Source organism: Rhodococcus rhodochrous (assembly GCF_900187265.1).
GTDB classification, from domain to species: Bacteria; Actinomycetota; Actinomycetes; order Mycobacteriales; family Mycobacteriaceae; genus Rhodococcus; species Rhodococcus rhodochrous.
On sequence record NZ_LT906450.1, the window covers coordinates 2067242 to 2124080 of the forward strand.

57 protein-coding genes (2 of these 57 cut by a window edge) are annotated in these 56839 nt (G+C 69.2%); 40 read left to right on the top strand and 17 right to left on the bottom strand.

Annotated features, from left to right (window positions below; translation table 11 throughout):
* A protein-coding gene (locus CKW34_RS09415) for a serine hydrolase (RefSeq protein WP_231921862.1) crosses the window boundary here: on the bottom strand, positions 1-597 show its 5' portion. It extends 390 nt beyond the left edge of the window; 597 of the gene's 987 nt are visible here — the first part of the coding sequence; it begins with the start codon at positions 595-597; its stop codon lies off the left edge, out of view.
* 202 nt (positions 598-799) lie between these two features.
* Between CKW34_RS09415 and CKW34_RS09420 the strand changes: the two genes are divergently transcribed.
* From CKW34_RS09420 to dprA, 9 genes are all read left to right on the top strand, one after another.
* Positions 800-3178 (top strand): Tex family protein, encoded by a 2379-nt coding sequence (locus CKW34_RS09420; protein ID WP_059381166.1) that lies wholly within the window; start codon positions 800-802, stop codon positions 3176-3178.
* Positions 3179-3246: 68 nt separating this feature from the next.
* Entirely contained in the window at positions 3247-4152 is a 906-nt protein-coding gene (locus CKW34_RS09425) for a hypothetical protein (RefSeq protein WP_059381167.1), read from the top strand.
* Positions 4153-4235: 83 nt separating this feature from the next.
* Complete coding sequence (gene rplS / locus CKW34_RS09430; RefSeq protein ID WP_006550960.1) at positions 4236-4577, top strand: 50S ribosomal protein L19; 342 nt, start codon at positions 4236-4238, stop codon at positions 4575-4577.
* A gap of 228 nt (positions 4578-4805) precedes the next feature.
* Complete coding sequence (gene lepB, locus CKW34_RS09435; RefSeq protein WP_059381168.1) at positions 4806-5615, top strand: signal peptidase I; 810 nt, start codon at positions 4806-4808, stop codon at positions 5613-5615.
* Positions 5612-6364, top strand: coding sequence for a ribonuclease HII (locus tag CKW34_RS09440; RefSeq protein ID WP_080968152.1), 753 nt, complete (start codon positions 5612-5614; stop codon positions 6362-6364). The genes lepB and CKW34_RS09440 overlap by 4 nt, the downstream gene beginning before the upstream one ends.
* 37 nt (positions 6365-6401) lie before the next feature.
* Complete coding sequence (locus tag CKW34_RS09445; protein ID WP_006550963.1) at positions 6402-6716, top strand: DUF2469 domain-containing protein; 315 nt, start codon at positions 6402-6404, stop codon at positions 6714-6716.
* Between the two features lie 177 nt (positions 6717-6893).
* Positions 6894-7268 carry a YraN family protein gene (locus CKW34_RS09450; RefSeq protein WP_059381169.1) on the top strand — a complete coding sequence of 125 codons (375 nt, stop codon included), beginning with the start codon at positions 6894-6896 and terminating at the stop codon, positions 7266-7268.
* The gene (locus CKW34_RS09455) at positions 7268-8776 is read left to right on the top strand and encodes a YifB family Mg chelatase-like AAA ATPase (RefSeq protein WP_059381170.1); all 1509 of its coding nucleotides are present in this window, start codon (positions 7268-7270) and stop codon (positions 8774-8776) included. The genes CKW34_RS09450 and CKW34_RS09455 overlap by 1 nt, the downstream gene beginning before the upstream one ends.
* Positions 8773-9906 carry a DNA-processing protein DprA gene (gene dprA, locus CKW34_RS09460; protein ID WP_059381171.1) on the top strand — a complete coding sequence of 378 codons (1134 nt, stop codon included), beginning with the start codon at positions 8773-8775 and terminating at the stop codon, positions 9904-9906. The genes CKW34_RS09455 and dprA overlap by 4 nt, the downstream gene beginning before the upstream one ends.
* Before the next feature lie 20 nt (positions 9907-9926).
* Here the strand turns inward: dprA and CKW34_RS09465 are convergent, their stop codons facing one another.
* On the bottom strand, positions 9927-11243 hold the full coding sequence (locus tag CKW34_RS09465) for a ClC family H(+)/Cl(-) exchange transporter (protein ID WP_059381172.1): 1317 nt from the start codon (positions 11241-11243) through the stop codon (positions 9927-9929).
* A gap of 187 nt (positions 11244-11430) precedes the next feature.
* Positions 11431-11697, bottom strand: a complete 267-nt coding sequence (locus CKW34_RS09470) for a DUF6953 family protein (protein WP_059381173.1) — start codon at positions 11695-11697, stop codon at positions 11431-11433.
* 115 nt (positions 11698-11812) lie between these two features.
* Between CKW34_RS09470 and CKW34_RS09475 the strand changes: the two genes are divergently transcribed.
* The gene (locus CKW34_RS09475) at positions 11813-12577 is read left to right on the top strand and encodes a siderophore-interacting protein (RefSeq protein ID WP_059381174.1); all 765 of its coding nucleotides are present in this window, start codon (positions 11813-11815) and stop codon (positions 12575-12577) included.
* A gap of 16 nt (positions 12578-12593) precedes the next feature.
* On the opposite strand, the gene CKW34_RS09480 is transcribed toward CKW34_RS09475, so the two are convergent.
* Positions 12594-13781 (bottom strand): multidrug effflux MFS transporter, encoded by a 1188-nt coding sequence (locus tag CKW34_RS09480; protein WP_059381175.1) that lies wholly within the window; start codon positions 13779-13781, stop codon positions 12594-12596.
* 85 nt (positions 13782-13866) lie between these two features.
* Between CKW34_RS09480 and CKW34_RS09485 the strand changes: the two genes are divergently transcribed.
* A complete protein-coding gene (locus CKW34_RS09485) occupies positions 13867-14805 on the top strand; it encodes a tyrosine recombinase XerC (RefSeq protein WP_059381176.1) in 939 nt (312 codons plus the stop codon).
* 66 nt (positions 14806-14871) lie between these two features.
* Positions 14872-16365 (top strand): MinD/ParA family ATP-binding protein, encoded by a 1494-nt coding sequence (locus tag CKW34_RS09490; protein ID WP_059381177.1) that lies wholly within the window; start codon positions 14872-14874, stop codon positions 16363-16365.
* 15 nt (positions 16366-16380) lie between these two features.
* Here the strand turns inward: CKW34_RS09490 and CKW34_RS09495 are convergent, their stop codons facing one another.
* Entirely contained in the window at positions 16381-16884 is a 504-nt protein-coding gene (locus tag CKW34_RS09495) for a M23 family metallopeptidase (RefSeq protein WP_059381178.1), read from the bottom strand.
* Between the two features lie 306 nt (positions 16885-17190).
* Here CKW34_RS09495 and rpsB point away from each other — a divergent pair, with 306 nt between their 5' ends.
* The 6 genes from rpsB to CKW34_RS09525 all read left to right on the top strand — a co-directional run bounded on the left by rpsB (position 17191) and on the right by CKW34_RS09525 (position 22206).
* Positions 17191-18033, top strand: a complete 843-nt coding sequence (rpsB, locus tag CKW34_RS09500) for a 30S ribosomal protein S2 (protein WP_059381179.1) — start codon at positions 17191-17193, stop codon at positions 18031-18033.
* 130 nt (positions 18034-18163) lie between these two features.
* A complete protein-coding gene (gene tsf, locus CKW34_RS09505; protein ID WP_059381180.1) occupies positions 18164-18988 on the top strand; it encodes a translation elongation factor Ts in 825 nt (274 codons plus the stop codon).
* 196 nt (positions 18989-19184) lie between these two features.
* The gene (gene pyrH, locus CKW34_RS09510; protein ID WP_059381181.1) at positions 19185-19913 is read left to right on the top strand and encodes a UMP kinase; all 729 of its coding nucleotides are present in this window, start codon (positions 19185-19187) and stop codon (positions 19911-19913) included.
* 28 nt (positions 19914-19941) lie between these two features.
* Positions 19942-20499 (top strand): ribosome recycling factor, encoded by a 558-nt coding sequence (gene frr / locus CKW34_RS09515; protein ID WP_024100638.1) that lies wholly within the window; start codon positions 19942-19944, stop codon positions 20497-20499.
* 2 nt (positions 20500-20501) lie between these two features.
* On the top strand, positions 20502-21440 hold the full coding sequence (locus tag CKW34_RS09520; RefSeq protein ID WP_059381182.1) for a phosphatidate cytidylyltransferase: 939 nt from the start codon (positions 20502-20504) through the stop codon (positions 21438-21440).
* A 67-nt stretch (positions 21441-21507) separates the two neighbouring features.
* Complete coding sequence (locus CKW34_RS09525) at positions 21508-22206, top strand: class I SAM-dependent methyltransferase (protein ID WP_059381183.1); 699 nt, start codon at positions 21508-21510, stop codon at positions 22204-22206.
* A gap of 6 nt (positions 22207-22212) precedes the next feature.
* Here the strand turns inward: CKW34_RS09525 and CKW34_RS09530 are convergent, their stop codons facing one another.
* Positions 22213-23052 carry an HpcH/HpaI aldolase/citrate lyase family protein gene (locus CKW34_RS09530; protein WP_059381184.1) on the bottom strand — a complete coding sequence of 280 codons (840 nt, stop codon included), beginning with the start codon at positions 23050-23052 and terminating at the stop codon, positions 22213-22215.
* 136 nt (positions 23053-23188) lie between these two features.
* On the opposite strand from CKW34_RS09530, the gene rlmN reads away from it, so the two are divergent.
* Positions 23189-24298: a dual-specificity RNA methyltransferase RlmN gene (rlmN, locus tag CKW34_RS09535; protein WP_059381185.1), complete on the top strand. Its 1110-nt coding sequence runs from the start codon at positions 23189-23191 to the stop codon at positions 24296-24298.
* Positions 24299-24409: 111 nt separating this feature from the next.
* Here rlmN and CKW34_RS09540 read toward each other — a convergent pair whose 3' ends face one another.
* Entirely contained in the window at positions 24410-24658 is a 249-nt protein-coding gene (locus tag CKW34_RS09540; protein WP_059381186.1) for a DUF2631 domain-containing protein, read from the bottom strand.
* A gap of 184 nt (positions 24659-24842) precedes the next feature.
* Here CKW34_RS09540 and dxr point away from each other — a divergent pair, with 184 nt between their 5' ends.
* From dxr to CKW34_RS09565, 5 genes are all read left to right on the top strand, one after another.
* Positions 24843-25961, top strand: a complete 1119-nt coding sequence (gene dxr, locus CKW34_RS09545) for a 1-deoxy-D-xylulose-5-phosphate reductoisomerase (protein ID WP_095092017.1) — start codon at positions 24843-24845, stop codon at positions 25959-25961.
* A 15-nt stretch (positions 25962-25976) separates the two neighbouring features.
* On the top strand, positions 25977-27194 hold the full coding sequence (locus tag CKW34_RS09550) for a M50 family metallopeptidase (RefSeq protein WP_059381187.1): 1218 nt from the start codon (positions 25977-25979) through the stop codon (positions 27192-27194).
* A gap of 45 nt (positions 27195-27239) precedes the next feature.
* Positions 27240-28394, top strand: a complete 1155-nt coding sequence (gene ispG, locus CKW34_RS09555; protein ID WP_016691224.1) for a flavodoxin-dependent (E)-4-hydroxy-3-methylbut-2-enyl-diphosphate synthase — start codon at positions 27240-27242, stop codon at positions 28392-28394.
* A gap of 114 nt (positions 28395-28508) precedes the next feature.
* Complete coding sequence (locus CKW34_RS09560; RefSeq protein WP_016691223.1) at positions 28509-29345, top strand: GNAT family N-acetyltransferase; 837 nt, start codon at positions 28509-28511, stop codon at positions 29343-29345.
* Positions 29346-29377: 32 nt separating this feature from the next.
* On the top strand, positions 29378-31219 hold the full coding sequence (locus tag CKW34_RS09565; protein ID WP_179161676.1) for a penicillin-binding transpeptidase domain-containing protein: 1842 nt from the start codon (positions 29378-29380) through the stop codon (positions 31217-31219).
* Positions 31220-31344: 125 nt separating this feature from the next.
* Here CKW34_RS09565 and CKW34_RS09570 read toward each other — a convergent pair whose 3' ends face one another.
* Together CKW34_RS09570 and CKW34_RS09575 are read right to left on the bottom strand one after the other, a co-directional pair.
* On the bottom strand, positions 31345-32715 hold the full coding sequence (locus CKW34_RS09570; RefSeq protein ID WP_059381188.1) for an APC family permease: 1371 nt from the start codon (positions 32713-32715) through the stop codon (positions 31345-31347).
* A 51-nt stretch (positions 32716-32766) separates the two neighbouring features.
* Complete coding sequence (locus CKW34_RS09575) at positions 32767-33630, bottom strand: LuxR C-terminal-related transcriptional regulator (protein WP_059381189.1); 864 nt, start codon at positions 33628-33630, stop codon at positions 32767-32769.
* Positions 33631-33738: 108 nt separating this feature from the next.
* Here CKW34_RS09575 and CKW34_RS09580 point away from each other — a divergent pair, with 108 nt between their 5' ends.
* Positions 33739-35382, top strand: coding sequence for an AMP-binding protein (locus CKW34_RS09580; protein WP_059381190.1), 1644 nt, complete (start codon positions 33739-33741; stop codon positions 35380-35382).
* Positions 35383-35447: 65 nt separating this feature from the next.
* A complete protein-coding gene (map, locus tag CKW34_RS09585; RefSeq protein WP_059381191.1) occupies positions 35448-36305 on the top strand; it encodes a type I methionyl aminopeptidase in 858 nt (285 codons plus the stop codon).
* An 81-nt stretch (positions 36306-36386) separates the two neighbouring features.
* Here the strand turns inward: map and CKW34_RS09590 are convergent, their stop codons facing one another.
* The 3 genes from CKW34_RS09590 to CKW34_RS09600 are packed head-to-tail and all read right to left on the bottom strand — an operon-like array spanning position 36387 to position 38379.
* Positions 36387-37121: a hypothetical protein gene (locus CKW34_RS09590; RefSeq protein ID WP_059381192.1), complete on the bottom strand. Its 735-nt coding sequence runs from the start codon at positions 37119-37121 to the stop codon at positions 36387-36389.
* Positions 37118-38023 (bottom strand): ABC transporter ATP-binding protein, encoded by a 906-nt coding sequence (locus CKW34_RS09595; RefSeq protein ID WP_059381193.1) that lies wholly within the window; start codon positions 38021-38023, stop codon positions 37118-37120. Before CKW34_RS09595 ends, CKW34_RS09590 begins: the two co-directional genes overlap by 4 nt.
* Positions 38020-38379 (bottom strand): GntR family transcriptional regulator, encoded by a 360-nt coding sequence (locus tag CKW34_RS09600; protein WP_026060947.1) that lies wholly within the window; start codon positions 38377-38379, stop codon positions 38020-38022. Before CKW34_RS09600 ends, CKW34_RS09595 begins: the two co-directional genes overlap by 4 nt.
* Positions 38380-38500: 121 nt before the next feature.
* On the opposite strand from CKW34_RS09600, the gene CKW34_RS09605 reads away from it, so the two are divergent.
* A complete protein-coding gene (locus CKW34_RS09605; protein ID WP_059381194.1) occupies positions 38501-39067 on the top strand; it encodes an alpha/beta fold hydrolase in 567 nt (188 codons plus the stop codon).
* A gap of 91 nt (positions 39068-39158) precedes the next feature.
* On the opposite strand, the gene mtr is transcribed toward CKW34_RS09605, so the two are convergent.
* Together mtr and CKW34_RS09615 are read right to left on the bottom strand one after the other, a co-directional pair.
* On the bottom strand, positions 39159-40532 hold the full coding sequence (gene mtr, locus CKW34_RS09610; RefSeq protein ID WP_059381195.1) for a mycothione reductase: 1374 nt from the start codon (positions 40530-40532) through the stop codon (positions 39159-39161).
* Entirely contained in the window at positions 40529-41596 is a 1068-nt protein-coding gene (locus CKW34_RS09615; protein WP_059381196.1) for an alpha/beta hydrolase, read from the bottom strand. The genes mtr and CKW34_RS09615 overlap by 4 nt, the downstream gene beginning before the upstream one ends.
* 187 nt (positions 41597-41783) lie before the next feature.
* Here CKW34_RS09615 and mqo point away from each other — a divergent pair, with 187 nt between their 5' ends.
* From mqo to CKW34_RS09635, 4 genes are all read left to right on the top strand, one after another.
* Positions 41784-43310 (top strand): malate dehydrogenase (quinone), encoded by a 1527-nt coding sequence (gene mqo, locus CKW34_RS09620; RefSeq protein ID WP_080968154.1) that lies wholly within the window; start codon positions 41784-41786, stop codon positions 43308-43310.
* Positions 43311-43406: 96 nt separating this feature from the next.
* Complete coding sequence (gene cobA / locus CKW34_RS09625) at positions 43407-44669, top strand: uroporphyrinogen-III C-methyltransferase (protein WP_059381198.1); 1263 nt, start codon at positions 43407-43409, stop codon at positions 44667-44669.
* 59 nt (positions 44670-44728) lie between these two features.
* Positions 44729-46150: an MFS transporter gene (locus CKW34_RS09630; protein WP_226950115.1), complete on the top strand. Its 1422-nt coding sequence runs from the start codon at positions 44729-44731 to the stop codon at positions 46148-46150.
* Between the two features lie 95 nt (positions 46151-46245).
* Positions 46246-47322 carry an FUSC family protein gene (locus CKW34_RS09635; RefSeq protein ID WP_059381200.1) on the top strand — a complete coding sequence of 359 codons (1077 nt, stop codon included), beginning with the start codon at positions 46246-46248 and terminating at the stop codon, positions 47320-47322.
* Here CKW34_RS09635 and yaaA read toward each other — a convergent pair.
* A complete protein-coding gene (gene yaaA / locus CKW34_RS09640) occupies positions 47315-48058 on the bottom strand; it encodes a peroxide stress protein YaaA (RefSeq protein ID WP_059381201.1) in 744 nt (247 codons plus the stop codon). The two genes, CKW34_RS09635 and yaaA, sit on opposite strands and share 8 nt — an antisense overlap.
* A 75-nt stretch (positions 48059-48133) precedes the next feature.
* On the opposite strand from yaaA, the gene CKW34_RS09645 reads away from it, so the two are divergent.
* The 8 genes from CKW34_RS09645 to CKW34_RS09680 all read left to right on the top strand — a co-directional run bounded on the left by CKW34_RS09645 (position 48134) and on the right by CKW34_RS09680 (position 55408).
* Entirely contained in the window at positions 48134-49867 is a 1734-nt protein-coding gene (locus CKW34_RS09645; protein WP_059381202.1) for a proline--tRNA ligase, read from the top strand.
* A gap of 142 nt (positions 49868-50009) precedes the next feature.
* A complete protein-coding gene (locus CKW34_RS09650; protein WP_157742104.1) occupies positions 50010-51152 on the top strand; it encodes an ABC transporter substrate-binding protein in 1143 nt (380 codons plus the stop codon).
* Positions 51133-52227, top strand: a complete 1095-nt coding sequence (locus CKW34_RS09655; RefSeq protein WP_059381204.1) for a FecCD family ABC transporter permease — start codon at positions 51133-51135, stop codon at positions 52225-52227. Before CKW34_RS09650 ends, CKW34_RS09655 begins: the two co-directional genes overlap by 20 nt.
* Complete coding sequence (locus CKW34_RS09660; protein ID WP_059381205.1) at positions 52220-52975, top strand: ABC transporter ATP-binding protein; 756 nt, start codon at positions 52220-52222, stop codon at positions 52973-52975. The genes CKW34_RS09655 and CKW34_RS09660 overlap by 8 nt, the downstream gene beginning before the upstream one ends.
* Complete coding sequence (locus tag CKW34_RS09665) at positions 52972-53589, top strand: hypothetical protein (protein ID WP_059381206.1); 618 nt, start codon at positions 52972-52974, stop codon at positions 53587-53589. Before CKW34_RS09660 ends, CKW34_RS09665 begins: the two co-directional genes overlap by 4 nt.
* Positions 53586-54224 carry a hypothetical protein gene (locus tag CKW34_RS09670; protein WP_059381207.1) on the top strand — a complete coding sequence of 213 codons (639 nt, stop codon included), beginning with the start codon at positions 53586-53588 and terminating at the stop codon, positions 54222-54224. The genes CKW34_RS09665 and CKW34_RS09670 overlap by 4 nt, the downstream gene beginning before the upstream one ends.
* Positions 54225-54231: 7 nt before the next feature.
* On the top strand, positions 54232-54723 hold the full coding sequence (locus tag CKW34_RS09675; protein WP_059381208.1) for a hypothetical protein: 492 nt from the start codon (positions 54232-54234) through the stop codon (positions 54721-54723).
* Between the two features lie 25 nt (positions 54724-54748).
* Entirely contained in the window at positions 54749-55408 is a 660-nt protein-coding gene (locus CKW34_RS09680; RefSeq protein WP_059381478.1) for an O-methyltransferase, read from the top strand.
* Positions 55409-55416: 8 nt separating this feature from the next.
* On the opposite strand, the gene CKW34_RS09685 is transcribed toward CKW34_RS09680, so the two are convergent.
* Both CKW34_RS09685 and CKW34_RS09690 read right to left on the bottom strand, forming a co-directional pair.
* The gene (locus CKW34_RS09685) at positions 55417-55860 is read right to left on the bottom strand and encodes a ferritin-like domain-containing protein (RefSeq protein WP_059381209.1); all 444 of its coding nucleotides are present in this window, start codon (positions 55858-55860) and stop codon (positions 55417-55419) included.
* Positions 55857-56348, bottom strand: a complete 492-nt coding sequence (locus CKW34_RS09690; protein WP_174479582.1) for a hypothetical protein — start codon at positions 56346-56348, stop codon at positions 55857-55859. Before CKW34_RS09690 ends, CKW34_RS09685 begins: the two co-directional genes overlap by 4 nt.
* A gap of 156 nt (positions 56349-56504) precedes the next feature.
* On the opposite strand from CKW34_RS09690, the gene rimP reads away from it, so the two are divergent.
* Positions 56505-56839, top strand: the 5' portion of a protein-coding gene (gene rimP / locus CKW34_RS09695) for a ribosome maturation factor RimP (protein ID WP_059381210.1). 265 nt of this gene lie beyond the right edge of the window; only the first 335 of its 600 coding nucleotides appear in the window; it begins with the start codon at positions 56505-56507; its stop codon lies off the right edge, out of view.

Sequence of the window (56839 nt, forward strand, 5' to 3'; positions counted from 1 at the left end):
GTCGCCGAGCAGATCGTCGTACCAGGTCAGCAGGTCCGATGCCGTCGTGGTCGTGTTCCACCACCAGGACCCCGGATCCGGGGGAGTCGTGCCGGTCAGGTTGTGCCGCTCCACGACGTGCTCGACGATCTCGGGACCGCCGTAGGTCTCCCACAGCAGCGTGGCAGCGTTGTCGTCGGAGGAGCGCAGCATCGACCGGATCAGTTCGTGGTCCTCGTCGGCGAGCGTCGCCTCGCCCGTCACCTCGCGGTACAGGACTTCCTCGGCGATGAACAGCTTGACGGTCGAGGCGGTCTCGAAGGGTTCGTCCGTGCCGCCGAGCACGCGGGTCCCGGATTCGCGGTCGAGCACGGCGACGGTCAGGCGCGCTCCGCGGCTGTCGGCGAGTGCGACGGCCGCGTCGATCTGCCGGGGGAGCTCGGCCGTCGACAGCGTCACGGTCGGCTCGTCGGAATCGGTGTCCGCCACCGAGGCGAGACCGAGGGCTTCGTGCGGGAGCGGGTGGGTGTCCATCGAATCGCAGCCGGATACGGCCAGTGCGGTGGTCACGCACAGCATCATCGCGCCCGATCGTGCGCGTCCGCGCCCGTGCTTCATTTCCGGTTCCTGCATTCCATTGTGCTGTGGACGATAGCGCCGGTCCACCCGACAGCCTGCACGGACCCCGCGCGTGAGCGCGCACGGTCACAGGCGCGGGCGCCTACGCGGTCACAGGTGCGGGCGCCTACGCAGGCACAGGTGCGGGCGCCTACGCAGGCACAGGCGCGTGGCGAGGGCGGCAACTGTAGGGTCGTTCGACGTGACGACCGAACTCGACACCGTGAACCGGCGGATCGCCCAGGAACTCGACGTCCGCGAAGACCAGGTGGCCGCGGCCGTGGGACTGCTCGACGGCGGCGCGACCGTGCCGTTCGTCGCGCGTTACCGTAAGGAGGCGACCGGCGGTCTCGACGACGCCCAGCTGCGCACTCTCGAGGAACGTCTCCGCTACCTGCGCGAACTCGACGAGCGCCGCGTCGCGATCCTCGAATCGATCGAGGCGCAGGGCAAGCTCGACGACACGCTGCGCGGCCAGATCATGCTCGCCGACACCAAGGCGCGGCTCGAGGACATCTACCTGCCGTTCAAGCCGAAGCGGCGCACCAAGGCGCAGATCGCCCGCGAGGCCGGTCACGAGCCCGTCGCCGACGCGCTCATCGGCGACCCCACCACCGATCCTGCCGGGTACACCTCCGAGCAGCTCGATGGTGCGCGCGCCATCCTCGTCGAACGCTTCGCCGAGGATGCGGACCTCGTCGGCGAGCTCCGGGAGGCGATGTGGACGCGCGGCAAGGTGACCTCCACCGTGCGGTCCGGCAAGGAGAACGACGGCGCGAAGTTCTCCGACTACTTCGAGTTCTCGGAACCGTTCACCCAGCTGCCCTCGCACCGCATCCTCGCCCTCCTGCGCGGCGAGAAGGAGGAGGTGCTGTCGCTGTCGTTCGATCCCGAGATCGACGAGCCGGTGCCCGGCGAGCGCAGCTACTACGAGGGCCGGATCGCGACGCGCTTCGGCATCGCCGACCAGGGTCGCCCCGCCGACAAGTGGCTGCTCGACACCGTGCGGTGGGCGTGGCGTACCAAGCTGCAGATGTCGCTGTCGCTGGACATCAGGATGCGGCTGCGGCAGTCCGCCGAGAAGGATGCGGTCGACGTCTTCGCCGCCAATCTCAAGGACCTGCTGCTCGCCGCACCGGCCGGCACTCGCCCGACGATGGGTCTCGACCCCGGCTACCGCACCGGCACGAAGGTCGCGGTCGTCGACGCGACCGGCAAGGTCGTCGACCACACCACGATCTATCCGCATCAGCCCCACAACAAGCGTGACGAGGCCCTCGCGGTGCTCGCCGCCCTGGTCGCGCGGCACGGTGTCGAATTGATCGCCATCGGCAACGGCACGGCGTCGCGTGAGACCGACGCTCTCGCAGCCGATCTCGTGTCGCTGGCGAAGGTGCCCGGGCTGACGAAGATCGTGGTGTCCGAGGCGGGTGCCTCGGTCTACTCGGCCTCCGAGTACGCCACCAAGGAACTCCCGGACCTCGACGTGTCCATCCGCGGTGCGGTCTCCATCGCGCGCCGTCTGCAGGATCCGCTCGCCGAACTGGTGAAGATCGACCCGAAGTCGATCGGCGTCGGCCAGTACCAGCACGACGTGTCCGAGACGATGCTCGCGCGGTCGCTGGGCGCGGTCGTCGAGGACGCGGTGAACGCCGTCGGTGTCGATGTCAACACGGCGTCGGTCCCGCTGCTGTCGCGCGTCTCGGGTATCACCGGCTCGCTTGCGGAGAGCATCGTCGCCCACCGCGACCAGAACGGTCCGTTCCGGGCGCGCACCGCGCTCAAGGACGTCCCGCGACTCGGCCCGAAGGCCTTCGAGCAGTGCGCGGGCTTCCTACGGATCCCCAACGGTGACGACCCGCTCGACGCGTCCGCGGTGCACCCCGAGGCGTATCCGGTGGTGCGGCGTATCGTCGACCGGACGGGCAGCAGCGTCCGCGAACTGCTCGGCAACACCACGACCCTGCGGAAGCTGCGCGCGGACGAGTTCGCTGACGACCGTTTCGGTGTCCCCACCGTCACCGACATCATTTCCGAGCTCGAGAAGCCCGGCCGCGACCCGCGTCCCGAGTTCAGGACCGCGACCTTCGCCGCCGGTGTCGAGAAGGTCGCCGACCTGAAGCCCGGCATGGTCCTCGAGGGAGTGGTCACCAACGTCGCGGCGTTCGGTGCATTCGTCGACGTGGGCGTGCACCAGGACGGCCTCGTGCACGTCTCCGCCATGTCGCGCAGCTTCGTGAAGGATCCCCACGACGTCGTCCGGTCCGGCGAGGTCGTCAAGGTGAAGGTCCTCGAGGTCGACGTCGCGCGCCGGCGCATCGGTCTGACACTGCGACTCGACGACGAGATCCCCACCCCGGGCGCCGAGAAGTCCGGAGGTCATCCGCGCGGAGGTGCTCGTCGTCCCGGAGGCCAGGGCGGCGGTAACCAGGGCGGCGGTCGGGGCCGGAACGGCCAGGGCAATCGCGGACAGCAGGGCAATCGGGGGCAACAGGGCCGTGGCGGCGACCGTCGTTCGGCGCCGGCCGCCTCCGGATCGATGGCCGACGCTCTGCGACGCGCCGGTTTCGGTAACAACTGACGCGAATCACCGGGTCACTCCTGCAATGCTGTGGACATGAGATCCACGGTGGCCGGAGTGAGCCGGTGATGCTCGACTGGATGCGGCGCGAGATCGTCGATCAGGGGCGCCTCCCGCTGCTGTTCTTCCTGCTCGGTTTCGTGGCCGCGTTCGTCTTCATCCGGATCAGCGTGCGGTTGATCCGCGCGCAGGTGCGCTGGTGGCCCGGCAACATCACCCCCGGTGGTCAGCACGTGCACCACGTGGTGTTCGGTGTCGTGACGATGGTGATCGCCGGTGGGGGACTGATCGCGATCTCCGAGGACGCGAACCGCCTCGCCGCCTGCATCCTCGCAGCGGTCTTCGGCATCGGTGCCGCGCTGACCCTCGACGAGTTCGCGCTGATCTTCTACCTGAACGACGTGTACTGGGAAGAACAGGGACGGGTGTCCGTCGACGCCGTCTTCGTGGCGATCGCCGTGACCGGGATGTGGTTGCTCGGCCTGCGACCGTTCGAACTCGGGGACGCCACGAACTTCGAGGACAGCGGCGACTGGGCCGGACGAGCCGCGCTCGTCGTGGCCGTGCTCGTGAACCTTCTGCTCGCCGCGATCGTCCTGGCGAAAGGCAAGATCTGGACCGGCCTGGTGGGGTTGTTCATCATCCCGCTGCTGTGGGTCGGAGCGATCCGGCTCTCGCGGCCCGGTGCGCCCTGGGCTCGCTGGCGGTACGGCAAGCGGCCACGTCGTATGGCGCGCGCGCTCGAACGCGAACGTCGACTGCGACGTCCGGTGATCCGCGCCAAGATCTTCGTGCAGGATCTCGTCGCGGGCGCCCCGACGCTCGAGACCGTGCGGGGCAGTGTCGAGCACTCGCGCACCGCGACCGAGGCGGAACTGGACCGCCGCGTCAAACCGGCGCCACCGCCGATTTCATCGATCGATGCTCCGTCTGGCACAATGGACGGGTTGCCCCGTTCGGGCACGCCTACCTGACCTGGGCACGAACCGGTCGAGCCCGCCATACGGCGGTCGCCGCCAGGTTCCTCTGCTCGAGCGAACAAGAGGATGTAAAACCGATGAACACCCTGGACTTTCTGGACGCCAAGTCGCTGCGCGACGACATCCCGGACTTCCGTCCCGGCGACACTCTCGACGTGCACGTCAAGGTCATCGAGGGCAGCAAGGAGCGTGTGCAGGTCTTCAAGGGCGTCGTGATCCGGCGTCAGGGCGGCGGCATCCGCGAGACCTTCACCGTCCGCAAGGTTTCCTTCGGAGTGGGCGTGGAGCGCACCTTCCCGGTGCACAGCCCCAACCTCGCCAAGATCGACGTGCTGACCCGTGGCGACGTCCGTCGCGCGAAGCTCTACTACCTGCGTGAGCTGCGCGGCAAGGCTGCCAAGATCAAGGAGAAGCGCTGATCTTCGGCCGCTGACCAGCCCCTCGGGCTGCTCGGCACGGCTCTCGAGCCACCCGATACAGCATCCGACGACCCGGCCCGGACATACGTCCCGGCCGGGTCGTCGTCGTTCTGGATGGCGGTCTGTCTCTCGCCCGGCCGGTCGACGGTCGTCCTCGGCGGACCGCTGTACCGCAGACGCTAGTCTGTCGAGGTGGCAGATTCCCCGCACGATCCGGCTCGACCGGATGTGAACCGCAACGATGTTCGAGGTTCGGCTCGGAGCGATCGAGCCGACGGTGCACACCACCGGCGCGAGGACCCCGCGGCGAACGACACCGCCCCGGAGGCGAAGAAGCAGAAGTCGTTCTGGCGTGAACTGCCGATCCTGGTCGTCGTCGCACTGGCCCTGAGCTTCCTGCTGCAGACCTTCGTGGCGCGGGTCTACCTCATTCCCTCGGAGTCGATGGAGCCGACACTGCACGGCTGCCCGGGCTGCACCGGCGACCGCATCGTCGTCGAGAAGGTGGGTTACCGCTTCACCGACCCCCGCCCCGGTGACGTCATCGTCTTCGAGGGCCCCGACTCGTGGTCGGCCGGGTACGTCTCGACACGTTCCGACAACGTCGTCGTGCGGGGACTGCAGGAGATCGGTTCGCTCGTCGGCGTCGTGCCGCCCGACGAGAACGACCTCGTCAAGCGCGTGATCGCGACCGGCGGGCAGACGGTCGAATGCTGCGACGACCAGGGCCGTGTCCTCGTCGACGGTGTCCCGCTCGACGAGCCGTACGTGACCATGGACTTCCCGTTCACCCCGGGTGTCGTCACCTGCGAGACCGAGGTGCCCTCCGGGCGCTGCTTCGGGCCCGTCACCGTGCCCGAGGGCCACGTCTGGGTGATGGGTGACAACCGCAGCAACTCCGCCGACTCGCGTTACCACGTCGGGGACGAGCATCAGGGCTCGATCCCGCTGGACAATGTCATCGGTAAAGCCCGCTTCATCGTGCTGCCTCCCGGCCGATGGGGCCTGATCGATTCACCGGAGATCCTTCCCTCGTGACTGCTTGGCCACCTCGACCCGTGATCCGTCGCTCCTCGGGACTGCGCACCATGGAGTCCGCGCTCGCGCGGTGCGGTCTCGGTCCGGTCGCGGGGGTCGACGAAGCCGGCCGCGGTGCCTGCGCCGGGCCGCTGGTCGTCGCGGCCTGTGTGCTCGGCGACCGGCCGCACGCGTCGCTCGACCGGCTCGACGACTCGAAGAAGCTCACCGAACGAACCCGCGAGGAGCTGTACTCGGTGATCGTGAAACGCGCCCGGGCGTGGAGCGTGGTGGTGATCCCCGCGGAGGAGGTCGACGCGATCGGCGTCCACGTCGCCAACATCGAAGGCATGCGACGCGCGGTGGCGGGTCTGTCGACTCCGCCCGGTTACGTGCTCACCGACGGTTTCCGGGTCCCCGGACTGCCCGCACCGTCCCTGCCCGTGATCGGCGGCGACGCGGCCGCCGCATGCATCGCGGCGGCCAGCGTGCTCGCGAAGGTCACACGCGATCGGATGATGGTCGACCTCGACGGCGAGCTACCGGAGTACGGTTTCGCAGTACACAAGGGCTACAGCACTCCGACGCACATGGCGGCGTTGGCCGAGCACGGCCCGTCACCGCAGCACCGGCGGTCGTGGGCCAATGTGCGCTCCGTGTGCGGAGTGCCCGCAGTGCGACGTCGGTTGTTCGCCGACGACCCGGTTCGTCGCTCGTATGCAGACGACCCGGGGCGTCGATTGTTCACCGACGAGGCGGATGCGGGATGATTGCAGGACACACCAGACTGGGAGGACACCGAGACCGATGAGTGCCGAGGATCTCGAGAAGTACGAAACCGAGATGGAACTCTCGCTGTACAGGGAGTACCGGGACATCGTCGGTCAGTTCGCGTACGTCGTGGAGACCGAGCGCCGGTTCTACCTGGCGAACGCGGTCGAGTTGCTGCCGCACAACGCCAACGGCGAGGTGTACTTCGAGGTGCGCATGTCCGACGCCTGGGTGTGGGACATGTACCGTCCCGCACGCTTCGTCAAGCATGTCCGTGTCATCACGTTCAAGGACGTCAACATCGAAGAGCTCGACAAGCCCGAACTGAGACTGCCCGACAAGCTGGGCTGACGTCCTCGGGGACGATCCTGCGCGCAGCGGCCGCATCCTAACCGGGGCGCCGAGACCGAGCCCTTCGCCGCGGCTCGTCGCCCTCGGTTGTGCACAGGCACCGCACTCATCCACAGATCCCCCGATCTCCGTGCTCGGACCCCGATTCCACGTGCCTCGGTCCTCCACAGTGGGCGCATGCAGGGGACGAATCGGACATCACACAATCGGGATCTGGGCGCGCTAGGCGAAGACCTCGCCGCGGACTACCTCGAGTCGACCGGCATGGTCGTGCTCGCCCGGAACTGGCGCAGTCGATACGGCGAACTCGATCTCATCGCACAGGACGGCGCGGCCGTCGTCTTCGTCGAGGTCAAGACCCGCACAGGCACCGGATACGGCACCCCCGCCGAAGCGGTGACGCCCGCGAAGGCCGAACGCATCCGTCGCCTCGCCGGGCAGTGGTTGTCCGAACAGACGCGCCGCTGGTCGCACATCCGCGTCGATGTGGTCACCGTCCTGCTCGCGCGGGGGCACGCTCCGGAGATCACCCACCGCAAGCAGGTCCTCTGATGGCGCTCGGACGCGCGTGGTCGGTCGCGGTCTCCGGGATCGACGGGCAGGTCGTCGAGATCGAAGCCGACATCGGGCGAGGTCTGCCGGGTGTGACGATGGTCGGGCTGCCCGACACCGCGCTCCAGGAGTCGCGCGATCGGGTGCGCGCCGCCGTGTCGAATTCCGGTGCCAAGTGGCCGGATTCGAAGGTCGTGCTCGCACTGTCTCCGGCCACGCTGCCGAAGGTCGGCAGTGTCTACGACCTCGGGTTGGCGTGCGCGGTCCTCGACGCGGCGGATGTCGTGCCGACCGAGGCAGTCTCCCGGACGGTGCTGCTCGGCGAACTCGCGCTCGACGGGCGCGTCCGTCCGGTGCGCGGTGTGCTGCCCGCCGTGCTCACGGCGAAGAAGCACGGCTGGTCGCGCGTGGTGGTGCCCACCGCGACGATGACCGAGGCGGCGCTCGTCGACGGCATCGACGTCTACGGCGCCGAAACGCTGCGCGAGTTGGTGATCTGGCTGCAGGGCGACGGTCCGCTCGAACGGCCCGATCCGCGTGCGCTGCCACCACGGGCGGTGCGGGGTGATCTCAGCGAAGTGGTCGGTCAGCACGAAGCGCGTCGCGCGATCGAGGTCGCTGCGGCCGGCGCGCACCACCTGATGCTGACCGGTCCGCCGGGGATCGGGAAAACGATGCTTGCACAGCGACTTCCGGGGATTCTGCCGGACCTGAGCGAGAATCATGCCCTCGAGGTGACGGCCATCCACTCGGTGGCGGGCACCCTCACCAGCGACCGGCCGCTCGTGACGGAACCACCTTTCATCGCGCCCCATCACACGGCGTCGGTGAGTTCGCTGATCGGAGGCGGCACCGGCATGGCGAAACCCGGCGCGGTGAGCCGGGCGCACCGCGGCGTGCTGTTCCTCGACGAGGTCGCCGAGATGGGGACGAAGACACTCGAAGCGCTGCGTACACCGCTCGAGGACGGGGAGGTACGCATCGCCCGGCGCGACGGTGTCGCGCGATATCCGGCTCGGTTCCAGCTGATCCTCGCCGCCAACCCCTGCCCGTGCGCACCGCCACGCGACGCCGACTGCGTGTGCGCGCCGACCGCACGTCGCCGTTATCTGGGGCGACTGTCGGGCCCGCTCCTCGATCGCGTCGACCTGCGGGTCCGGATGCAGGCCGTCGCGACGAGCGCATTGATGGGGGAGACGGGCGAGAGCACCGACGACGTGCGGGCGCGTGTCGCCCGGGCGAGAGCCGCGGCACGCGAGCGGTGGGCCGATCACGGCTGGGCTACCAACGCCGAGGTGCCCGGACCGGCCCTCCGGCAGAAGTTCCGGCTTCCGCGGGCCGCGCTCGAACCCGTCGAATGGGCGCTGCGTAAGGGCGCTATCACCGCGCGAGGAGCGGATCGCGCACTTCGGGTCGCGTGGACGCTGAGCGACCTCGACGGTTCCGATTCGCCGTCGGCGACGCACGTCGCTGCCGCCCTCGACTTCCGGGATCGGGGTGTCGCATGAGCGGACACGACGATGAACGGCGCCTGGCCTGGGCCTATCTGTCGACCGTCACGCAGGGCGCGTCGCGATCGTTGTCGGCGGCGGTCGAGGCCGCGGGTGTGCTCGAGGTGGCGGCCGCCATCCGGTCGGGCTCGGGCCTCGGCGAACTCTCGTCGCGGTACTCGGTGCGGGCGCACCTCGACACCGCGGCACGGGATCTCGACCGTCTGGGTCGGGCCGGAGGTCGACTGGTGACGCCCGACGACGACGAATGGCCCGCATGGCAGATGCTCGGCTTCGGCACCCTCGACACCGCGACCGACGCCGAGGGGCCGCCCCTCGCACTGTGGGTGTGGGGGAGCCGGCGGATCGACGACCTCGCCGAACGCGCGATCGGCATCGTCGGGACCCGTGCCGCGAGCGGTTACGGAGAGCACGTCACCGCCGAGATCGCCGGGGACCTCGCCGCCGACGGGTGGACGGTCGTGTCCGGTGCGGCCTTCGGCGTCGACGCTGCCGCACACCGCGCGGCGCTCGGGGTGGGCGGCACCACGGTCGCGATCCTGGCCTGTGGGGTCGATCGGGCGTACCCGGCGGCGCACACGACCATGCTGCGCCGGATCTCCGAGTCGGGCCTGGTGGTCAGCGAACATCCGCCGGGTACGACCCCTGCGCGGTACCGGTTCCTCGCCCGCAATCGGCTGATCGCGGCGTTGTCCGCCGGCACGGTCGTCGTCGAGGCGGGTTGGCGCAGCGGGGCGCGCAACACCGCGGCTTGGGCGCGACGACTCGGCCGGCCGGTCATGGCGGTCCCCGGACCGGTGACCTCGGCGGCATCGCAGGGCTGTCACCGCATGATCAGGGAAGGCGAGGCCCGTCTGGTGGGTGCGGCGCGCGACATCGTCGAGGAGTGCGGTCCGCTCCTGGCCTGCGGGGACGACGACCGTGACGGCCTGTTCCGCCGCGACCTGGACGGACTGTCGGGTGACATGGCTCTGGTCTACGAGGCACTTCCGGCATCGGAGGTCTGCGATCCGGCGACGGTGGCCGAGTCGGCGGGACTGCCGATCGAGCGGGTGCGGGCTGCGCTTCCCCTGCTCGAACTCGACGGCCTGGTGGTAGCGACGGACGGAGGGTGGCAGCGGACATGACCCTGGATCGATGCCAGGGTCTACGCGCGGTCGGGAGGGGCGCCGAACATGCGGTTGCGCAGGCTGTCGTAGATGGGCGGGACCCGCGTGGAGGATGCCACGACGACGGCGCAGATCGTCGCGGCGAGCATCGGGACCGTCACCCCCGTCACCGCGGTCATCTCCACGACGAGGACGACTCCGGTGATCGGCGCCCGCACCGACGCGCCGAAGAGGGCGGCCATCCCTGCGATCGCCATCGGTACGGCGAGGGACGACCCGATCCCGGGGACGATCACGGCGCAGATCCCGGCGCACAACAGTCCCCAGAGAGCACCCAGTGCCAGGAGGGGCGCGAACAATCCGCCCGGTGTCCCGGCCGCATACGACAGCGGTCCCGCGACGAACCGCAGCAGGACGTACCAGGCGACCACCGGCAGTGCGAGGGCGCCACCGCCCACCACGTGCTGGACGAGGGAGTCGCCGCCACCGCCGGCCCACGGTGCGACCACCGACAACAACCCGACGAGTCCGCCGATGATCGCGGCCTTCGTCACCGGCGAGAGCGAGCGGATCGACTCCACCACGCTCAGCGATCCCAGGACCATCCGGTTGTAGGCCGCGCCGAGCAATCCGGTGAGCAGACCGAACACCACGAAGACGGGCAGCAGGACGATGGACGGGGGAGCGATGGGGTCCACGGTGAAGTCTGGGGTGTCGCCGACGATCGTCCGCGAACACGCCACCGCGGCGGCCACCGACAGGACGACGGGCACGACGGTGCGGAAACGGAAGCTGCCGGTGACCTCCTCGAAGACGAACAGCGCACCACCGATCGGGGCGTTGAACGCGACCGCAAGTCCGGCACCGGAGACCGAGGTCTGCAGCAGACGTTCGTGTTCGGGGTGCCGGGAGCGGCGTGCGGTCTCGGCGCCCACCGCGGCACCCATGTGCACGATCGGACCCTCCCGCCCCAGGACGAGGCCCGACCCGATCGACAGGAGTGCCCCGACGAATCTGGAGGGCAGCACCGACAGGGGTGGTGGCGCGGCCTGCCCGCGGTCGACGGCCTCGACGTGCTGGATCCCGCTACCCGAGGCGAGGGGGACCACCCGGACGATCAGCGCCGCGAGCAGTGCGCCGAGGATCGTGATCCCCACCGGCACGAGCCATCCCGGACCGGGGAGTTCGTGCGCCCACTCCACGGTGTGGATCCGCCATCGTTCGAGCCGTTCCAGGCACCAGCGGAAGGCTCCGCCGACGACACCGATGACGGTGCCGGCCACGATCGCCAGCACACAGATCGTCGCGAGTTCGCGGGCGGGTACGGAAGGTTCCCGCTCGTTCTCGATGTCCACCCGGCGCCCTCCGACCTGCTGCCGACGCGCCGATCGGCTCGGCAGTGCCGGAGACGGTCGCGCGAAGGAGTCGTGACCGTATGCTCACAGACTTCGCGCCGTTCCGCCGGACACGCGAGGGGTGAATTCGGAGGATTACCGTGCTCGCCTGCGAAATCGGTGTCTTGCGAAGGGGCCCGAGTGTCGACTACTCGTCGGAGGGCTCGGCCGTCGGCGCGTCCTCGACGTACCAGGCGCGGTCCTCGCGGTCCCACTTCACGGCACCGCGGTGGGCCTTGCGGAACTCCTTGAGGACAGCGCGGTCGATGGACGGGTGGCCGTTGTCGTTCACGTAGATCCACTCGGAGCCGAACTTGGCCTCGATCGCGTCGACCATGTCGGTCTGGGTGACCCTGCGTTCGGTGGTGATGATGTCGGTCATCCAGGTGGCGATGTCGGCCGCGGTGGTGCTCATGTTCTCGAGCCTAGAGCCTCGCCGATCGTGACCTCCCCGCCGCACCCCGCGACAGAGTACGGTGACGCGATAATAGGTAACCCTAATAGGAGGTTCGGTGGCACGGAAAGCGCCCATGGGGACGACACTCACGGTCCTGCGGACCGAGACGATCGGCGAGCACTTCGTCCGCGTCGTACTCGGCGGAGACGGCTTCGGCGGGTTCCAGGCCCGCGCGGAGACCGACAGCTACGTGAAAATCGAGCTGCCTGCGGGGAACGACACGGTCGTCCGCACCTATACGGTCCGGCGCGTGGACGCGGACGCCCGGGAGATCTGGATCGACTTCGTCGTGCACGGCGACGAGGGTGTCGCGGGGCCGTGGGCTCGCTCGGTACAGCCGGGCACGCAGGTCGTGGTGCGGGGACCCGGGGCGGGATACCGGCCCGATCGCTCCGCCGACTTCCATCTGCTCGCCGGCGACGAGACCGCGATCCCCGCAATCGCGGCCGCGCTCGAGGACTTGCCCGCCGACGCGCGGGGCGCGGTCTTCCTGGAGGTCATCGGGCCCGGCGACGAGCTGAAGCTCGACGCCCCGGCGGGTGTGGACGTCACCTGGCTCCATCGCGGTGTCGCGGCCGGAGACGCCGGTGCCGACCTGATCGACGGCAACTCACCCCTCGTCGCTGCGGTGAAGGCCCTGCCCTGGCCGGACGGTGACGTGCAAGTCTTCGTGCACGGAGAGGCCGAGGCCGTCATGAAGCACATCCGGCCGTACCTGCGGAAGGAGCGGGCCGTACCGCCGGCGCGCGCGTCGATCTCGGGTTACTGGCGTCGTGGACGCACCGAGGAGGGCTTCCGCGTGTGGAAGAGCGAACTGGCGGCCGTCGCGAGCAGTTGACGGCCGGTCGTTCACGTCAGCTCGCGGACTCGCGCGCCGGCACCGCGGCGGAGTCACGTGCCAGCACCGCGGCGGAGGTGAGCGCCAGTCCCGAGCAGACCACGATGGCGACGGCCATCGGGATACCGGTGCCTTCGCCGCCGAGCCCGACGAGCGGGGAGACCACGGCAGCGAGACCGAACTGGGAGGCGCCGATCACGGCGGAGCCCGTACCGGCCGCCTTCGGGACCTGCGACTGGGCCAACGCGGTGGCGTTGCCCAATGTCAGACCCATCATGCTGATCGCGACGAACAGCAGCGGCAGGATCAGCGCCGCGACGTAGCCGACGACGACCATCGTCAGCAACAGCAGCGCACCTGCCGTGAACATGGTGGTCACACCGAAGAGCAGCAGTGTCCGCACCTCGAACCGGCCGATGAGGCGGGTGTTGACGGCGTTTGCCAGCACGAGACCGGCCGAGTTCACGGCGAAGACCAGAGAGAACTGTCCGGGGCTCAGGCCGAGGATGTTCTGGGTGACGAAGGGTGAGGCCGAGATGTACGAGAACATTGCGCCGAATCCCAGGGCCATGGCGGCGGCGTAACCGACGAAGCGTCGTTGCCGGAGGACGTATCCGAAGTTGCCGGCCATCGTCTTCAGACCGCCGGCGTGTCGCTTCTCCGGCGGCAGGGTCTCTGGGACGAACGCGAAGGCGCCGACGGCCATCAGGACGGCCAGGCCGGTGAGCACCCAGAAGATGCCGCGCCATCCGATCGGTCCCAGCAGCACGCCACCGAGCAGAGGAGCGGCGACGGGCGCGATGCCACCGATGATCATCATCAGGCTGAACAGCTTGGCGGCCTGATTGCCTCGCGCCCGGTCGGCGATGACCGCCCGGGCGAGGACGATGCCGGTGCCGCCGCTGAAGCCCTGGATCAGACGCGCAGCGATCAGGATCTCGACGGTGGGCGCCATCGCGCAGATCGCGCTGCTCACCGCCAGGACGATCGTGCCGGCGAGGATCAGCCGTCGCCGGCCCCAGCCGTCCGACAGGGGACCCACGAGCAGCTGGCCGAGCCCGAGACCCGCCATGAACGTCGTGAGCGTGAGCTGGACGCCGACGGTCGAACTGTCCAGGCTCTCCGCCATGACGGGAAGTCCCGGGAGGTACATGTCCGTGGCGAGCGGCGCGATCGCCGACAGCAACGCCAGTGCGCACAACATCGGTACCGGGATCGTTTTGTTCACGAAAGCACCTTAGTCGGCGCGGGTCGTTGCACCCGAGCCGGTCGTGCCGCACGGTAGACCCATGCGAGGCAACGAATCCGACATGCTTCCGGCGACGCTGGACGTACACCTGGGGGACTTCGTCGATCACCTCCGCCTCGAAGACAACCGCTCGGAGCACACGATCCGCGCGTATCGCACCGACATCCGCTCGCTGTTGCAGCACCTCGCCGACCGGAATCCCGATGCGCGCATCACCGACCTCGATCTCGATGTGCTGAGGTCCTGGCTCGCCGGGATGGTGGCGGCGGGGGCGGCCCGCACCACGCTCGCGCGGCGTACCTCGTCGGCACGCGTCTTCACGGCATGGCTCGTGCGCACCCGGCGACTCGACGCCGATCCGGCGACGCGTCTCGTCTCACCGCGTCCGCACCGCTCACTGCCCGCGGTGCTCCGCGACGACCAGGCGCTGGAGATCATGGAGGCCGCGAAATCCGGTGCGCGCGAACTCGATCCCATCGCCCTCCGTGATCGGGTGATCGTCGAGCTGCTGTATGCGACCGGAATTCGGGTCGGGGAGCTGTGCGCGGTCGACATCGACGACGTCGACGCCGAGCGGCGGGTCGTCCGGGTCCTCGGCAAGGGCGACAAAGAACGGATCGTCCCCTACGGGACCCCCGCGGCCGAGGCGCTCGACGCGTGGTTGCGTCACGGACGCCCGCATCTCGCACGCCCGTCGTCGGGTGCGGCGTTGCTGCTGGGCAAGCGCGGTGGTCGGATCGACCAGCGGCAGGTCCGGTCGGTGGTGCACGAGGCGGTCTCGTCGGTGCCGGGCGCACCCGACCTCGCGCCGCACGGTCTGCGGCACAGTGCGGCGACGCACCTGCTCGAAGGGGGAGCGGACCTGCGCGTGGTCCAGGAGGTGCTGGGCCATACGAGTCTGGCCACCACGCAGCTCTACACCCACGTCTCGGTGGCGCGCCTGCGTGCCGCGCACGATCAGGCCCATCCTCGCGCCTGATCGGCCTGCCCGAGAAGCCGTCCCGGTTTGATAGCGTGCGCCGGCACCATCGAATCGGGGGAACAGATGAGACGCAACGACCCGGGTCCTGCCGTGCCCGCCTGGCTGCAGGATCCACCGGAATCCGGAACCGACCACGCGCGACGCGGTCTCCGCCGCGCGGCCAGGGGTACCGAGACGCCCGGCCCATCCACTTCGTCCGGCGACGGTGCGACTCCACCCGCCCCCTCCGCTCCGCTCGGGATGACGGCCTCCGTGCCTCTCGGCATGGCGTTGCGGCCCCGGATGAGTACGGACGACGACCCGGAGCCGCAGGCGACCGTGCCGGTAGTGCCGGAGGCGACGGTGCCGGTAGTGCCGCAGGCGACGGTGCCGGAAGTGCCGCCCGAGCCCGAGCCTGCCTCCGCCACCGCGGATCCGGTGCCCGCAGTCGCGGAGGCGAAGCCCGACACGGTGGCACCTGCACCCGAGCCGGAGGTGGCGAGCCCGGAGGTTTCGGAGGTCGCGCCCGGTCCGGGCGATCCCGAGTCCGCAGCGGTCCCGGCCCCGCTGCCGGCGCGAACGGACGCTGTGGTCGACGATCTGCCGGTCGACGACCTGCAGCACGAGGCACAGCGGTTCGACGATCGGCCGTCCAACGTCGACCTCGCGTCGGGAGTGCTCGTCCGCAGGTCACGACGTTCGACGCGGCGATGGCGAGAACGGGTCGACCGGCTGACCGGTGGCAGGCTCGAGGGCGGAGGCAGTGAACGCCGCGAGGATCTCGTCGCCCGGATCCGCCAGCCGATCCCGGGCGACTACCGCATCGCGGTGCTGTCCCTGAAGGGCGGGGTGGGCAAGACCACCACGACCGTCGGACTGGGGTCGACGTTCGCGTCGCTGCGCGGCGACTGCGTCATCGCCGTCGACGCGAATCCGGACTTCGGCACCCTCGGGCAGAGGATCCCGCAGCAGACCACCTCGACCGTGCGGGACCTGCTCGCGAAGGCGTCGGGCATCCGCCGGTACTCGGACGTGCGCGCCCACACCTCGCAGGCGCCGAGCCGACTCGAAGTGCTTGCGAGCGAACGCGATCCCGCTGCCTCGGAAGCGTTCAGCGAGGAGGACTACCGGCGCGTCGTCGACATCCTGCAGGTCTACTACAACGTGATCCTCACCGACTGCGGGACCGGGATCATGCACTCGGTCATGCGTGGCGTACTGGACCTGGCGAACACCCTCGTGCTCGTCGCGTCGCCGGCGGTCGATGCGGCGCGCAGTGCGGCGGCGACCCTCGACTGGCTGCAGGCTCACGGTTACTCCGACCTGGTCGAACGTACGGTCGTGGTGATCAGCTCGCCGCGCCCGGGTGCGGCGAGTATCGACATGGACGCGCTGACCGCGCACTTCCTGGCGCGGTGCCGCGCGGTGAAGGTGCTGCCCTTCGACGAGCATCTCGCCGAGGGAGCCGAGATCGATCTCGAACGGCTCCGCCCCGCGACCCGCACGGCGTTCGTCGAACTCGCCGCGATGGTCGCCGACGACTTCCCCGCACTGTCGGGTCGGCACGCGGTGCACTAGCCGGGGCGCCGGGCGTCACACCGGTAGCAGGCGGATCACCGGGCGCTCCACGAGGGGGAGGGGATCGAGATAGTCGTCGCGGCCGCGGCGCAGTCCCCAGTGCAGACATGCGGAGGACGCGCAGCCTTCGTGGCCCGCGACGACGGTGCCGATGGGATCACCTCTCGTCACCCGGCGGCCCGCGGCGACCGACGCCTCGACCGGTTCGTAGGTGGTGCGCAGCCCGCCCTCGTGATCGACGGAGACCACGGGTTTCCCGGCCACGACACCGGCGAACGCGATGACGCCGTCACCGGCGGCCACGACGGTCTGTCCTGCTCGTGCGTCGAGATCGACTCCGCGGTGACCGGGGAGCCAGTTCTGCTCGGGTGGGTCGAACTGCCGGCTCACGGCCGGCCGGGGATCGAGTGGCCACACGAACCGTCCGGTGTCGGCCGATCCGGTTCCCGGGACGACGGCGAGCACGACGAACGCGGCGATCACAACGGCGATCGTCCGGAAGGGCGCGGCGAGAAGCATGCCCGTCAGCCTCGTGAATCGGACTCCCGCGCACCAGGCGTCGACGCGATCTGTGGACTAGCCCGGATCCATCCACAGGACCGGTGACTCCCGGTTAGGGATCCGCGCCCGCTCCGCGTACACTTGTCGGGCGGTCTGTATACGCAGATCGACTTCGCGCGTCCGCGCATCGATGCCGACCCGTTTCTCCGGGCCGCATCGGAAATGGCCGTCGGCCGGTCCCGCAAGGGTTCGACGGACATGTGGACGCCAGGGCGGGGATCGGAAGATCCACCGCGGAAACCGACACGAAAGAGAGAAACAGGCATGCCTGTTGTGACTATGCGGCAGCTGCTCGACAGCGGCGCCCACTTCGGACACCAGACCCGTCGCTGGAATCCGAAGATGAAGCGGTTCATCTTCACCGACCGCAACGGCATCTACATCATCGACCTGCAGCAGACCCTGACGTACATCGACAAGGCGTACGAGTTCGTCAAGGAGACCGTCGCTCACGGTGGAACCGTGCTGTTCGTCGGCACCAAGAAGCAGGCTCAGGAATCCATCGCCGAAGAGGCCACCCGCGTGGGCATGCCCTACGTGAACCAGCGCTGGCTCGGCGGCATGCTCACCAACTTCTCGACCGTCCACAAGCGCCTGCAGCGCCTGAAGGAGCTCGAGTCGATGGAGCAGACCGGCGGCTTCGAGGGACGCACCAAGAAGGAAATCCTCATGCTCACGCGTGAGAAGAACAAGCTGGAGCGCACCCTCGGCGGCATCCGCGACATGGCGAAGGTTCCGTCGGCGATCTGGGTCGTCGACACCAACAAGGAGCACATCGCCGTCGGTGAGGCCCGCAAGCTGAACATCCCGGTCATCGCGATCCTCGACACCAACTGCGATCCGGACCTCGTCGACTACCCGATCCCGGGTAACGACGACGCGATCCGTTCCGCGGCGCTGCTGACCAAGGTCGTCGCTTCCGCCGTCGCCGAGGGCCTGCAGGCCCGCGCCGGCAAGAGCAGCGACGCCGAGGCCAAGCCCGAGGCCGGTGCCGAGCCTCTCGCCGAGTGGGAGCAGGAGCTGCTCTCGCAGGCCACCCCCGCCGCCGACGCCGAGGCGCCCGCAGCGGACGCAGCCCCCGCAGCAGACGCGGCCCCCGAGGCCTGATTCGTTGCCCGGCCCCGACCTTCCGATCGAGAGATCCTGGTCGGGGCCGTCGCATCGCGGCCCGAGCCCATCCGCGCGGTAGGGCCGCCCCCAGAGACTTTTCCACCACAGACACAGGAGGCTCGCTTCCATGGCGAACTACACCGCCGCCGACGTCAAGCGTCTTCGTGAGCTCACCGGCTCCGGAATGCTGGACTGCAAGAACGCGCTCGCCGACAACGACGGCGACTTCGACAAGGCCGTCGAGCAGCTGCGCATCAAGGGTGCCAAGGACGTGGGCAAGCGCGCCGAGCGCTCCACCGCCGAGGGCCTCGTCGTGGCCAAGGACGGCGTGCTCGTCGAGCTGAACTCCGAGACCGACTTCGTCGCCAAGAACGACGAGTTCCAGGCTCTCGCCGACAAGGTCGTCACCGCTGCCGCGCAGGCCCGCGCGAACGACGTCGAGGCGCTCAAGGCCGTCGAGATCGACGGTAAGACCGTCGACGCCCTCGTCCAGGAGCTGTCTGCGAAGATCGGCGAGAAGCTCGAGCTGCGTCGCGTCGCTGCTTTCGACGGCCAGACCGCCGTCTACCTGCACAAGCGTGCTTCCGACCTGCCGCCGTCGGTCGGCGTGCTCGTCGAGTACACCGGTGAGGGCGACGCCGCTGCCGAGGCCGCTCGCGGTGCCGCGATGCAGATCGCCGCTCTGAAGGCCAAGTACGTCAGCCGTGACGAGGTGCCCGAGGACATCGTCGCCAACGAGCGGCGTATCGCCGAGGAGACCGCCAAGGCCGAGGGCAAGCCGGAGCAGGCTCTGCCGAAGATCGTCGAAGGCCGCGTCAACGGCTACTTCAAGGACGTCGTCCTGCTCGAGCAGGCGTCCGTGACGGACTCGAAGAAGACCGTCAAGGCGATCCTCGACGAGGCCGGCGCGACCGTCGCCCGCTTCGTGCGTTTCGAGGTCGGCGCCAGCTAGTTCTTCCACTCCACGACCCCGTCGGTTCACAACCGGCGGGGTCGAGGTGTGTCGGGCCACGCCGCCTCGGGGCCCGGAGGCATCCGCGCGTGCTGCGCGGTGACAGGTGTGGCGTGTCGATCCGCCCGATCTCGGTTCCCTCGAGCGGATGAGGCAGGATGATAAGGGCCGATTCATGCGCAACCAGAGGAGAGTCATGTCCGACCACGCCCACGATCGGCCCGGATTCCGCCGGGTACTGCTCAAGCTCGGTGGCGAGATGTTCGGCGGCGGCAAGGTCGGACTCGACCCGGACGTGGTGACCACGGTGGCCCAGCAGATCGCGGAGGTCGTGCGCGGTGGCGCCGAGGTCGCGGTCGTGATCGGTGGCGGCAACTTCTTCCGCGGCGCCGAACTCCAGCAGCGCGGTCTCGAACGCGCACGGTCCGATTACATGGGCATGCTCGGAACGGTCATGAACTCCCTTGCGCTGCAGGACTTCCTGGAGAAGGAAGGCATCGACACCCGCGTGCAGACCGCCATCACGATGGGACAGGTCGCCGAGCCCTACCTGCCGCTGCGTGCGCGCCGCCACCTCGAGAAGGGGCGCGTGGTCATCTTCGGTGCGGGCATGGGTATGCCGTACTTTTCCACCGACACCACCGCTGCGCAGCGCGCCCTCGAGATCGGCGCCGAGGTCGTCCTCATGGCGAAGGCCGTCGACGGGGTCTACTCCGACGACCCCCGCACGAACCCGGATGCGGAGCTGTTCGAGGAGATCACCCACCGCGAGGTCATCGAGCAGGGCCTCAAGGTCGCCGACGCGACCGCCTTCAGCCTGTGCATGGACAACGCCATGCCGATCATGGTCTTCAATCTGCTGACCAAGGGCAATATCGCCCGAGCCATCGCCGGTGAGAAGATCGGAACACTCGTACGGTCATGAACGGACAACGGAACATGGAGGAACTGCCGTGATCGATGAAGCCCTCTTCGAAGCCGAAGAGAAGATGGAGAAGGCCGTCACGGTGGCCCGGGACGATCTGGGTGGCATTCGGACCGGTCGCGCGAACCCGGGCATGTTCAACCGCATCGTCGTCGACTACTACGGGGCTCCCACGCCGATCACGCAGATCGCCAGCATCAACGTTCCCGAGGCGCGCATGGTCATCGTCAAGCCGTACGAGGCCTCGCAGCTGAACGCGATCGAGACCGCGATCCGCAACTCCGATCTCGGCGTCAACCCCACCAACGACGGCAACATCATCCGCATCTCGGTCCCGCAGCTCACCGAGGAGCGTCGTCGCGAACTCGTCAAGCAGGCCAAGGCCAAGGGTGAGGACGCGAAGGTCGCGGTGCGCAACGTCCGCCGCAAGGCGATGGAGGAACTCGGCCGTATCCAGAAGGACGGCGAGGCCGGCGAGGACGATGTGAACCGCGCCGAGAAGGAACTCGACAAGACGACCGCGAAGTACGTCGGTCAGATCGACGAGTTGATCAAGCACAAGGAAGCCGAACTGATGGAGGTCTGACGGTGGGTCGAGCCGACGGGTCCTCCGACCCGCAGCTTCCAATCGGTGCCGGAGCCGACTCCGGTGCCACCCCTGCAGACCCGACGCCGGCCCCCGACCCCGCGTCGGAGCCGGTGAAGAAACCGTCACGGGCCGGACGCGACCTGCCGGCCGCCTTCGCGGTCGGCGGTGGTCTGGGCGCGCTCGTCATCGGGATCCTGCTGTTCGCCCCGAAGGCGTGGCTCGCCGTGGTCGCAATCGCCATCGGTATCGCGACCTGGGAGGTCACCAAGCGTCTGCGCGAAGCCGACGTGCTCGTCCCCAGAGTGCCGTTGCTGGTCGGTGGCCAGGCGATGATCTGGCTCGGGTGGCCGTACGGCACGACGGGTGTGCTCGGCGCGTTCGCGGGCACGGTCGTCGTGACGATGCTGTGGCGTCTGTTCGACCACGGTCTCGTCGCGCAACCGCGCAACTACCTGCGCGATACCGCGGTCGCGGTCTTCGTCGCGGCCTGGCTGCCGCTGCTGGCCTCGTTCGCGACCCTCATGGTCCTCGAGGATCAGGGCCCGCAGCGCGTGTTCTGCCTGATGCTCGTGTGCGTGGCATCGGACATCGGGGGTTACGCCTCGGGTGTCCTGTTCGGCAAGCACCCGATGGTGCCGGCGATCAGCCCGAAGAAGTCGTGGGAAGGCTTCGCCGGGTCGGCGGTGGCGTGCATCGCTGCCGGTGTGCTCACCGTGATGTTCCTGCTCGACGGTCCGTGGTGGGCAGGTGCGTTGCTCGGCGCGGTGCTCGTGGTGACGGCGACGGCCGGCGATCTCATCGAGTCGCAGGTCAAGCGCGACCTCGGCATCAAGGACATGGGCACCTTGTTGCCCGGACACGGCGGCATCATGGACCGGCTCGACTCGATCCTGCCGTCGGCCTTCGTCACCTGGCTGATCCTCACGGCCTTCGTGTAGTCGCCCGATGGTGCGTTCGTCGAAGCTCCGTACACCGAAGCCCGGTACACCGAAATCGGGGAGCGGTGTGATCGCCAGCCCCAACATCTGGCACTGGCCCGAGGTGTACGAGGAGGAGAACCGCGCGCAGGACCCCCGCGGCGCCGTGTACGCGGCGCTGCGGGAGGCCGCGGACTGGACCGGCCGCGACGTCGTCGACGTCGGGTGCGGTTCGGGCTTCCACCTTCCGATGTTCGCGGCCGACGCTCGCACGGTGACCGGGATCGAACCGCATCCACCGCTGGTCGCCGCGGCCCGCATCCGCGTGGACGGTCTTCCGTCGGTCACCGTGACGGAAGGCTCCGCTGCGGACATACCGCTTCCCGACGCCTCGGTCGATCTCGTCCACGCCCGCACCGCCTACTTCTTCGGTCCCGGATGCGGCGCCGGGATCCTCGAGGCGATGCGGGTGCTGCGTCCCGGCGGGGCGCTCGCCGTCGTCGATCTCGACGCCACCGCCCATCCCTACGGCGATTGGATGTGCGACGACCTGCCGCATTACGACCCGGCGACGGTCGAGGCGTTCTTCGAGGCGCAGGGATTCGATCTGCGCCGCATCGACACGCTGTGGGAGTTCCCCGACCGCGCGACCCTCGAACGGGTGCTCGGCATCGAGTTCGCACCGCGCGTCGCGGCCCGAGCGATCCGGGAGACACCCGGCACGACGCTCACCGTGCGCTACCGGCTGCACGTGCGCCGCAGACCCGCCGGCCTTGAACTGAGCTGAGACCGGTCAGCGCGACCGGCCGATACCGAACATCCGCGCCAGCTCGGTGATCTTCTTCGCCTTCGCGAGATTCGGCAGGTCGCTGCCGTCGCGGACGTTCCGCCCGTCCTCGCCGAGCCGGTCGATGACACCTTCCGCCCAGTCCACATCGGTGCTGTTCGGACTCAACGCCACATTCGCGTACGAGGCGCGCTCACCGGTCATGCACAACTTGCCGGTCATCCCCATCGAGCGGGTCAGCTCGGCCTCACGCTTCAGTACCTCGGGGTCGTCGCTGAGCGTGGGGCCGTCGATGGGGCCCGGCAGGCGCGCGGCGCGGCTCGTGATGACCAGACGCGACCGTGCGTACGCCATCGCCATCGGACTGTCGCTCATGCCGGTGTCGCGCCGGAAGTCGCCGCTGCCGAACACCAGGCGGAAGGTGCCCTCCGCGCGGGCGATCTCGGGGGCCGCCTCGAGCCCCATCGCCGACTCGATGAGCACGAGGATGTGCGTGCCCTCCGGCAGCAGGCCGGCGGTGGCCTCGACCTGGTGACCGCTCTCCGCCTTCGCGAGCATGACGCCCTGCAGGCCGGGAAGCCCGGCGAGCGCGGCGAGGTCGTCGGCCCAGAACGACGTGGTGGCGTCGTTGACCCGCACCCAGGCCTTCCCGCCCCCGCGCAACCACGACACGATGCCGTCGCGAGCAGCGGGTTTGGCCGCGGCGGGCACGGCGTCCTCGAGGTCGAGCACCACCGCATCCGCCGGCGAGTCGGCGGCGGCGTCGAAGAGATCGGGGGAGCGGCCCGGAACGAGCAACCACGAGCGTGCGACTTCGGGAGCGACGAGACCGGTCATGATGTCCATGCTCCCGTATTCCCACTCCACGCTCGGGCAACTCGGCGTGAGGGAGACCGACCGGTGACACCTGCCCGGGAAGGGGGGCGAGTATCACAGCGACGCTCGGACCCATCCGTCCCGGATCATGGGACAATAGGTGATTATGGCTTCTTCCCTGCCCCTGGTCTTCGATGCACCCAAGCGCGGACTTCCGCCGCGCCATCTCGCCGACCTCGACGCAGATCAGCGTCGTGATGCGGTGCGCGACCTGGGGCTTCCGGCCTTCCGCGCCGACCAGCTCGCCCGCCAGTACTACGGGCGGCTCGAGGCGGATCCGGCGAAGATGACCGATCTGCCCGCCGCCGTCCGCGACAAGGTGGGGGAGGCGTTGTTCCCGCCTCTGCTCGACGCGGTCCGGCACATCGCGTGCGACGGCGGTGAGACCCGCAAGACCCTGTGGCGCGCCCACGACGGCACCCTGCTCGAGAGCGTCCTCATGCGCTATCCCGACCGCGCCACGCTGTGCATCTCGAGCCAGGCCGGTTGCGGTATGGCGTGCCCGTTCTGCGCGACCGGCCAGGGCGGTCTCGACCGCAACCTGTCCACGGCCGAGATCGTCGACCAGGTGCGTGCGGCCGCCGCGGCCCTGCGCGACGGCGACGTCGCCGGCGGACCGGGACGGCTGTCGAACGTCGTGTTCATGGGCATGGGTGAGCCGCTCGCGAACTACAAGCGCGTGGTCGCGGCGGTGCGGCGCATCACCTCACCCGCACCCGAAGGTCTCGGTCTGTCACAGCGCTCGGTCACCGTTTCCACCGTCGGGCTCGCACCGGCCATCCGCCGCCTCGCCGACGAAGGACTCAGCGTCACCCTCGCGGTGTCACTGCACACCCCGGACGACGAACTGCGCGACACCCTCGTTCCGGTCAACAACCGGTGGTCGGTCGCCGAGGTCCTCGAGGCCGCGCGGTACTACGCCGACAAGACCGGCCGTCGCGTCTCGATCGAGTACGCCCTCATCCGCGACGTCAACGACCAGCCGTGGCGCGCCGACATGCTCGGCAAGAAGCTCCACAAGGCTCTCGGGTCGCTCGTGCACGTGAACCTGATCCCGCTCAACCCCACGCCGGGCAGCGAGTGGGACGCCAGCCCGAAGGACGTCGAGCGCGAGTTCGTGCGGCGCGTGCAGGCCCAGGGGGTGTCGTGCACCGTGCGCGACACCCGCGGCCAGGAGATCGCCGCGGCCTGCGGTCAGCTCGCCGCCGAAGGCTGAGCGGACAGACGCGACAGCCGAGCTGAGCCGACCCCCGACAGACACGGAGGGCCCGTCCGGAATTCTCCGGACGGGCCCTCCGTGTCTGTGGACCCAGCGCAGTCGATGGACCTAGCGCAACCGGCGGCGACGCACCGCGTCGCGCGCGACGATGAAGATCAGCAGAGCCGCCGAACCGATGAGGTACAGGCTCTCGACGTGGCCTTCGTGGTTGCCGATCAGCATCAGCAGCAGGAACACCGCCGCGATCACGGCCATGACGCGGAAGAACTTGGGGGCTTCCCCGCTCCAACCCCACTCGGCGGACGGCACTTCCGCCGCCACATCACCACGAGTGGACTGCAACTCGGTACCGGCCACGGTTTCCTCCTGCTCACCAGATGCTGCTGTTGCTGCTTATCGTGACATACGACCCCGCGTCGTACGAAGCGGGGCATGCGTGTGGCGCCTGTCGAGGGGTGGACACCGGCCGGTTCAGGAACTGTTCAGGTGCGTGGGGAACAATGCTCGCGTGGCCGACACTCGATCTTCTTCCCGCACCCGGGTGCTCCTGCTGGGCAGTACCGGTTCCATCGGTACCCAGGCACTCGACGTGATCGCCGCCAATCCCGACGACTTCGAAGTCGTCGGTCTCGCCGCGGGCGGAGGCAAGACGGATCTGCTCGCCGAGCAGATCCGTGCGACCGGCGTCCGCGAGGTCGCCGTCGCCGACCCCGATGCCGCCGCACGTCTCGACCTGCCGGTCCGGAGCGGATCGACCGCCGTCACCGAACTCGTCCGCGACGTCGAGGCGGACGTCGTGCTCAACGCCCTCGTCGGATCCCTCGGTCTCGAACCGACCCTCGCAGCGCTCGGCACCGGCGCGCGACTCGCGTTGGCGAACAAGGAGTCGCTGGTCGCGGGTGGGTCGCTCGTCACGAAGGCGGCGGCGCCGGGCCAGATCGTGCCCGTCGATTCGGAGCATTCCGCGCTCGCGCAGTGCCTGCGCGGTGGCACCGGTGACGAGGTGGCGCGTCTCGTGCTCACCGCCTCGGGCGGCCCGTTCCGGGGCTGGACCGCCGACCGCCTCGAATCGGTGACACCCGAGCAGGCCGGCGCCCACCCCACCTGGTCGATGGGGCCGATGAACACCCTCAACTCGGCGACCCTCGTCAACAAGGGACTCGAACTCATCGAGACCCACCTGCTCTTCGGTGTGGACTACGACCGGATCGATGTGACGGTGCACCCGCAGTCGATCGTGCACTCGATGGTCACCTTCGTCGACGGGTCGACCCTGGCCCAGGCGTCGCCGCCGTCGATGAAGCTGCCGATCGCACTGGCTCTCGGCTGGCCGCACCGCGTTCCGCACGCCGCCCCGGCACTCGACTTCTCGACCGCGTCCACCTGGGAGTTCGAACCCCTCGACGACGACGTCTTCCCCGCGGTGCGGCTCGCACGCCAAGCGGGCGTGGGCGGCGGATGCCTCACCGCCGTCTACAACGCGGCCAACGAGGTCGCCGCCGAGGCGTTCCTCGCTGGGACGCTGTCGTTCCCGCGGATCGTTCGGACGGTCGAGGCCGTGCTGAACGACGCACACGAGTGGTCCGCCGAACCCAGTACCGTGGACGACGTGCTCGCCGCCGACGGCTGGGCCCGCGACCGGGCGCGCACACTCGTATAGGAGGATCGGCCACTCATGATGTTCGCACTGGGCGTGGTGGTGTTCGCCCTCGGCATCGCCATCTCCATCGCCCTGCACGAGGCCGGCCACATGTGGACCGCGCAGAAACTGGGCATGAAGGTCCGGCGCTACTACATCGGGTTCGGTCCCCGTGTGTTCGCCTTCCGTCGCGGTGAGACCGAATACGGCCTCAAAGCGGTTCCGGCCGGCGGGTTCTGCGATATCGCCGGCATGACGGCCCTGGACGAACTCGCGCCCGACGAGGTCGAGCGCGCGATGTACAAGCAGAAGACGTGGAAGCGCCTCGTCGTGATGTCGGGCGGCATCGCGATGAACTTCCTGCTCGGCATCGTGCTCATCTACGGCCTCGCCGCCAGTGCGGGGCTGCCCAACACCGACAACCGCGCGGTGGTCGGCACCGTCGGCTGTGCTGCGCCGACCCAGGACGGTCCGCCCGACTACACCCCGGCCGACTGCTCGGGCCCCGGTCCGGCCGAGCAGGCCGGTATCGAACCCGGCGATGTGATCGTCGCCGTGGACGGGCAGTCCGTCGAGACCTTCGGCGACCTCGTCCGGGCCACGCAGCCGCTGTCCGGCACCGTGCCGTTCACCGTCGAGCGCGGCGACGAGACCCTCACCGTGCCGGTCACGGTGCAGCAGGTCCAGCGCTGGGTCTACGAGAGCGAATCGCCCGACGCCGAACCCGTCTCCCGCACCGTCGGTGCGATCGGTGTCGGTGGAGAGCCGGGAATCATCGAGTACACGCCGCTCTCGGCGATCCCCGCGACCTTCGAGTTCACCGGCTACCTCGCGGTCCGCACGGCCGAGGCGCTGGTGAGCCTGCCGAGCAAGGTCGCCGACCTGTGGACGGCCGTCACCGGGGGAGAGCGCGCGGTCGACACCCCGGTCAGCGTCGTCGGCGCCAGCGTCATCGGCGGTCAGTTCGCCGAGCGCGGCATCTGGGAATCGTTCGTGTTGTTGCTCGCACAGCTGAACTTCTTCCTCGGTGCGTTCAACCTCCTCCCGCTGCTGCCGCTCGACGGCGGCCACATGGCCGTCGCGATCTACGAGAAGGCCCGCAACTGGCTGCGCGGCCTGCGCGGACTGCCCGTCGGCCCGCCCGTGGACTACATGAAACTGCTGCCGTTGACCTATGTGGCGGTGGTCATCGGTGGCGCCTACATGGTGCTCACCCTCACAGCAGACATCGTCAACCCCATCAAGCTGTTCTGATCTGCGCCGGTAGACTTGCCGAGTAGCGACGAAAGAAGGCGAACTGTGACCAGCCCCGTCGGATTGGGCATGCCCGAAATTCCTGCGGTCCTCGCACCCCGACGCAAGACCCGCCAACTCATGGTCGGAAATGTCGGCGTCGGCAGCGATCACCCGGTGTCCGTGCAGTCGATGACCACCACGAAGACGCACGACGTGAACGCCACCCTCCAGCAGATCGCGGAGCTCACAGCGTCCGGCTGCGACATCGTGCGTGTCGCGTGCCCGCGTCAGGAGGACGCCGACGCGCTCCCGATCATCGCGAAGAAGAGCAAGATCCCGGTGATCGCCGACATCCACTTCCAGCCGCGGTACATCTTCGCCGCGATCGACGCCGGCTGCGCGGCCGTGCGCGTCAACCCCGGCAACATCAAGGAATTCGACGGTCGCGTCAAGGAGGTCGCCAAGGCGGCCGGAGACGCCGGGATTCCCATCCGCATCGGCGTCAACGCCGGCTCGCTCGATCCCCGCCTCCTCGCCAAGTACGGCAAGGCCACCCCGGAGGCGCTCGTCGAGTCCGCGCTGTGGGAAGCAAGCCTGTTCGAGGAACACGGCTTCGGCGACATCAAGATCTCCGTCAAGCACAACGACCCCGTCGTGATGGTCGAGGCCTACCGCCAGCTCGCCGCGCAGTGCGACTACCCGCTGCACCTCGGCGTGACCGAGGCCGGCCCCGCCTTCCAGGGCACCATCAAGTCGGCTGTCGCCTTCGGTGCGCTGCTCAGCGAGGGCATCGGAGACACCATTCGCGTGTCGCTGTCGGCGCCGCCCGCCGAGGAGATCAAGGTCGGCACCCAGATCCTGCAGTCGCTGAACCTGCGTCCCCGCAAGCTCGAGATCGTCTCCTGCCCGTCCTGCGGCCGCGCCCAGGTGGACGTCTACTCTCTCGCCAACGAGGTCACCGCGGGCCTCGAGGGCATGGAGGTGCCGCTGCGGGTCGCGGTGATGGGTTGCGTCGTCAACGGACCCGGTGAGGCCCGCGAGGCGGACCTCGGTGTGGCCTCCGGAAACGGCAAGGGTCAGATCTTCGTCAAGGGCAAGGTCATCAAGACCGTGCCCGAGGCACAGATCGTCGAGACCCTCATCGAGGAAGCGATGCGCATCGCCGACGAGATGGAAGGCAACGCCTCGGGCGGTGGCCCCGTGGTGTCGGTCGGCTGATACCGGTGGGGCGCACGGGACGGCGTTCTCTCACTTTCGGGGACTCAGGTTTCCACGTCGCCGTCCGGCATGGCACTCTGATCTCGTATCGGCTTGTCGACGGGTGGTGAGCGAGTGCTCAAGCTTCTGGGTGTCCGGTCGTTGGGCGGACGTGACACCGCCGCGGTGCTCCGGGTGCTCTCCCGCGACCCCGTGGCCGCGTGCATGGTGGCCGGCCGCGTCGAGGAATACGGACTTGACGGGCGTGCCGTCGGCGGCGAGATGTGGAGTCGCGGTGGCCCCGAGACGTCGCTGTGCTTCTCGGGCGCGAACCTCATTCCGCTGCTGGGCAGTCCGGACGACATCCAGGCGTTCGCCGAGCGCGCGAGTCGCGGGCCGCGACTGTGTTCGTCCATCGTCGGCCGCGCCGAGTACGCGCTGCCGATGTGGGAGCGACTCGAATCGGCGTGGGGTGCGCCCCGCGAGGTGAGGGCCGAACAACCCCTCCTCGTTCTCGACCGCGAGCCCCTCGTCGAACCCGACCCGCAGGTCCGTCCCGTGCGGCCCGACGAACTCGACATCTACCTGCCGGCCGCGATCTCGATGTTCATCGAGGAGGTCGGCATCGACCCGCGCACCGGCGACGGCGGTGCGGGTTACCGGCGCCGCGTCGCGAGCCTGATCGCGGCGGGACGCGCCTGGGCGCGTTTCGAGGACGGACAGGTCGTGTTCAAGGCGGAGGTGGGTTCGCAGTCGTCCACCGTGGGCCAGATCCAGGGCGTGTGGGTCGATCCCGCGCATCGCGGCTCGGGCCTCGGCACGATCGGTACGGCCGCCGTGGCCTGCGCGGTCGCTCGCAGCGGCCGCCTGCCCAGCCTCTACGTCAACAGCTTCAACGCCCCGGCCCGCGGAGCCTACGCCCGCGCGGGTTTCCGTCAGGTCGCGACGTTCTCCACGGTGCTGCTCGACTGATTTCCCGTCGGCTCTGCCTACGATGACGGGCGATGAGACCTCGAAGTTCCACCCCGGCATCCCCGTACGCACGCGCACTCCGGATCGGCGCTGTGTTGTCGGCGGCCGTCGTGCTCCTCGGCCTGGCGGTCGCGTGCACGCCGCGTCCGGCCGGGCCGGAGGCCGCGGCACAGGCGTTCCTCGACGCGTTCGCGGCGCAGGACGTCGGGTCGGCGGCGGACCGCACCGACCGTCCCGACGACGCGGCCGTCGCGATACAGGAGGTCCTGGACGGACTTCAGGCCGAATCCCTCACCGCCACCACGACATCCACCCGGATCAGCGGCGACTCCGCGACCGTCGGATACAACTACGAGTGGCACCTGCCGAAGGACCGGGTGTGGCAGTACACCGGTGAGCTCAACATGGGGCGCAGCGGGAACGACTGGGTCGTGCGGTGGGCGAAGTCCGCGCTGCACCCGCAGCTCGGTGAACGGCAGACCGTACAGCTCCGCAGCAGCCCGGCGCCGCGCGCCCGGGTCAACGAGCACGCGGGCAGCGACATCCTCGTCCCCGGCACGGTCTACGGCATCGCCTTCGACGCCTCGCAGACCACGGACGTCGCCGGTGCGGCACGACAGCTCGCGTCGACGTTGTCGGAGTTCGATTCCTCGCTCACGGCGCAGGCGATCGCCGAATCGGTGACGGCCTCGTCCGGGCCGCGGTCGGTGCTGCGCCTGCGCGAGGACGACTACGAGCGTGTCGCCCCGCGCCTCGCCGGGATCGACGGTGTCGTGGTGACCGAGCAGGCCGACCTCGTCGCGACCGACCGCAACTTCGCGCCCGATCTCGTGGGACAGATCAAGAAGACCGTCATCGACGAGGTCGACGGCACGGCCGGGTGGAGCGTCGTCGTGGTGAACCAGTACGGCGTGGACACCGGGGTGCTCACCGAGACTCCGCCCCAGCCGGTGCCGTCGTTCTCGGTCAGCCTCGACCGTCCCCTCCAGCTCGCAGCCCAGGCGGCCGTCGAGGCGCGCACCGAGCAGGCGATGACGGTCGTGATCGAGGCGTCGACGGGTGCGGTGCTGGCGGTGGCCCAGAACAAGGCCGCCGACCGGGACGGGCCGGTCGCGCTGGCCGGGCAGTACCCGCCGGGTTCGACGTTCAAGATCGTCACTTCGGGCGCGGCGATCGCCGAGGGCCGCGCGACCCCGAACACGATGGTCCCGTGCCCGGGCCGTATCACGATCGGCGAGCGCAGCGTGCCGAACTACAACGAGTTCGAGCTCGGGACGGTCTCTCTCGCCACTGCTTTCGCTAGATCCTGCAACACCTCGTTCGCCAAGCTCGCCTCCGAGATGGCCCCGGACGCGCTGACCGTCGCCGCTTCGCAGTTCGGTATCGGCGTGGACTACGAGGTGGTCGGGATGCCGACCTTCACCGGATCGGTTCCGCCCGCGGAGGATCTCGTCGAACGGACCGAGGACGGCTTCGGCCAGGGCAAGGTGGTCGTGAGCCCGTTCGGGATGGCGCTCGCCGCGGCGACCGTCGCGGCCGGTCGTACCCCGGTGCCCTACCTCATCGCGGGTCGCGAGACGGTCGTGGAGGATTCGCCGCCGCCGGTGACGCCGGAGATGGTGGAGGGTCTGCGCGAGATGATGCGCCTGGTGATCACCAGCGGTACCGCCGACCGCATCCGGGACCAGGGCGACGTCTACGGCAAGACCGGTGAGGCCGAGGTCGAGGGTGGGTCGCACTCGTGGTTCGTCGGCTACCGCGGTGATCTTGCGTTCGCGACGCTCGTCGTGCGCGGCGGCAGTTCCGACAACGCGGTCGCGGTCACCCGCGACATGTTCGCCGCCCTGCCGCCGGAATACGACGAGGGGGCCTGAGCTCAGGCCCGAACGGGATCCGCTCGTCGGCACGGCCGTGACCCACGCTCGTCACCGCCGTCCTCGGCCTCGGCTCGATGGCGCTGGTCCGCAACCTCGGACCGTCTTCCATCCCTCCTCGCGGTTCAGCTCTCCTCGCGATCCGTCGTACTCGCGGGCCGGCCGTCGCGCCGGCCCGCGAATCGCGTCACCAGCCACAGCACCACGCCGATCCCGAGCAGCACCCCGGCCGTCCGGTACTGGGTCGCCGGCCGGTCGACCCACGGCAGGACGAGGAACAGGCAACTGGCCGCCCCGAGGACCGGAAGGATCGTCGGCGCGCGGAAGTGCCGGTGCTCCACGTGGTCCCGGCGCAGAACCAGGGCTGCGACGTTCACGATCGCGAACACCCCGAGCAGGAGCAGGGCCGTCGTCCCCCCGAGTTCGGGCACCCCGCCCACGAAGACGACGAGACCGACCGCGAGCAGCGTCGTGAACACGATCGCGACGTAGGGCGTGCGGCGCGTCGGGTGCACCCGCCCCAGGACGGTGGGCAGGACGTCCTCGCGGGCGATGCCGTAGACCAGCCGGCTCGCCATCAGCATGTTGATCAGCGCGGTGTTGGCGACGGCGAACATCGTGACGAACGCGAAGATCCCGACCGGGAACGCCGGGGCACCGACCTCGACCACCCGCAGCAGGGGCGTCTCGCCCGCACCGAGTTCGTCGGGCGGGACGAGCGCGATCGCGGTGATCGACACGAGCACGTACACGAGCGCCGCGAGACCCAGGCCGAGCAGGAGCATCCGGGGGAAGATCCGGGTGGGTTCCTTGCACTCCTCGGCCATGTTCACCGAGTCCTCGAACCCCACCATCGCGAAGAAGGCCAGGGCCGTCCCCGCGACCACCGCGGAGAAGACGGACCGGTCGCCGGGATCGATCTCGACCACACGCGAGAAGTCGCCGCCGCCGAAACCCAACGCCCACATGCCGATCGCGACGATGATCAGCAGGCCGCCCAGCTCGACCATCGTGAGCACCACGTTGGTCTTCACGCTCTCGCCGACCCCGCGGAAGTTGATCACCGCCAGGACGAGGACGAAGACCAGCGCGATCGCGGTGATCCCGACCGTGCCGGCCAGGTCGAGTCCGAATGCCTCGGCGAAGTTCGCGGCGAAAGCCCGCGCGGCAGTGGCGGCAGAGGTGATGCCGGAGGACATCACGGCGAAGGCCACCAGGAAGGTCAGGAAGTGCACGCCGAACGCCTTGTGCGTGTAGAGCGCCGCTCCGGCCGCCCGGGGGTACTTCGTCACGAGCTCCAGATAGCTGAACGCCGTCACCGTCGCGACGCCGAACGCGAGGAGGAACGGCAGCCACACCACGCCGCCGACCTCGTTCGCGACCTCGCCGGTGAGGGCATATATGCCCGTGCCCAGGATGTCGCCGATGACGAACAGCAGGAGCAGTCCCGGCCCGAGGACGCGGACGAGCTGGGGTGAGTCGGTCGTCTCGGCCACCGCAGGCCCCCTTCCGCGCACCCCTGTCCGCCGGCGGGGGCCGGTCGGATGTCAGGGCAGCAGACCCGATTTTCGCGCGGCGACGACGGCCTCGTGACGGGAATGGACGTCGAGCTTGCTCATGGCGCTGCGCAGGTAGCTCTTCACCGTCTCGGCGCCGACCGACAGTCGCTGGGCGATCTCGGCGTTACTGCACCCCAGCGCCACGTGCGAGAGCACGTCGGTCTCGCGCGGCGACAACACGACGTCCGTCGGCTCCGGCTGCGTGCCGTCGAGCACGCCGGCGAGGCGGTCGGACAGCGAGCGGAGCTTCTCCTGCAGTGCCGCATCGGTCGCACCCTGCGCGAGCACCCTCAACTCGGCATGGACCTCACGGACCTGCGCGGTCGTGACGGGATCGCGGTCGTCCGACGACCGTTCGAGCATCGCGAGTCGCCGGTCCACCTCGTCGCGTACCGCGATCTCGTGCGCAAGACGAGCCGCTGCCTGCGCGAACGCCGTCACCGCCCGATCGCCGACCGGCGCGCACTCGCGCGCGGCGCCGTACAGCACCGCGCGTGCCTTGCCCTCGACGAGTACCGGCACGGCGAGGATCGACCGCAACCCCTCGTACAGCACCGGACGGTCGAAGTGGTGGGTGATCGACGCGGAGCGGCCGTAGTCCGACACCGTCACCACACGGGACTCGGCGAGAACGCGACCGCCGAGCCCGGCGCGCGGCGGCACCACGACCCCGGCCAGGCTGTTGGTGCGGGTGCCGAAGAATTCGCTGAGCTGAAGCGATCCCTGCTGGACCTCGCCGGCGAAGACCACCGGCAGCTGGGCATGCGCCGCGGTGCGGCGGAGTTCTCCGCGCAGGGCATCACCGTCGCGGGGACGCAGCAGCGCCGACGAGGAGGACGACACGAACGCCACCCCTTTCCGGGGGTATCGGGGAACATGGTGTGACTCGAATCATAGACGTCGAACGGGTGTGCTCCACAGATCACGAACACCCTGGCCGGTACGGACGAAAGGACCACAATGGGCGACACAGCGAGCCGCGTGCGGACACTGCTCGAGCGGTACGACACGGCAGACGCCTGCGCAGCCCGACTGCTGTGCGACGACCATCCCGCCGACGCGGTGGCGTTCACCGTCGTCGACGCCGACCTGAGCTCCACCGATCTCACCTACGGTGAGCTCAGCGAACGGTCGTCCCGCTTCGCCGCGGCCCTGGCGGATCTCGGTGTCGAGCCCGGCGACCACGTCGCGACGCTCATGGGCAAGTCGGCGGACCTGGTGGTCGCGGTTCTCGGCATCTGGCGTCGCGGCGCCGTGCACGTGCCGCTGTTCACCGCCTTCGCGCCGCCGGCGATCGCCTTCCGGCTCGACGCGAGCGGCACCAAGGTGGTCGTGGCCGACCGGGACCAGGCCGGCAAGCTCGCCGCCGGAGCGGATCTTCCCGCCGAGGTGTCGTGGCAGGTCGTCGTGGCCGGTGAGGGCAACGCCGACGCGTCCGGTCGCGGAGCCCGCGACTTCCGCGAACTGGTCGACGCGCACTCGGCCGACGACCCGCGTGGCGAGGCCGTCGCCGTCGGTGCCGACGGACGCCTGGTCCAGCTGTTCACCTCCGGCACGACCGGCACCCCCAAGGGTGTTCCCGTCCCCGTGAAGGCACTGGCGTCCTTCCACGCCTACCTGGAGTTCGGCCTCGACGTGCGCGAGGACGACGTCTTCTGGAACGCAGCCGATCCGGGATGGGCGTACGGGCTCTACTACGCGCTGCTCGGCCCGCTCGCAGCCGGTCGGCGCAGCCTCCTGCTGCACGCCGGTTTCTCGCCCGCGCTCACCTGGAAGATCCTCGACACCTTCGGGGCCACCAACTTCGCCGCGGCCCCGACGGTCTATCGCAGCCTCAAGGCCGACACCGCCGAGCACCCGCCGGTCCGGCTGCGTCGTGCCTCCTCGGCCGGTGAGCCGCTGACCCCGGACGTCCTCGAGTGGTCGCAGGAGACGCTCGGTGTCGTGGTGCGCGACCAGTACGGGCAGACCGAGCACGGCATGTTCGTCGTCGACGCGTGGGCGGACGAGCTGCGCGAGAACACCCCGGCGCGTTCGATGGGCAAGCCCCTGCCGGGCTGGAACTGCGCGGTGCTGCGCGAGGACAGCGACGAGATCGCCGAGCCCGGTGAGGTCGGGCGCGTCGCGATCGACGTCCACGCGAGCCCGCTCGTGTGGTTCACCGGCTACGTCGACGCACCCGAGAAGACCGCCGACCGGTTCAGCGAGGACGGCCGCTGGTACCTGACCGGCGACGCCGGCAAGGTCGACGAGAACGGATTCTTCTTCTTCTCGTCCCGCGACGACGACGTGATCATCATGGCGGGCTACCGCATCGGCCCGTTCGACGTCGAATCGGTGCTCGTGATGCATCCCGACGTGATCGAGGCCGCCGTGGTGGGTCTGCCGGACGAACTGAGGGGCGAGGTCCTCGAGGCATTCGTGGTGCTGCGGGAGGGAGTCGAGGGTGACGACGCGCTCGAGGCGGAACTCCAGAAGCTCGTGAAGCAGAAGTACGCCGCCCACGCCTATCCGCGCGCGGTTCACTTCGTTCCGCATCTGCCCAAGACGCCGAGCGGCAAGGTCCAGCGCTTCAAGTTGCGCCAGGCGGGCGCCGTCGGCTGATCGGTGCACGGCGACCCGATCGGTGGATGACAGGGGAGCGGGGCGCGGCAGCTAATCTGGAAGTCATGGCTACCCGCGCTCCGCTCGTCCCCGGCACTCCGACTCCCATCCGGGAGGTGCCCGCGTCGATCGAACGGCCGGAGTACGTGTGGAAGCCCACGGCGAAGGAAGGCAACGAGCCGTGGGTGCAGACACCCGAGACGATCGAGAAGATGCGACTCGCATCGAAGATCGCCGCGCAGGCCCTCGTGGAGGCCGGTAAGGCCGTCGCGCCGGGCGTGACCACCGACGAGATCGACCGCGTCGCGCACGAGTACATGTGCGACCACGGCGCCTACCCGTCGACCCTCGGCTACCGCGGCTTCACCAAGTCGTGCTGCACCTCGCTCAACGAGGTCATCTGCCACGGCATCCCCGACTCGACCGTCGTCCAGGACGGCGACATCGTCAACATCGACGTGACCGCCTACATCGACGGCGTCCACGGCGACACCAACGCGACCTTCCTGGCCGGCGACGTCTCCGAGGAGGTCCGCCTGCTCGTCGATCGCACCCGCGAGGCGACGATGCGCGGCATCAAGGCGGTCAAGCCGGGCCGGGCCCTCAACGTCATCGGGCGGGTCATCGAGTCCTACGCCAACCGCTTCGGTTACGGCGTCGTCCGCGACTTCACCGGCCACGGCATCGGCGAGACCTTCCACAACGGCCTGGTGATCCTGCACTACGACCGGCCCGACATCGACACGATCATCGAACCCGGCATGGTGTTCACCATCGAACCGATGATCAACCTCGGTACGCCCGACTACGAGATCTGGGAGGACGGCTGGACGGTCGTCACCAAGGACCGCAAGTGGACCGCGCAGTTCGAGCACACCATCGTCGTCACCGACACCGGCGCCGAGATCCTCACCCTGCCGTGACGTCCGGTCGCTGAGCGAGCACGGAGTTCGGCCCCGACCCGGAAGGGGTCGGGGCCGAACGTGTTCCGGAAGGGGACCGATCTAGGGTGCCGCGTTGCGGGCGACCTGCCAGGTCGCAACCGTGCACACCGCGGCCACCAGCAGGGGGAGGACCACCAGGGTCGTCGTCGGCGACGCATCGACGATCCACGACCACAGCGACGACCACGACCGGGTCCACGTGACGAGGATCGCGGCGAGACCGCCGATCACCACGACGGACGCGGCGGCCGTCAGCAGACCCGTTGTGCGCCAACGGTGCTGGATGGCCCCGATGAGCATCGACAGCGCGACGATCAGGAGCATCGTGGCGAGGAAGCCCAGGAACTGCACCACGGAACTGTCGGTGACGAACCGCAGGATCCCGAACATCCGCATGTTCACCCCCCAGCCCCCGGTTGCGGCCTCGAGCACCGAGAGGATCTGGAAACCGAGCGCGAACACCGTGGACTGGACCACCGCGATCGCCACGATCGACTGCATGTAGTGCGATCGCGTGGAACCGAGACGTAGTGCGAACGAGAACATCTGGGTCATCGCCAGCAGATAGAACGCGACGACGAAGCCGTAGACCGACAATATGCTGCCGGTCACGTTGTACTCCGCACCCGTGTCGACGAGCGAGAAGATCACCCACGGGATCAGCGCCGAGGTGATCAGCAGTCCGACGGGCCACGCGACGAGCAGCGGCCACGAGACGAGTTGCAGGCGGGCGACGGACAGGACGCGTGCCGCCCCGGTGACGACCGGGGCGGGGAGCGGGATCGCGGTGGTCACAGCGATGCCTCCTCGTTCGTCGTGACGGTCTCGGGTGTCCGGTGGAGGTGGACCACGAGCTCCTGGAGCGAGATCGGTTGCACGTCCACACGTCCGGAGGGGTGGGGGAGCTCGTCCGGGTCGTTGCGGAGGAAGGTCGTGCGGGCGATACCGCCGAGGCTTTCCGTGTGCAGGACGGTGCTGTCGCCGACGATCCGCGCCACTTCGTCCGCCGGCCCGGTCGCCCGGGCGGCGCGGGTGCGCAGCGTGTCGGCGTCCTCGTCGACGACGAGATGCCCGCGGTCGAGCACGAGGATGTGTTCGAGCAGGTCGGCGGCCTCGTCGATCAGGTGGGTCGACAGCACGATCGTGCGCGGCCGCTCCGCGTAGTCGAGCAGCAGTTCGTCGTAGAACATCTGCCGGGCCACGGCGTCGAGGCCCAGATACGGCTCGTCGAAGACCGTCACCGGTGCGCGCGACGCGAGACCCACCACGATGCCCAGTGCGGAACTCATGCCGCGGGAGAGCTTCTTGACCTTGCGACCGCAGGGCAGCGCGAACTTGTCGGCCAGCCGCTCGGCGTACTCCCGATCCCACAGCGGCAGAAGCAGTTCCGCCGAGGCGAGTACGTGCCCGACGCGCATGTCGTCGGGATAGCGCTGGGTGTCGGCGACGAAGCACAACTGCTGGAGCACCGCGGTGTTCTCGTACGGGTCGGCCCCGAACACCTCGACGCTGCCGGTCGTGGGACGCATGTGGCCTGCGAGCAACTGCATCAGGGTGGTCTTGCCGGCGCCGTTGCGGCCGAGCAGGCCGTAGATCGTGTTCCGGTGGAGTGTGAAGTCGGCGTCGGTGAGGGCGGCGACGTCGCCGAACCGCATGCCGAGGTGACGTGCGCGGGCGACGGGTGGAGTGAGGGTCATACGTGCTCCCGTGTGTCGAGCATGGACTTGAGCTCGTCGATGCCGATTCCGAGTTTCTCGGCCTCGAGGACGAGCGGGACGACGTACTGCTGGGCGAACCGATCCCGTCGGCGGGCGATCAGCTTGTCGCGAGCGCCGGTGGTGACGAACATGCCGATTCCTCGCTTCTTGTAGAGGATTCCGTCGGCTACCAGGGCGTTGAGGCCCTTCGCGGCCGTGGCCGGGTTGATGCGGTGGAAGGCGGCGAGCTCGTTCGTCGAGGGAACCTGCGATTCCTCCGCGAGGCTGCCGTCGACGATCGAGTTCTCGATGAGCTCGGCGATCTGTTGGAAGAGGGGCTTGCCCTCGTCGTTCAGCACGACGCCCCGGGACCCGAGGGCGGGTGCATCGGTTCATTACTCATATAATGAACCATAGAACCTTGTCGTCGATACGGCAAGAGGCCGGGCACACACTGCGGCCATGTAGCGTTTGCCCATGGAATCGAGGACGGTGACCACGCCCGGTGGGGACGTGCAGGTTCGGATCGGCGGCCCCGAAAGTCGTTACACGGTGCTGCTCTTCCCCGACGCGGGGGAGGACGCGGGCGTGTACGACGTCGTGTGCGAGCGCCTGTACACGTCCGACCTGCGGACGATCGTGGTCGAGAAGATCGACGGACTCGCGCCCGCCGACGTGTTCGCCCTACTGGACGCCCTCGCCCTGCCCTGGGTTCATCTGGCGGGCAGCGGTGCGGGAGCCGAGCTGGCGTGGGCCGTCGCCGCAGGGCGCTTCGGACGGTTCGCGAGCCTGGTGGTCGCCGACCGCGGCCATCCCGCGGTCCCGGATCGCGACGGCACCGTGCGCGACGCGTCGGCGCCGCCCGCGGAGGTGCCCACCACGATCGTCGTGGGCGATGTCTCGCGCCGCCCCGAAGCGGACGCATCGATGCGCTACGTGACGGGGGAGTTCCGGGTGGTCGAACTCGCCGGCGTGGCCAATGTGCCCGCCGAGGCGCCCACCGACTTCGCGTCCGCGATCGCGCTGCGCACCGGAAGCTGGTGAGACGCGTGTGGCCTGCGGCCCGGAGAAGGCGGCAGGCCACACGGCGCTGATGAGTCGGTCCGAGAACCGGAAGTTCGTCGGATCCAGGGGATCAGAGGCCCAGCAGGGCGTTCTCGACGAGTTCGGGCAGCGCCGGGTGGATCCAGTACTGGCCGGTCGCCATCTCCCGCGCGGGCAGACCGAACGACATCGCCTGGATGAGCGGCTGGATGACCGTGGACGCCTGGGCCCCGATGATGTGGGCGCCGAGCAGCAGACCCGTCGACCGGTCGGCGATCAACTTGCAGAAGCCTTCGGTGTCCTCCATGGCCCAGCCGTAGGCGACGTTCCCGTAGTCCTGGATCTTGACGGAGATGTCGTATCCCGCCTCCCGTGCCTCGGCCTCGGTGAGCCCGACCGACGCGATCTGCGGATCGGTGAACACCGCGGAGGGGACGTAGCGGTGGTCCGTCCGCTGCAGCCCCGCGGTGTCGCCGCTCCACGCGTCGTGCAGCAGGTTGTGCTGGACGACCCGCGCCTCGTGGTTGGCCACGTGCTTGAGTTGGTAGGGCGACGACACGTCGCCGAGCGCGAACACGCCCGCAGCGGACGTGCGCTGGAACTCGTCGACCACGATCCGGCCCTTCGTATCGAGTTCGATGCCGGCCGCCGCGGCGTCGAGCAGGTCTCCGTTGGGCTGCCGGCCCGTCGCGACGAGCAGCGTATCGCCGCTGACGACGGTGCCGTCGGCGAGTTCGACCTCCACACCGTCACCGACCGGACGGAACTCCCGGGCGGGGTTGGCGAGGTGCACGTCCCACTTGGCCGCGGCGAGCGCCGTGAACCGCTCGGAGACGTCGGCGTCGAGATGCCGCAGCAGACGGTCGGTCCGCGCGATCACCGACACCCGCGTGCCGAGCGCCGAGAAGACGTGGGCGAACTCCATCGCGATGAAGCCCGTCCCGAGGATCACGAGGGACTCGGGCAGTTTCGGTAGCCGCATGACGTCGTCGCTCGTGTGATATCTCACACCGGAATCGAGTACGTCCCGCGGGATCGCGGGCCGCGAACCGGCGGCGACGACCACCTGATCCGCGGTGATGACCTCTCCGGTTCCGGTATCGATGCGGCGTTCGCCGACGAACCTCGCGTGACCGTCGTAGACGATGACGTTCGCGCAGTCCTCGCGGCGGTAGCGCTCACCGCCCGCAGCGATGGGATCGATGCGGCCGAAGACCCGGTCGACGATGTCGTTCCACCGCACCCCGTCGATCGACGCGTCGATGCCGTACTTCGAAGCGGTGCGGACCGTGTGGGCGACCTCCGCGGCGTAGACGTACATCTTCGTGGGGATGCAGCCCACGTTGAGGCAGGTGCCCCCGAAGGTGCCTTCTTCGAGGAGGGCGACGCGCTTCCCGTCGTACCGCTCGTCGAGGATCGAGTTCCCCGATCCTGTGCCGATGATCGCGAGGTCGTAGTGGGTCACGCGTGCTCTCCCATGGGTCGGTGCAGTACGGAAACGGTGGCGGAGCCGGCGGAGTCGTCCGCGGGATCGGGTGCGGAGGTGTCCGCCTTGCCCGCTCCGTCCAACCATTCCAGCCACAGGTCCAATTCCCGGAAGGCCTCCGCCAGGGGACCGGGTGTGGACAGGAACACGTCGTGCCGGGCACCGTCGATCGGCACGATCGTCGTGCGGTTGCCCAGGCATCCCGCCCATCGGGCTATCTGGCGGACGTCGAGAACCGCGTCGACGGTGTCGACGCTCGCGTCGTACTTCGGAGCGGAACGCGAGGCACCGGACCGCAGGATCAGCGACGGCACCCCGATGTCGAGCCCGCGGTGCAGGACGGCCTGGCCCCGCCGCACGGCACGCAACCAGCCGAACCGGACGGGGAAGCCGGTCAGGGGCTTCCAGTCGAGGTCGTAGCGCCAGCCGTCGGTCTGCAGGCTGCGGCCGTAGGCCTCGGTCTTCGGCAGCGGGATGAGCGCGCGGGGCCGGAGGCGGCCGACGACGTCGATGGCCGACGTGCCGACATTGCGCAGGTAGGACGGCCCCTGCAGGTCGAACCACGGACTGTTCAGGACGAGACCCACGATGCCCGTCGCGGCCACCCCGCCGGGCCGGCGACGGAGCCGGTCGAGCCACAACGGCAGAACCAGCCCGCCCGTCGAGTGGGCCGCCAGCAGCACGCCTCCACCGACCTCCTCGCGCACCACGCGCAGCGCCTCGTCGAGCTCGGCGTCGTAGTGGGAGAGGTCGGTGACGAAGTGAGGGGTGTGCCCGGGTGCCCGAGAGCGGCCGCATTTGCGCAGGTCCAGCGCGAAGAAGCGGTAGCCGCGCGCCGCGAAGTGCTCCGCGAGGTGCTGTTGGAAGAAGTAGTCGGTGAAGCCGTGGACGTAGAGCACCGCACGGTCGGGAAGGTCGGTGGTCGTCGGCTGGTAGCGCACCAGGGTCGCCGAGATCTCGCCTTCGCCGTCGGGGTCGGTGCCCAGCGGTAGTTCGAGCTGCTCGTAGCCGTCTCCGAGGACGTCAGGACGCCAAGTAGTCACTATCACACCCTAGGTGTGTTCGCCGACCACCGCTCATGGGTACACAATGAGGTGAAATGAAACGCCGGACCACGCGCGGGTAACCTGTCGGTCGCATTCGCGCGCCGCGTTGACGGGACACTCACGCGAGACGGTACCTCCGTACTTCGGCGGCGCGTGCGAACCAGACAAGGAAGTCGATTTCCCAGTGTCAGAGAACGTAGTAGCGAAAACCGACGTAGTGCTCGTGGGCGCGGGCATCATGAGCGCAACCCTCGGTGCGTTGTTGCGTCAGGTGCAGCCCGACTGGTCGATCACCGCGTTCGAGCGCCTCGACGCCGCGGCCGCCGAGAGCAGCGACCCCTGGAACAACGCCGGTACGGGCCACTCCGCGCTGTGTGAGCTCAACTACACCCCCGCGAAGCCGGACGGTTCGGTCGAGATCGCGAAGGCCGTCAACGTCAACGAGCAGTTCCAGGTCTCGCGTCAGTTCTGGTCGTACGCCGTGGACAACGGCATCCTGTCCGACCCGAAGAACTTCATCAACCCGGTTCCGCACGTCAGCTTCGTGCACGGCGCCGAGAACGTGAAGTACCTGCGTGCCCGCTACGACGCTCTCGCCGGCCATCCCCTCTTCGAAGGCATGGAGTACACCGAGAGCCCCGAGGTCTTCACCGAGCGCCTGCCGCTCATGGGCAAGGGCCGCGACTTCTCCGATCCGGTGGCGTTGAACTGGACGCAGACCGGCACCGACGTCGACTTCGGTGCCCTCACCAAGCAGCTCATCAACCATGTCGCGGCCTCCGGCGGCACCGTCTTCTTCGGCCACGAGGTCACCGACGTGTCCAAGCAGTCCGACGGCAGCTGGATCGTGAAGGTCCGCAACCGCCGCACCGCCGAGTCGCGCAAGGTCCAGGCGAAGTTCGTCTTCGTCGGCGCCGGTGGTGGCGCGCTGCACCTGCTGCAGAAGTCGGGCATCAAGGAGATCAAGGGCTTCGGTGGCTTCCCGGTCTCCGGCGCCTTCCTGCGCTGCACCAACCCCGAGGTCATCGCGCAGCACAGCGCCAAGGTCTACGGCAAGGCCGCGGTCGGTGCCCCTCCGATGTCGGTGCCGCACCTCGACACCCGCGTCATCGGTGGCAAGCAGGGTCTGCTCTTCGGTCCCTACGCCGGTTGGTCGCCCAAGTTCCTCAAGCAGGGCGGCATCATGGACCTGCCGAAGTCGGTCAAGCCCGGCAACCTGATGTCGATGCTCGGCGTCGGTGTCACCGAGCTCGGCCTGGTCAAGTACCTCGTCGGTGAGCTCATGCAGTCGCCCGCCGACCGCATCGGCACCCTCGCCGAGTTCGTGCCCGAGGCCCGCCTCGAGGACTGGGAGCTCATCGTCGCCGGTCAGCGCGTGCAGGTCATCCGCCGCAAGGGTGCGGGCGGTGTCCTCGAGTTCGGTACCGCCGTGGTCAACGCCGGCGACGGTTCGATCGCCGGTCTGCTCGGTGCGTCGCCGGGTGCCTCGACGGCTGTTCCGGCCATGCTCGACGTCCTCGAGCGCTGCTTCCCGCAGCAGTGGGCGGGCTGGCAGTCCAAGCTCCGCGAGATGGTCCCGTCGCTCGGCCTGAAGCTGTCCGACAACCCCGACCTGTTCCGCCAGGTCTGGGACCACAGCACGAAGTCGCTGCAGCTCGACGTCGTCTCCGACACCGTGGCCGAGGCGCCCGCCGAGGCCGCCGCGGTCTGATCCGATCACTGCACCTGTGGCCCGGCGCGATGCCCGGGCCACAGGTGTCCTGAAGGTGGGTCCGATCGGATTCGCCCCGACACGAGAGATGGGGAGATGCCCGTGTCCGCTGCTGCTGAGGACGAGACCAGTTACCTGGTCGGACTCGATCTCCGTGGGCGCCGCGTCGTGATCGTCGGAGGAGGCAGCGTCGCGCAGCGGCGTCTCGGCCTGCTCGTCGCGTCCGGTGCCGACGTCCACGTCGTCGCCCGGGCCGCGACCCCCGTGGTCGAGAGCATGGCGACGAAGGGCCGCATCTCCCTCGACCTGCGCGACTACCGCGACGGTGACCTCGACGGTGCGTGGTACGCCATGGCGTGCACCGACGAACCCGAGACCAACGCCGCGGTCGTCGCCGAGGCCGAACGCAACAGGATCTTCTGCGTCCGCGCCGACAACGCCCGTCACGGCAGCGCTGTCACCCCGGCCACGGCCCGCTACGAGGGCCTGACCGTCGGCGTGCTCGCCGGTGGCGACCACCGCCGCTCCGCCGCCGTGCGCACCTCGATCCGCGACGCTCTCGCCGGAGCGGCCGTCACCGAGTTCGCCGAGACCGGGCCGAAGCCGGTCGGCGTCGCCCTCGTCGGCGGAGGACCGGGCGATCCGGATCTGATCACCGTGCGTGGCCGCCGCCTTCTCGCCCGCGCCGATGTGGTCGTCGCCGACCATCTCGCCCCGCAGGAGCTGCTCGCGGAACTCGACTCGCACGTCGAGGTGATCGACGCGGCGAAACTCCCGTACGGGCGTGCCATGGCCCAGCAGGTCATCAACGAGACCCTCATCGACCGCGCGAAGGCCGGGAAGTTCGTCGTCCGGCTCAAGGGTGGCGACCCGTACGTCTTCGGACGCGGCTACGAGGAGCTCGAGGCCTGCACCGCGGCCGGGGTCCCGGTGACCGTCGTCCCCGGCATCACCAGCGCCATCTCCGTACCGTCTGCGGCCGGGATCCCCGTCACCCACCGCGGGGTCACCCACGAGTTCGTCGTGGTCAGTGGCCACGTCGCACCCGGGCACCCCGACTCGCTCACCGACTGGGACGCGCTCGCGAAGCTGCGCGGCACCCTGGTCCTGCTCATGGCCGTCGAACGCATCGAACAGTTCGCCGACGCCCTGATCGCCGGCGGGCGCCCCACCGACACCCCCGTGGTCGTCGTGCAGGAGGGGACGCTGAGCAGCCAGCGAGTGGTGCGTGCCGACCTCTCGACCGTCGCGCAGCGCGTCCGGGACGAGGCCGTGCGCCCGCCCGCCATCGTCGTGATCGGGCCGGTGGCCGGATTCGGGCTCGATCCGCAGACCGGCTCCGACTCGGACGGTGGGTAACGTTGGGTCACGTGTCAGCCACCTCGCATCCGTCGGCCACCCGCGCGGTCGCTCTGGCCATGCTGGTCCTCAGCGGCCTCCAGTTGATGGTCGTGCTCGACGGAACGGTCGCGAATCTCGCGCTCGCGCCGCTGCAGAGCGATCTGGGACTCTCGGACGCGGGTCGCAACTGGGTCCTCACCTCCTACGCCCTCGCCTTCGGTGGGTTGATGCTCCTCGGCGGCCGTCTCGGCGACAGCTACGGACGCAAACGCATGTTCATGGGTGGCGTCGGACTGTTCACCCTGGCGTCCCTGCTGTGCGGTCTGGCGACCGGCGAGGCGATGCTCATCGGTGCCCGAGCGCTGCAGGGTGTCGGCGCCGCAATCGCCTCACCGACCGCCCTCGCGCTCGTCGCGACGACTTTCGCCGCAGGTCCGGCACGCAACCGCGCCATCGCGGTGTTCGCGGCCATGACCGGCGTCGGGTCCATCGCCGGACTGATCCTCGGCGGGGCGCTCACCCAGGTGTCGTGGCGCTGGATCTTCCTCATCAACGTCCCCATCGGCGTCCTCATCGTCGTGCTCGCCGCGATCGCGCTGCGTGAGACCGCCTCCGAACGCCTCGCGCTCGACGTGCCCGGCGCGATCCTCGCGACGCTCGGCTGCACCGGCCTGGTCTTCGGTCTCACCGAGGGTCCCGAACTCGGCTGGGCGAGCCCCTCGGTGATCGGCGCGATCGTCGCCGGCTTCGTGCTGCTGGGAGTGTTCCTGCTCGTCGAGCGGCGGGCCGAGAACCCGCTGCTGCCGTTCGTGCTGTTCCGCAACAAGGACCGCGTCGCGACCTTCGTGGCGATCTTCTTCGCGGGCGCCGTGATGTTCAGCCTCGCGGCCTTCGTCGCCCTGTTCGTCCAGGACATCCTCGGTTACAGCCCGCTCGCCGCGGGTCTGGCCTTCGTCCCGTTCGCTTTCGGCCTCGGTGCCGCCGCCGCGGTGTCGTCGAAGATGGTCGCCCGGATCGAACCGCGCTGGCTCGTGGTCACCGGCTCGGCGATCATGACCGTCAGCCTGCTCTACGGATCGACCATGGACGGCAGCGTCCGCTACTTCCCGACCCTGTTCGTACTGGTGCTCGTCGTCGGCTTCGGTGTCGGCCTGGCCGTGGTCCCGCTGCCGCTGTGCGCGATCTCCGGGGTGGGACCGCACGAGATCGGACCGCTTTCGGCGATCGCGCAGGTCGCGCAGACCCTCGGAGGTCCGGTCGGCCTCGGCGTGATCGGTGCGATGGCCACCTCGCGGACGATGTCGCTCGGCGGTGTCTCCGGAGCCGTCGCCGACATGTCCGAGGCGCAGCTCGTCGCCCAGGGCGAGGGATACATGTTCGCGCTCGTCGGCTGCGCCGTCTGTGCGGTGATCGCCGGCGTCGCGGCGCTGTTCATCCGCTTCACGCCCGAAGAGGTCGCGCAGGCGCAGGAAGCCGAGAAGGCCGCGCAGACCTCCTGACCGCCGGACCCCTACCGCGGCGGCCGCCGAGCGACCGCTGCGGCGGATGAGTTTGCTCACGCCTGCCGCACCCGAACCGCGGGTACCCGGCACCCATGCAGGTCGGTGTTCTCGAACGGGGCAGATTCGTCGGATCGTGGATCGTCCGGGCCGTACGCGAGGCCGGACACGAGCGATACGTCGCCCTCCAGGCGTTCCGGTCCACACTCGCCGCGGTCGTCGCGTGGCTCGTCGTGACCGAGGTCTTCCACTTCCAGCAGGCATTCCTCGCGCCCTACGTCGCGGTCTTCCTCGTCGAAGCGACGCTCGTCCGCTCGCTTCAACAGGCGGTGGTGCAGGTCGGGGCGGTCGTCACGGGTCTGCTGGTCGCGGTCGTGGTGACCCGGCTGGTGGAATCCACGACCGCTGCGATCGGGATGGCCGTCGCGGTCGGCTACTTCGCGGGTCGCTGGCGGCGATTCGGGGCCAGCGGTATCTGGGTGGCGATCACGGCGTTGCTGGTGATCGCGACGGGCGCTTCGGACAGCCCGATCCTGCTCGGTGAACGGCTAGCGGAGACGATGATCGGCGCCGCGATCGGCGTGGCCGTGACGGCGCTGGTCTTCCCGCCGGTCTACTCGGCGGGCAAGGAGGCCGGCGAACTCACCGGTGAGCTGCGCGACCTGCTGCGGGACATGGCGTCCGGATGCCGCGAGGGATCGTCGGGAGTGCGGGACTGGGTGCAGCGCGCGCGGGGCATCGACAGCCTCGTGCAGCGGGCCTTCGACGAATCGCGGTGGGCGCACGAGAGTGCCCGGATGAATCCACGTCCCGCCGCGGCGCGGGCGGGGGAATGGGCACGGCGCTGGGACCGCACACTCGACGACCTCTCCTCGGTGTCCAGCGCCGTCGAGGAACTCGCGCATGCGCTGGACCCGGTGCTCGGCGACGAGATCGCCGAATCCGACCGCGTACGGACGACGATCGCAGCGACGCTCGATGCCCTCGCCGAGCTGATCGACGCCGTGGGGGCTGGCCGGGAGGTCGACCCCGACGGGGCGTGCCGCAGCAATCTCACCGAGCTCGAGCGGTTCGCCACCGAATCGGACGACCTGGCCCTGACCGCGCGACTCGGCGCCGTCCTGCACACGGCCCGCCGGATCGTCGCGGCGATGGGACTCGAGGTCAGGTGAGCACGACCAGCTCGGTCGGCGACTCCACCTCGACTCGCAGTCCCGCCTTCGAGGCCACCCGGGCGAGTGCGCCGATGTCGCTCGGCTCCGCGAGGGTGAGGACCAGCGCGCGGGCCAGCAGGCCCTTGTGGTGCTTGTTGAAGTGACTGACGACCTTCCGGGTGCCGTCGGGCTGCTCGGTGAGCACGGTCGCGGTCACCGCACCGGGCACGGGACCGAGCTGCTGATAGACACCGGAGCGGAGATCGACCACGAGGTCGCCGTCGGCCTCGGTCACCAGCGCGTCGGTGAGTTCGTTCCGCCACACGGACTTCAACGTGCCGAAGCCGGGCAGTTTCGACCCCCCGGAGAGGCGGTAGGCGGGGATCGGATCCGCGGCCCGCACCGCGCCGAACAGCGCCGACCCGATGCCCAGGCGCCGGTAGGCCTTGTCGCGTTGCGCCTTCGTGAACGCTCCCGCGTCGAGCGCGTCGTACAGCACCCCGGTGTACCGCTCGAGCGCCGGGCGGGTGGGGGAGACCCACAGCTTGGCGTTGCGCTCGATCTCGTCGGCGCCCTTCGTACCCAGTCCGAGTGCGCGGCTCGACTCCTCGGGGTCGGCGGAGAGGTCGACGAGGGCCTGCACGAGCATCTCCCGCGTCTCCGTCAACTGCGGCATCGACAGATCGGCGAGATCGAGCGGCCCGTCGTCGCCGCCGTCGGACTTGGTTTCGGATGGAGGGAGAAGCACCAGCACAAGCGGTAACCGTACCGACCCCGCCACCGGGCGCGGACGTCACGGCCCGGGGCGGCCACGGTAGGCTGCAGGGTCGTGATCACCCGCATGTCGCACCTGTTCCTCCGCACCCTCCGAGACGACCCGGCCGACGCCGAGGTCGCGAGCCACAAGTTGCTGGTCCGAGCCGGATACGTGCGACGAATCGCGCCGGGTGTGTACTCGTGGCTGCCTCTGGGCCTGCGGGTGCTGCGGCAGATCGAGCGGGTGGTGCGCGAGGAGATGAACTCCATCGGAGCGCAGGAGATCGCTCTGCCCGCGCTGCTGCCGCGCGAGCCCTACGAGGCCACCAACCGGTGGACGGAATACGGCGACAGCCTGTTCCGGCTGAAGGACCGCAAGGGCGGCGACTACCTCCTCGGACCCACCCACGAGGAGCTCTTCGCGCTCACCGTCAAGGGTGAGTACAACTCCTACAAGGACTTCCCGGTCACGCTCTACCAGATCCAGACGAAGTACCGCGACGAGGAGCGCCCCCGCGCCGGCATCCTCCGCGGTCGCGAGTTCGTCATGAAGGACTCCTACAGCTTCGACCTCACCGACGAGGGCCTGGCCGACTCGTACAAGGCTCACCGCGACGCCTACGAGCGCATCTTCGCGCGTCTCGGCGTGAAGTACGTGATCGTCTCGGCCACCTCCGGTGCGATGGGTGGCAGCGCCTCCGAGGAGTTCCTGGCCGACTCGCCTGCGGGTGAGGACACCTACGTGCGGTGCCTCGAATCCGGTTACGCGGCGAACGTCGAAGCGGTGAAGACGCTCGCGCCGGAACCGCTGCCGATCGACGGACAGCCCGAGGCGGTCGTGCACAATACCCCCGACACCCCGACGATCGCCTCGCTCGTCGCGGTGGCGTCGGAGGTCCTCGGCCGGGAGGTCACCGCGGCCGAGACACTCAAGAACGTCATGGTCAAGGTCCGGCAGCCCGGTGGCGAGTGGGAACTGCTCGGCATCGGCATCCCCGGCGACCGCGAGGTCGACGACAAGCGCCTCGAGGCCTCGCTCGAGCCCGCCGAGGTGGAGCTGCTCACCGACGCCGACTTCGAGGCCAATCCCTTCCTCGTCAAGGGCTACATCGGCCCGAAGGCGCTGCTCGCCAACGGTGTCCGCTACCTCGTCGACCCCCGCGTGGTCGACGGCACCAGCTGGATCACGGGCGCCGACGAGCAGGGCAAGCACGTCTTCGGGCTGGTCGCCGGTCGCGACTTCACCCCGGACGGCACGATCGAGGCCGCGGAGGTGCGCGACGGCGATCCGTCGCCCGACGGAGCCGGACCGCTCGTCGCCGCCCGCGGCATCGAGATCGGTCACGTCTTCCAGCTCGGCCGCAAGTACACCGACGCCTTCGCGGTGGACGTCCTGGGCGAGAACGGCAAACCCGTCCGCCCCACGATGGGCTCCTACGGTGTCGGCGTGTCGCGTCTCGTCGCGGTGGTCGCCGAACAGCAGCACGACGAGAAGGGCCTGCGCTGGCCGTCGGAGATCGCGCCGTTCGACGTGCACCTGGTGATCGCCAACAAGGACGAGCAGGCCCGCGAAGGCGCCGAGAACCTCGCCGAGGAACTCTCGAACGCCGGCCTCGAGGTGCTCCTCGACGACCGCAAGGCGTCGCCCGGCGTGAAGTTCAAGGACTCCGAGTTGCTCGGTATGCCGCTGGTCGTGGTGGTTGGCCGCGGCTTCGCCGACGGCAAGGTCGAGGTCCGCGACCGCTTCTCCGGCGAGGCCGACGAACTGCCGATCGGTGAGGTCGTCCAGCGCATCGTCTCGCGCTGATCCCCTTGTCTGCCGGTGCCCTCGCACTCGCTGTGCGGGGGCACCGCTGTATCTGCGCGAAGGCGGCAATACCGACGTCGGATAGGTAATGCTAACCTCATTCCGTTCTTGTGGTCTGTCACGACAGAAACGGATGGTGGAAATGAGATCGACGGTGCGGCGGGAGAAGCGGCGGGGCGTGGCGTCGTCGTCCCGGTGGGTCGCGGCGGGACTCATCGGTGCCCTCGCCTTCACGGCCGGATGCTCGAGCCGCGACACCCAGGAGGCCGACGCATCGACCACCGGTGACGCCGTCACGATCGTCGACCAGCGAGGCGAGACGATCACACTCGACGGTCCGGCCGAGAAGGTGGCCTTCACCGTCATGCCCGCCCCCTCGATCTTCGCGGCGGTCGACCGGACCTACGACCGCATCGTCGGCATCAACCAGTCCACCCTCGTCGCGAACCAGGGCGGCATGTTCGCCACCATGTTCCCGGCGTCGGCCGAGTCGACCACCGTGGCCGGAAGCGACTTCGTGCCCAATATCGAGACGCTGCTCGAACTCGACCCCGATGTCGTCGTGCAGTGGGGCGATCGTGGTCCCGACGTCGTCGAGCCCATCGAGTCCGCCGGTTTCCCCGTGGTCGGACTCGAGTACGGCACGCAGGAGGACCTGGAGACGTGGATCACCCTGTTCGCGCAGATCGCAGGTAAGCCCGAGCGCGGTGAGGAACTCGTCGCCTGGCAGCGCGCCGAGATCGAGGAGATGCGCGAGAAGGTCGCCGAACAGGACGCCCTGCGACCGCGCGCGATGATCCTTTCGCGCAACGGCGACGCCTACAGCACGACGAGCGCCACCGGATACGACGGTTTCCAGTTCGATCTCGTCGGGGCCGATCTCGTCACCGAAGGATTCGTCTCGGATTCCGGCCAGGTCAGCCCCGAGCAGATCCTCGCCTGGAACCCCGAGGTCATCATGCTCAGCGGTTTCGACCAGAGCACCCCGGCCGACATCTACGCCGACCCGCGCCTCGCCGGTGTGAGCGCGGTGCAGAACGGCCGCGTCTACAAGACCCCGCTAGGCGGTTACCGCTGGCAGGTCCCGAGTGCCGAGTCGCCCCTGATGTGGGAGTGGATGTTCCGCATCCTCTACCCGCAGGAGCAGACCGGTGAGTTCCGCGACGACATCCGCGCCGCCTTCGACGACCTGTTCGCCTACGAGATCTCCGAGGACGAGATCGACCAGGTGCTGCGCTTCGATCTGAACCGGGACGCCGCGAGCTATGACCAGTTCGCCCGTTGACGCGACGGCCCGCTCGACCTCCCCGGCGTCGGTCTCGACGCCGCGGCAGGCGAGGTGGGGCCGTAATCCGCTGATCATCGCGGGTTTCACCGCACTGGTCGTGGTGGTCGCTCTCGTCGCGCTGGCAGTGGGACGCTATTTCGTTCCTCCGAACGAGATCGTCCGCCTGCTCGCCGGCCAGATCCTTCCCCTCCGCGAGACGTGGACGCAGCAGGAGAGCACGGTCGTCCTCGACGTCCGCCTGCCTCGCGTGCTGCTGTCCATCCTGATCGGCGCCGGACTGGCGCTCACCGGCGCCGTGATGCAGGGGGTCTTCCGCAATCCCCTCGCGAGCGCACAGATCCTGGGAGTGTCCTCCGGTGCCTCCTTCGGAGGCGTGCTGGTGCTGCTCGTCGGACTCGGCGGAGTCGCCCTCGTCGGAGGCGCTTTCATCGGCGGGGTGATCGCCCTGCTGCTGGTCCTCACGATCGCGCGGGCCGTCCCGGGGGCACCACTGCTCATGATCATCCTCGGCGGGACCGTCGTGGGCGCGATGTTCCAGGCGATGGTCTCGTTCATCACCTATATCGCCGATCCCTACAGTGAACTGCCGTCGATCGTCTTCTGGCTCATGGGATCTCTTGCCACTGCCAGTTACGGGAAACTCGCGATCGCCGCGGTGCCGATCCTCCTGCCCGCCCTCGTGGTACTCGCGCTGCGCTGGCGTTTGAACATCCTGTCGATGGGGGGCGAGGACGCCGTTGCGCTCGGCCTGCGCCCGCAACGCCTGCGGCTGCTGCTGCTCGGTTGCGTCGCGATGATCACCGCCGCTGCGGTGGCGGTCTCGGGTGTCATCGGATGGGTGGGCCTGGTCGTGCCGCACCTGGTGCGCATGATGATCGGCACCGACAACCGGATGGTGCTGCCCGTCAGCGCGCTGCTCGGCGCCGCCTATCTCACCGCCATCGACACCCTGTCGCGCGTGCTCAGTACGGCCGAGATCCCGATCGGCATCCTCACCGCGATCATCGGTGCGCCATTCTTCGTGGCCCTGCTGATCCGTAATAGAACTCGTCTGTGGGGTAGCGATGCTTGACGCGAAATCCATCTCGTTCCGGTACTCGGCCAAGGGGCCGTGGATCTTCGAGGACGTCACGGTCACCGCGTGCGCCGGTGAGGTTCTCGCTGTGCTCGGGCCGAACGCGCGCGGCAAGACGACGATGCTCAAGTGTCTGTCCGGCCTGCTCACACCGGTCACCGGGACCGTCACGTCCTCGGGCACCATCGGATACGTGCCGCAGAGTCATGCGGTGGCGTTCTCGTTCACCGTGCTCGACATCGTGCTCATGGGACGCGCCCGCAAGGTGCGCATCTACAGCAGCCCCACGAATGCCGACCGTGACGCCGCTCTCGACGCACTCGGTCGCGTCGGCATCCTGCATCTGGCCACTCGCGATTACGGCGGTCTGAGCGGGGGCGAACGGCAGCTCGTCCTCATCGCCCGGGCCCTGGTGTCCGGCTGCGACACGATCGTGCTCGACGAGCCGGCCTCCGCCCTCGACCTGCGGAACCAGGCACGTGTGCTCACGGTTCTGCGCGGCCTGGCCGACGACGGGATGGCCGTGGTCATGACGACCCATCATCCCGATCACGCCCTGCACATCGCCGAGCGTTCGATGCTCATGGTCTCCGCTGACGACCAGCGGGTCGGTGCCACCCGGGAGCTGCTCGGCGACGAGTTGCTCAGTGAGATGTACGGCGTGCCGATCGTCACCGCCGACGTCGCGACACCGAGTGCACTCCGGCGGTTGACGGTTCCGGATTTCGGACGGGGGATCGCATGAGCGTCCTGAAAGTGATGATGGCGCCGCGCGGCGGTGCGCTGGTCGACGGCTTCCGTGAGATCGACGTCTACGACCTGCCGTCCGTGTGCGGGCCCGAGGTCACCGGTATCTACTTCACCGGCGACGTCGATCAGGAGTATCTGTTCGACAACCGCGATGTGCTCGACGCGTTCGTCGCGCGAGGCGGCAGAGTTCTGATCAACGGTCACGTCCAGCGGATCTTCCTCACCGGCCTCACACGGTGGCGCAAGCTCGAATTCCGCAACCCCTCGGATCTCGCCCTGCGCCGGGTGAACGAGCATCCGGTGTGGGCCGGGATCGATCCGAAGGCCTTGCTGTACAACAGCGGTCGCCGGGGGCCGGTGCCCTTCGAGGAACTCGAACGTATCGGCGTGGCCGGTTTCTACGGCCGGGGGTGCTATCTCGACATGCCCGACGGCGCACAGGTGGTGCACGCCCTCGGACGTACCCGCGCACCGATCGACTACGAGTACCGGCTCGGACAAGGACGGGTGCTCGTGCACGGTGGCAACGACCTGCTGCAGTTCGCCGGCGAGCACAGGGGCACCGCGCATCTTCGTACGCAGATCCTCGACTGGCTGGAGGGCCGATGAGCCGAGCGACCCGAACGAATCCGGCGCCGGCGGTCGCCTTCCTGCACGGCGGCAGCCACAGTCACCTGGCGACACTGGCCGACCCCGCCCTCGCGCCCTACCGGATGCGCGCGGTGCACGTCCGTACCGGCGTACCCGAGGACATCGCAGGCTCCGATGTCGTGGTCGTCGCCGACCGGCTGCGGCCGGACCTGCTGTCCGGATGGGCAGCGGAGGTGAAGGATGCCCTGGAACGAGGTGCAACGGTCGTCGTCTTCGGCGAGAACCACGTCCAGGACTGGCTGGGAGTGCCCGAACAGCCGCGGCCGACCATCTTCTGGTGGTGGCGTACCGGTGAGGACCACCGGGTGCGACTGCAGGCACCGGACCATCCGGCCTGGGGATTCTTCTCCGACCGCTCGGTGATCTGGCACTACCACGGGGTGCTCGAGCCCCCGCCCGGCGCCGTGAGTCTGGCGGATCTGCACACCGTCGACGGGGAACGGGACGGTTCGATCCTGTTCGTCGACGAGACCAACCACCGCGGCCGCCTGCTGGTGACCACGATGGATCCGGTCTACCACCACGGGTCGGGCTTCATGCCCGGTGCCACCCAATTGCTGTACTCGGCCCTGCACTGGGCCACGAGAGGATAGGACGCGCGTGCTCACCGTCTACGAGTCGGGTCACCCGATCGAATTCACCTTCGCCGACCTGATGAAATATCACGGTCCCGAGTTTCCCGGGGGAGTGGCTCACGGTTTCACGGTGATGCGGCACGCCTTCTCGATCCTCGGCGACGTCGAGCGGCGGGAAGTTCGGGTGCGCACCGCTTTCCCCGGTCCCGGCGGACGCGACGCGGTGGAGATGGTGCTGCGTGCCGTCACCGACGGGCGTTATGTCGTCGACCCGGAACTGGCCGCGACCGAACGCGGAGCCACCCTCGCCCGCTACGTCTGGCAGTTCACCTGGCGCGAACGCAGCGTGACGCTGCAGATCCGCGACGACGGACTCGTCACCGACGAGTTCATCGCGCTCGGCGCCAAGCCCGGCCGTACCGACGCCGAGAACGCGCGGCTCACCGTGTTGAAGCAGGAGATGACCGATCGCCTGCTCGCCCGCGAGGTGGGCGCCGCTTACGAAGTGGTGGAGTGACCCACCCCGGGACACAATGAGGTGCATGGCCGACAACTGGAGTGCGACCGACAACTACCTCACCGACGTGCTGATCGGCGACGACCCTGCGCTGAGCTCGGCCCTGGAGGCGAACGCCGCAGCGGAACTGCCGCCCATCGACGTCTCCGCACCACAGGGCAAGTTCCTGCACCTGCTCGCACGGATCCGGGGTGCCCGCCGTGTCCTGGAGATCGGCACCCTCGGCGGGTACTCGACCATCTGGCTCGCCCGGGCGGTCGGGGAGTCCGGCCGGGTGGTCACCCTCGAATACGAGCCGAAGCACGCCGAGGTCGCCCGCGCCAACCTCGACCGCGCCGGCGTCGGTGACCGCGTGGACATCCGGGTCGGTCCCGCTCTGGACTCGCTTCCGGGCCTGGTCGACGAGGATCCCTTCGACCTGGTGTTCATCGACGCCGACAAGGAGAACAACAGCAACTACGTGCGCGCGGCCCTCGGACTGTCACAGCCCGGCACGGTCATCGTCGTCGACAACGTGGTGCGGGCAGGGGCCGTCGTCGACCCGGACAGCGACGACGAACGGGTCCGCGCGTCACGGGACGTACTCGAACTGCTCGCCCGCGAGCCGCGCCTCGACGCGACGGCGCTGCAGACCGTGGGGACGAAGGGCTGGGACGGCTTCGCACTCGCGGTGGTGACCGGGTGACCCGGATTTCAGGGTTGGCCGGGGAAGGGCACCGACGGCACGACTCCGCGGCTCTGCCGCCACCACGCCGCCCGCAGCGCCGCCTCGGTGAGTGCGCCCACGGCCGTGGCCCGGGTGGCCTCGCTGCGCGCGCGTTCGACGACCGATCGCCACGCCACGGCCGTGTCGCTCTCGATCTGCTCGGCGAGCTGCGCGGCGGACGCGGCGTCGACCACCGGGAACGGCACGGTGTAACCGGGGGCCGCCACCGGCGGCTCGACGCTCGCGGCGCGCAACGCCTCGACCGTCGAATCACGTCGTGCGCGGTGCGCGGCGGTGTCCTCCGCCACGGCGTCCGCGCGGGCGGGATCCGCGAAGGCTGCGATCACGCCGTATCCGTACACCGCCGCGTGCTCGGCCTCGAGCGCGTCGACGAGGGCTTGCTGTTCGGAACCGAGTTCGGGTGAGCTCACGGCAACATCACCGCCGTCTGCACTGCGCAGGAGGCGCTGATCGAGGCGAGCAGACCCGCGCGGTAGCCCGACAGCGTGCGTGCGAGGTCGGCGGCTTCGCGCTGCGACCGGTTCAACCGCTCACGGAGCTCCCCGACGGTCGGCAGCTCCCCGGCGGGTGTGGTCACCGTGGTCGACGGGGGAGTGAAACTCGTGGTGGCGCCCTCCATCCGGGCGATCTCCGCCTCGAGCGCGTCGGCGTGGGAGGTCCGCTCTGCCGCGATCGTGGTGAGCGGCGCGGACAGCTCCGGCGTCCGCGCGACCAGCACGGTCGCGATCGCGGCGTCGGTGCGGGCGCGGCTCGCCTGACCCTCCAGCGGATCCGGTTCGGCGGCGTCCTCGTCGGAGGCGCCGCACGCGGTGATCGTCGTGATTCCGAACCCACCGACGGCGACCGACGACCATCGCAGGAGGGTTCGTCGGGAGAGGGTGGGACGGTCGAGTGGCATCGGCACCGGACCATCCTGCCAGTCGCGTCGTCCGGCGAAGGACGCCGCCCTGGTCACGGCAGCACGAAACGCGGGTTAGGCTTGATGTCTGCCGGTACGCATCCGTTCCGGCCCGCTGTCCGCTGCGACCACAACTGAACGAGGAGCCTGCCCGCCATGCCTGTGCCGCCCCCGGAGAGGATCGTCGAGCTCGTCTCCGATCTGCTCGCCAGAGAGGGATACGACCTCGAGGACGTGGTGGTCACGGCCGCCGGAAAGCACAGTACGGTGCGCCTCCTCGTCGACAGCGACGCAGGTCTCGGTCTCGACGAGGCGGCCCGTCTGAGCAGGACCGTCTCCGAGGCATTCGACGGCGTCTCGGACTTCGGTGAGTCGCCCTATGTCCTGGAGGTCACCAGCCCCGGGATCGGCCGGCCCCTGACCGAGCCCCGCCACTGGCGGCGTGCCCAGGGCCGCAAGGCGAAGGTGGAACTGGCCGACGAGACCGTCGT

Coding starts and splice junctions, on each gene's coding strand:
- CKW34_RS09425 (WP_059381167.1), top strand. CDS start 3,247: ATGCTCGACTGGATGCGGCGCGAGATCGTCGATCAGGGGCGCCTCCCG.
- rplS (WP_006550960.1), top strand. CDS start 4,236: ATGAACACCCTGGACTTTCTGGACGCCAAGTCGCTGCGCGACGACATC.
- CKW34_RS09445 (WP_006550963.1), top strand. CDS start 6,402: ATGAGTGCCGAGGATCTCGAGAAGTACGAAACCGAGATGGAACTCTCG.
- CKW34_RS09450 (WP_059381169.1), top strand. CDS start 6,894: ATGCAGGGGACGAATCGGACATCACACAATCGGGATCTGGGCGCGCTA.
- CKW34_RS09455 (WP_059381170.1), top strand. CDS start 7,268: ATGGCGCTCGGACGCGCGTGGTCGGTCGCGGTCTCCGGGATCGACGGG.
- dprA (WP_059381171.1), top strand. CDS start 8,773: ATGAGCGGACACGACGATGAACGGCGCCTGGCCTGGGCCTATCTGTCG.
- CKW34_RS09470 (WP_059381173.1), bottom strand. CDS start 11,697: ATGAGCACCACCGCGGCCGACATCGCCACCTGGATGACCGACATCATC.
- CKW34_RS09475 (WP_059381174.1), top strand. CDS start 11,813: ATGGGGACGACACTCACGGTCCTGCGGACCGAGACGATCGGCGAGCAC.
- CKW34_RS09480 (WP_059381175.1), bottom strand. CDS start 13,781: ATGTTGTGCGCACTGGCGTTGCTGTCGGCGATCGCGCCGCTCGCCACG.
- CKW34_RS09485 (WP_059381176.1), top strand. CDS start 13,867: ATGCGAGGCAACGAATCCGACATGCTTCCGGCGACGCTGGACGTACAC.
- CKW34_RS09490 (WP_059381177.1), top strand. CDS start 14,872: ATGAGACGCAACGACCCGGGTCCTGCCGTGCCCGCCTGGCTGCAGGAT.
- CKW34_RS09495 (WP_059381178.1), bottom strand. CDS start 16,884: ATGCTTCTCGCCGCGCCCTTCCGGACGATCGCCGTTGTGATCGCCGCG.
- rpsB (WP_059381179.1), top strand. CDS start 17,191: ATGCCTGTTGTGACTATGCGGCAGCTGCTCGACAGCGGCGCCCACTTC.
- tsf (WP_059381180.1), top strand. CDS start 18,164: ATGGCGAACTACACCGCCGCCGACGTCAAGCGTCTTCGTGAGCTCACC.
- pyrH (WP_059381181.1), top strand. CDS start 19,185: ATGTCCGACCACGCCCACGATCGGCCCGGATTCCGCCGGGTACTGCTC.
- CKW34_RS09530 (WP_059381184.1), bottom strand. CDS start 23,052: ATGGACATCATGACCGGTCTCGTCGCTCCCGAAGTCGCACGCTCGTGG.
- rlmN (WP_059381185.1), top strand. CDS start 23,189: ATGGCTTCTTCCCTGCCCCTGGTCTTCGATGCACCCAAGCGCGGACTT.
- CKW34_RS09550 (WP_059381187.1), top strand. CDS start 25,977: ATGATGTTCGCACTGGGCGTGGTGGTGTTCGCCCTCGGCATCGCCATC.
- CKW34_RS09565 (WP_179161676.1), top strand. CDS start 29,378: ATGAGACCTCGAAGTTCCACCCCGGCATCCCCGTACGCACGCGCACTC.
- CKW34_RS09580 (WP_059381190.1), top strand. CDS start 33,739: ATGGGCGACACAGCGAGCCGCGTGCGGACACTGCTCGAGCGGTACGAC.
- map (WP_059381191.1), top strand. CDS start 35,448: ATGGCTACCCGCGCTCCGCTCGTCCCCGGCACTCCGACTCCCATCCGG.
- CKW34_RS09595 (WP_059381193.1), bottom strand. CDS start 38,023: ATGACCCTCACTCCACCCGTCGCCCGCGCACGTCACCTCGGCATGCGG.
- CKW34_RS09605 (WP_059381194.1), top strand. CDS start 38,501: ATGGAATCGAGGACGGTGACCACGCCCGGTGGGGACGTGCAGGTTCGG.
- cobA (WP_059381198.1), top strand. CDS start 43,407: ATGCCCGTGTCCGCTGCTGCTGAGGACGAGACCAGTTACCTGGTCGGA.
- CKW34_RS09630 (WP_226950115.1), top strand. CDS start 44,729: ATGCTGGTCCTCAGCGGCCTCCAGTTGATGGTCGTGCTCGACGGAACG.
- CKW34_RS09635 (WP_059381200.1), top strand. CDS start 46,246: ATGCAGGTCGGTGTTCTCGAACGGGGCAGATTCGTCGGATCGTGGATC.
- CKW34_RS09650 (WP_157742104.1), top strand. CDS start 50,010: ATGAGATCGACGGTGCGGCGGGAGAAGCGGCGGGGCGTGGCGTCGTCG.
- CKW34_RS09655 (WP_059381204.1), top strand. CDS start 51,133: ATGACCAGTTCGCCCGTTGACGCGACGGCCCGCTCGACCTCCCCGGCG.
- CKW34_RS09660 (WP_059381205.1), top strand. CDS start 52,220: ATGCTTGACGCGAAATCCATCTCGTTCCGGTACTCGGCCAAGGGGCCG.
- CKW34_RS09665 (WP_059381206.1), top strand. CDS start 52,972: ATGAGCGTCCTGAAAGTGATGATGGCGCCGCGCGGCGGTGCGCTGGTC.
- CKW34_RS09670 (WP_059381207.1), top strand. CDS start 53,586: ATGAGCCGAGCGACCCGAACGAATCCGGCGCCGGCGGTCGCCTTCCTG.
- CKW34_RS09680 (WP_059381478.1), top strand. CDS start 54,749: ATGGCCGACAACTGGAGTGCGACCGACAACTACCTCACCGACGTGCTG.
- CKW34_RS09690 (WP_174479582.1), bottom strand. CDS start 56,348: ATGCCACTCGACCGTCCCACCCTCTCCCGACGAACCCTCCTGCGATGG.